The organism is Alteromonas sp. W364 (assembly GCF_031846205.1).
Lineage (GTDB): Bacteria > Pseudomonadota > Gammaproteobacteria > Enterobacterales > Alteromonadaceae > Glaciecola > Glaciecola blandensis.
On the sequence record NZ_JAVRID010000014.1, the window covers coordinates 1 to 57671 of the forward strand.

General features: G+C 42.4%; 56 protein-coding genes (1 of these 56 running past the window's edge). 18 read left to right on the top strand and 38 right to left on the bottom strand.

What is annotated here, in order from left to right:
* Window positions 1–889: 889 nt before the first annotated feature.
* Both RM556_RS16750 and RM556_RS16755 read right to left on the bottom strand, forming a co-directional pair.
* Entirely contained in the window at window positions 890–1327 is a 438-nt protein-coding gene (locus RM556_RS16750; protein ID WP_311363121.1) for a hypothetical protein, read from the bottom strand.
* 994 nt (window positions 1328–2321) lie between these two features.
* Complete coding sequence (locus RM556_RS16755; RefSeq protein ID WP_311363122.1) at window positions 2322–2732, bottom strand: hypothetical protein; 411 nt, start codon at window positions 2730–2732, stop codon at window positions 2322–2324.
* Between the two features lie 267 nt (window positions 2733–2999).
* Here RM556_RS16755 and RM556_RS16760 point away from each other — a divergent pair, with 267 nt between their 5' ends.
* Window positions 3000–3965, top strand: coding sequence for an integron integrase (locus tag RM556_RS16760; protein WP_311375163.1), 966 nt, complete (start codon window positions 3000–3002; stop codon window positions 3963–3965).
* A gap of 92 nt (window positions 3966–4057) precedes the next feature.
* On the opposite strand, the gene RM556_RS16765 is transcribed toward RM556_RS16760, so the two are convergent.
* From RM556_RS16765 to rpmH, 22 genes are all read right to left on the bottom strand, one after another.
* Complete coding sequence (locus RM556_RS16765; protein ID WP_311363058.1) at window positions 4058–4471, bottom strand: F0F1 ATP synthase subunit epsilon; 414 nt, start codon at window positions 4469–4471, stop codon at window positions 4058–4060.
* A gap of 51 nt (window positions 4472–4522) precedes the next feature.
* Entirely contained in the window at window positions 4523–5905 is a 1383-nt protein-coding gene (gene atpD, locus RM556_RS16770) for a F0F1 ATP synthase subunit beta (protein ID WP_311363057.1), read from the bottom strand.
* A gap of 58 nt (window positions 5906–5963) precedes the next feature.
* Window positions 5964–6824, bottom strand: a complete 861-nt coding sequence (gene atpG / locus RM556_RS16775) for a F0F1 ATP synthase subunit gamma (RefSeq protein WP_311363056.1) — start codon at window positions 6822–6824, stop codon at window positions 5964–5966.
* Between the two features lie 60 nt (window positions 6825–6884).
* Window positions 6885–8426: a F0F1 ATP synthase subunit alpha gene (gene atpA, locus RM556_RS16780; RefSeq protein WP_311363055.1), complete on the bottom strand. Its 1542-nt coding sequence runs from the start codon at window positions 8424–8426 to the stop codon at window positions 6885–6887.
* Between the two features lie 14 nt (window positions 8427–8440).
* Window positions 8441–8974, bottom strand: a complete 534-nt coding sequence (gene atpH, locus RM556_RS16785) for a F0F1 ATP synthase subunit delta (RefSeq protein WP_311375164.1) — start codon at window positions 8972–8974, stop codon at window positions 8441–8443.
* Window positions 8975–8986: 12 nt separating this feature from the next.
* Complete coding sequence (gene atpF, locus RM556_RS16790) at window positions 8987–9457, bottom strand: F0F1 ATP synthase subunit B (RefSeq protein ID WP_311363053.1); 471 nt, start codon at window positions 9455–9457, stop codon at window positions 8987–8989.
* A 46-nt stretch (window positions 9458–9503) separates the two neighbouring features.
* Window positions 9504–9728: a F0F1 ATP synthase subunit C gene (gene atpE, locus RM556_RS16795; protein ID WP_297348786.1), complete on the bottom strand. Its 225-nt coding sequence runs from the start codon at window positions 9726–9728 to the stop codon at window positions 9504–9506.
* A gap of 64 nt (window positions 9729–9792) precedes the next feature.
* A complete protein-coding gene (gene atpB / locus RM556_RS16800; protein ID WP_311363052.1) occupies window positions 9793–10626 on the bottom strand; it encodes a F0F1 ATP synthase subunit A in 834 nt (277 codons plus the stop codon).
* Window positions 10627–10682: 56 nt separating this feature from the next.
* The gene (locus tag RM556_RS16805; protein WP_311375165.1) at window positions 10683–11066 is read right to left on the bottom strand and encodes an ATP synthase subunit I; all 384 of its coding nucleotides are present in this window, start codon (window positions 11064–11066) and stop codon (window positions 10683–10685) included.
* Between the two features lie 164 nt (window positions 11067–11230).
* Entirely contained in the window at window positions 11231–12142 is a 912-nt protein-coding gene (locus tag RM556_RS16810; RefSeq protein WP_311363050.1) for a ParB/RepB/Spo0J family partition protein, read from the bottom strand.
* A gap of 47 nt (window positions 12143–12189) precedes the next feature.
* Window positions 12190–12957, bottom strand: coding sequence for a ParA family protein (locus RM556_RS16815; protein ID WP_311363049.1), 768 nt, complete (start codon window positions 12955–12957; stop codon window positions 12190–12192).
* Between the two features lie 92 nt (window positions 12958–13049).
* The gene (gene rsmG / locus RM556_RS16820) at window positions 13050–13694 is read right to left on the bottom strand and encodes a 16S rRNA (guanine(527)-N(7))-methyltransferase RsmG (protein WP_311375166.1); all 645 of its coding nucleotides are present in this window, start codon (window positions 13692–13694) and stop codon (window positions 13050–13052) included.
* Window positions 13694–15595, bottom strand: coding sequence for a tRNA uridine-5-carboxymethylaminomethyl(34) synthesis enzyme MnmG (mnmG, locus tag RM556_RS16825; protein ID WP_311375167.1), 1902 nt, complete (start codon window positions 15593–15595; stop codon window positions 13694–13696). Before mnmG ends, rsmG begins: the two co-directional genes overlap by 1 nt.
* Before the next feature lie 664 nt (window positions 15596–16259).
* Window positions 16260–17078, bottom strand: coding sequence for a DnaA ATPase domain-containing protein (locus RM556_RS16830; RefSeq protein ID WP_311363046.1), 819 nt, complete (start codon window positions 17076–17078; stop codon window positions 16260–16262).
* Entirely contained in the window at window positions 17075–17725 is a 651-nt protein-coding gene (locus RM556_RS16835) for a DnaT-like ssDNA-binding domain-containing protein (protein WP_311375168.1), read from the bottom strand. The genes RM556_RS16830 and RM556_RS16835 overlap by 4 nt, the downstream gene beginning before the upstream one ends.
* 13 nt (window positions 17726–17738) lie before the next feature.
* Entirely contained in the window at window positions 17739–18197 is a 459-nt protein-coding gene (locus tag RM556_RS16840) for a flavodoxin domain-containing protein (RefSeq protein ID WP_311375169.1), read from the bottom strand.
* Window positions 18198–18206: 9 nt separating this feature from the next.
* Window positions 18207–19592, bottom strand: a complete 1386-nt coding sequence (gene mnmE / locus RM556_RS16845) for a tRNA uridine-5-carboxymethylaminomethyl(34) synthesis GTPase MnmE (RefSeq protein ID WP_311363043.1) — start codon at window positions 19590–19592, stop codon at window positions 18207–18209.
* 29 nt (window positions 19593–19621) lie between these two features.
* Window positions 19622–20104 carry a YajQ family cyclic di-GMP-binding protein gene (locus RM556_RS16850; protein WP_311363042.1) on the bottom strand — a complete coding sequence of 161 codons (483 nt, stop codon included), beginning with the start codon at window positions 20102–20104 and terminating at the stop codon, window positions 19622–19624.
* 204 nt (window positions 20105–20308) lie between these two features.
* Complete coding sequence (yidC, locus tag RM556_RS16855) at window positions 20309–22015, bottom strand: membrane protein insertase YidC (RefSeq protein WP_311363041.1); 1707 nt, start codon at window positions 22013–22015, stop codon at window positions 20309–20311.
* 7 nt (window positions 22016–22022) lie between these two features.
* The gene (yidD, locus tag RM556_RS16860) at window positions 22023–22259 is read right to left on the bottom strand and encodes a membrane protein insertion efficiency factor YidD (protein WP_311363062.1); all 237 of its coding nucleotides are present in this window, start codon (window positions 22257–22259) and stop codon (window positions 22023–22025) included.
* A 59-nt stretch (window positions 22260–22318) separates the two neighbouring features.
* Entirely contained in the window at window positions 22319–22648 is a 330-nt protein-coding gene (gene rnpA, locus RM556_RS16865) for a ribonuclease P protein component (protein ID WP_311375170.1), read from the bottom strand.
* A 58-nt stretch (window positions 22649–22706) separates the two neighbouring features.
* Window positions 22707–22841, bottom strand: a complete 135-nt coding sequence (gene rpmH / locus RM556_RS16870) for a 50S ribosomal protein L34 (RefSeq protein WP_014110684.1) — start codon at window positions 22839–22841, stop codon at window positions 22707–22709.
* Between the two features lie 466 nt (window positions 22842–23307).
* On the opposite strand from rpmH, the gene dnaA reads away from it, so the two are divergent.
* From dnaA to gyrB, 4 genes are read left to right on the top strand one after another with little or no spacing between them, the layout of a single operon-like run.
* Window positions 23308–25017, top strand: a complete 1710-nt coding sequence (gene dnaA, locus RM556_RS16875) for a chromosomal replication initiator protein DnaA (RefSeq protein WP_311375171.1) — start codon at window positions 23308–23310, stop codon at window positions 25015–25017.
* A gap of 21 nt (window positions 25018–25038) precedes the next feature.
* A complete protein-coding gene (dnaN, locus tag RM556_RS16880; protein ID WP_311363038.1) occupies window positions 25039–26142 on the top strand; it encodes a DNA polymerase III subunit beta in 1104 nt (367 codons plus the stop codon).
* A 33-nt stretch (window positions 26143–26175) separates the two neighbouring features.
* Entirely contained in the window at window positions 26176–27276 is a 1101-nt protein-coding gene (gene recF, locus RM556_RS16885; protein WP_311375172.1) for a DNA replication/repair protein RecF, read from the top strand.
* A 3-nt stretch (window positions 27277–27279) separates the two neighbouring features.
* The gene (gene gyrB / locus RM556_RS16890) at window positions 27280–29694 is read left to right on the top strand and encodes a DNA topoisomerase (ATP-hydrolyzing) subunit B (RefSeq protein WP_311375173.1); all 2415 of its coding nucleotides are present in this window, start codon (window positions 27280–27282) and stop codon (window positions 29692–29694) included.
* A 165-nt stretch (window positions 29695–29859) separates the two neighbouring features.
* Here the strand turns inward: gyrB and RM556_RS16895 are convergent, their stop codons facing one another.
* From RM556_RS16895 to glyQ, 3 genes are read right to left on the bottom strand one after another with little or no spacing between them, the layout of a single operon-like run.
* Entirely contained in the window at window positions 29860–30312 is a 453-nt protein-coding gene (locus RM556_RS16895) for a hypothetical protein (protein WP_311363035.1), read from the bottom strand.
* A 17-nt stretch (window positions 30313–30329) separates the two neighbouring features.
* The gene (gene glyS, locus RM556_RS16900) at window positions 30330–32408 is read right to left on the bottom strand and encodes a glycine--tRNA ligase subunit beta (protein ID WP_311375174.1); all 2079 of its coding nucleotides are present in this window, start codon (window positions 32406–32408) and stop codon (window positions 30330–30332) included.
* A gap of 2 nt (window positions 32409–32410) precedes the next feature.
* The gene (gene glyQ, locus RM556_RS16905; RefSeq protein WP_311363033.1) at window positions 32411–33349 is read right to left on the bottom strand and encodes a glycine--tRNA ligase subunit alpha; all 939 of its coding nucleotides are present in this window, start codon (window positions 33347–33349) and stop codon (window positions 32411–32413) included.
* A gap of 212 nt (window positions 33350–33561) precedes the next feature.
* Here glyQ and RM556_RS16910 point away from each other — a divergent pair, with 212 nt between their 5' ends.
* Complete coding sequence (locus RM556_RS16910; RefSeq protein ID WP_311375175.1) at window positions 33562–34224, top strand: DNA-3-methyladenine glycosylase I; 663 nt, start codon at window positions 33562–33564, stop codon at window positions 34222–34224.
* 15 nt (window positions 34225–34239) lie between these two features.
* Here the strand turns inward: RM556_RS16910 and RM556_RS16915 are convergent, their stop codons facing one another.
* From RM556_RS16915 to RM556_RS16925, 3 genes are all read right to left on the bottom strand, one after another.
* On the bottom strand, window positions 34240–34695 hold the full coding sequence (locus tag RM556_RS16915) for a DUF2489 domain-containing protein (protein WP_311363031.1): 456 nt from the start codon (window positions 34693–34695) through the stop codon (window positions 34240–34242).
* A gap of 8 nt (window positions 34696–34703) precedes the next feature.
* Entirely contained in the window at window positions 34704–35198 is a 495-nt protein-coding gene (yihI, locus tag RM556_RS16920) for a Der GTPase-activating protein YihI (RefSeq protein WP_311363030.1), read from the bottom strand.
* A 590-nt stretch (window positions 35199–35788) separates the two neighbouring features.
* On the bottom strand, window positions 35789–36412 hold the full coding sequence (locus RM556_RS16925) for a c-type cytochrome (RefSeq protein WP_311363029.1): 624 nt from the start codon (window positions 36410–36412) through the stop codon (window positions 35789–35791).
* A gap of 286 nt (window positions 36413–36698) precedes the next feature.
* Between RM556_RS16925 and RM556_RS17365 the strand changes: the two genes are divergently transcribed.
* Together RM556_RS17365 and yihA are read left to right on the top strand one after the other, a co-directional pair.
* Window positions 36699–36908, top strand: a complete 210-nt coding sequence (locus tag RM556_RS17365) for a diguanylate cyclase domain-containing protein (RefSeq protein WP_409220105.1) — start codon at window positions 36699–36701, stop codon at window positions 36906–36908.
* Between the two features lie 135 nt (window positions 36909–37043).
* Window positions 37044–37673, top strand: a complete 630-nt coding sequence (gene yihA, locus RM556_RS16930) for a ribosome biogenesis GTP-binding protein YihA/YsxC (protein WP_311363028.1) — start codon at window positions 37044–37046, stop codon at window positions 37671–37673.
* A gap of 205 nt (window positions 37674–37878) precedes the next feature.
* On the opposite strand, the gene RM556_RS16935 is transcribed toward yihA, so the two are convergent.
* Entirely contained in the window at window positions 37879–38031 is a 153-nt protein-coding gene (locus RM556_RS16935) for a hypothetical protein (protein WP_311375176.1), read from the bottom strand.
* 118 nt (window positions 38032–38149) lie between these two features.
* On the opposite strand from RM556_RS16935, the gene RM556_RS16940 reads away from it, so the two are divergent.
* Window positions 38150–40651, top strand: coding sequence for a DUF305 domain-containing protein (locus RM556_RS16940; protein ID WP_311375177.1), 2502 nt, complete (start codon window positions 38150–38152; stop codon window positions 40649–40651).
* On the opposite strand, the gene RM556_RS16945 is transcribed toward RM556_RS16940, so the two are convergent.
* Together RM556_RS16945 and polA are read right to left on the bottom strand one after the other, a co-directional pair.
* Window positions 40643–41347 (bottom strand): GDSL-type esterase/lipase family protein, encoded by a 705-nt coding sequence (locus tag RM556_RS16945; protein ID WP_311375178.1) that lies wholly within the window; start codon window positions 41345–41347, stop codon window positions 40643–40645. The two genes, RM556_RS16940 and RM556_RS16945, sit on opposite strands and share 9 nt — an antisense overlap.
* The gene (gene polA, locus RM556_RS16950) at window positions 41334–44114 is read right to left on the bottom strand and encodes a DNA polymerase I (protein WP_311375184.1); all 2781 of its coding nucleotides are present in this window, start codon (window positions 44112–44114) and stop codon (window positions 41334–41336) included. Before polA ends, RM556_RS16945 begins: the two co-directional genes overlap by 14 nt.
* 502 nt (window positions 44115–44616) lie before the next feature.
* Between polA and RM556_RS16955 the strand changes: the two genes are divergently transcribed.
* Together RM556_RS16955 and RM556_RS16960 are read left to right on the top strand one after the other, a co-directional pair.
* On the top strand, window positions 44617–46068 hold the full coding sequence (locus tag RM556_RS16955) for a TrkH family potassium uptake protein (protein ID WP_311363024.1): 1452 nt from the start codon (window positions 44617–44619) through the stop codon (window positions 46066–46068).
* Between the two features lie 28 nt (window positions 46069–46096).
* The gene (locus RM556_RS16960) at window positions 46097–46480 is read left to right on the top strand and encodes a diacylglycerol kinase (protein ID WP_311363023.1); all 384 of its coding nucleotides are present in this window, start codon (window positions 46097–46099) and stop codon (window positions 46478–46480) included.
* Between the two features lie 210 nt (window positions 46481–46690).
* Here the strand turns inward: RM556_RS16960 and trkA are convergent, their stop codons facing one another.
* The 4 genes from trkA to def are packed head-to-tail and all read right to left on the bottom strand — an operon-like array spanning window position 46691 to window position 51064.
* Window positions 46691–48070 (bottom strand): Trk system potassium transporter TrkA, encoded by a 1380-nt coding sequence (gene trkA, locus RM556_RS16965; RefSeq protein WP_311363022.1) that lies wholly within the window; start codon window positions 48068–48070, stop codon window positions 46691–46693.
* Between the two features lie 57 nt (window positions 48071–48127).
* On the bottom strand, window positions 48128–49537 hold the full coding sequence (rsmB, locus tag RM556_RS16970) for a 16S rRNA (cytosine(967)-C(5))-methyltransferase RsmB (protein ID WP_311375179.1): 1410 nt from the start codon (window positions 49535–49537) through the stop codon (window positions 48128–48130).
* A 36-nt stretch (window positions 49538–49573) separates the two neighbouring features.
* Window positions 49574–50515 carry a methionyl-tRNA formyltransferase gene (gene fmt / locus RM556_RS16975; RefSeq protein WP_311363020.1) on the bottom strand — a complete coding sequence of 314 codons (942 nt, stop codon included), beginning with the start codon at window positions 50513–50515 and terminating at the stop codon, window positions 49574–49576.
* A 39-nt stretch (window positions 50516–50554) separates the two neighbouring features.
* Entirely contained in the window at window positions 50555–51064 is a 510-nt protein-coding gene (def, locus tag RM556_RS16980) for a peptide deformylase (protein WP_311363019.1), read from the bottom strand.
* A 243-nt stretch (window positions 51065–51307) separates the two neighbouring features.
* Here def and RM556_RS16985 point away from each other — a divergent pair, with 243 nt between their 5' ends.
* From RM556_RS16985 to RM556_RS17015, 7 genes are all read left to right on the top strand, one after another.
* A complete protein-coding gene (locus RM556_RS16985; RefSeq protein WP_311363018.1) occupies window positions 51308–52381 on the top strand; it encodes a LysM domain-containing protein in 1074 nt (357 codons plus the stop codon).
* A 130-nt stretch (window positions 52382–52511) separates the two neighbouring features.
* The gene (dprA, locus tag RM556_RS16990) at window positions 52512–53711 is read left to right on the top strand and encodes a DNA-processing protein DprA (RefSeq protein ID WP_311375180.1); all 1200 of its coding nucleotides are present in this window, start codon (window positions 52512–52514) and stop codon (window positions 53709–53711) included.
* A gap of 2 nt (window positions 53712–53713) precedes the next feature.
* Window positions 53714–54190 carry a DUF494 family protein gene (locus RM556_RS16995; RefSeq protein ID WP_311363016.1) on the top strand — a complete coding sequence of 159 codons (477 nt, stop codon included), beginning with the start codon at window positions 53714–53716 and terminating at the stop codon, window positions 54188–54190.
* 40 nt (window positions 54191–54230) lie between these two features.
* Window positions 54231–54809 (top strand): topoisomerase DNA-binding C4 zinc finger domain-containing protein, encoded by a 579-nt coding sequence (locus RM556_RS17000; protein WP_311363015.1) that lies wholly within the window; start codon window positions 54231–54233, stop codon window positions 54807–54809.
* A 33-nt stretch (window positions 54810–54842) separates the two neighbouring features.
* Entirely contained in the window at window positions 54843–55385 is a 543-nt protein-coding gene (locus RM556_RS17005; RefSeq protein ID WP_311363014.1) for a Sua5/YciO/YrdC/YwlC family protein, read from the top strand.
* A gap of 51 nt (window positions 55386–55436) precedes the next feature.
* Complete coding sequence (gene hemF, locus RM556_RS17010; RefSeq protein WP_311375181.1) at window positions 55437–56351, top strand: oxygen-dependent coproporphyrinogen oxidase; 915 nt, start codon at window positions 55437–55439, stop codon at window positions 56349–56351.
* 178 nt (window positions 56352–56529) lie between these two features.
* Window positions 56530–57204, top strand: a complete 675-nt coding sequence (locus RM556_RS17015; protein WP_311363060.1) for an OmpW family outer membrane protein — start codon at window positions 56530–56532, stop codon at window positions 57202–57204.
* Between the two features lie 94 nt (window positions 57205–57298).
* Here the strand turns inward: RM556_RS17015 and RM556_RS17020 are convergent, their stop codons facing one another.
* Window positions 57299–57671 carry the final stretch of a hypothetical protein gene (locus tag RM556_RS17020; protein ID WP_311375182.1) on the bottom strand. Its footprint extends 638 nt past the window's final position, so 373 of the gene's 1011 nt are visible here — the last part of the coding sequence; its start codon lies off the right edge, out of view — the gene reads right to left on this strand; it ends in the stop codon at window positions 57299–57301.

Sequence of the window (57671 nt, forward strand, 5' to 3'; positions counted from 1 at the left end):
TATAACGGGCAGCATTGCGTGCAGCCGCACGTAATGATGTCCCAGCGACCGAAGGGAGTGCGTTTATGCGATTGTTAGATTTGTGATGTTTTACGCGCCTTATAAACAACATCCATTGTCACCTTGCGTTAATCATTTTGGTAAAACATTACTCGTTTTGAGCAAAGACAACAACTTATTTATCTAAGGCGAAGACCAAACATGATGCGCTCGCGAACACGAGGTGAAGTTTCTGACAAATAAATGAGGGTGACTCTTGAAAGAACGAGCTTGCGCAATTGTGTCGCGACGAACTCAGATGCTGTTTAGCGAAGACCAGTGAGCAAATGCCCGCGAACATGAAACACAGTTTCCAATGGAAGATGAGGTAACAAGGAAAAAGGGAGAGCTTTAGTCAATGCTAATGAGGCAATGACCAAACAAAAGTGCGCTCGCGACCCTAGAATCAAAATACTAACGAAGAAAGACGAAGAGCAACAGGCTCTGTTGAAGCCGAAACTTGGCTAGTTACGTTGTGTGCTCTTAGCTTTTTGTTGCGTGCTTTTCTAGCACACTAACACCCCGCATAACGGGCAAGTTTAAGTGTGGACGCTTTGAGCGAAGCGAAGGCCGCACTTAAAGTTGTCCCAGCGACCGAAGGGAGTGCGTTTATGCGATTGTTATGTAGTTTCGGTTTGCTACGATTTTGATAAAACATTCCATGTCTCCTTGCGTTAACAATTTAAGTAAAACAATACTCGTTTGACGCTAATACTGCAATCGGTGGTCGGTAGCGGGGAACAAACATTATACGCCCGCGAACCCGAAAAATTGTTTCCGACAGAAAGATGAGAGTGACTCTTGAAAGAACGAGCTTTAGCCAAAGTCGTTTTATTATGCAACATCAATGTCATTTTACATTCCATCCTAAATCCGTCAATTTCCTGATTAATACAGATATTTCTTGAGACTTATTCGGCGATAGTTCATCTTCTCTAGCAAGAAATATACTGCTGAATTCAGCTCTTACTTTATTGCTTTCTAATTGCACTGCATTAGCAGTCCAACCGCGTTGAAACGAAAGTATGTCATTCTCTACTCCTGTAGGTTTAATACTAATTGACGCTGAAATATTGCGCTCATTACCTGGCTCGAAAATAAATATAACTTCTAACTTTGACTGGGTTAAAGATGGCTCATTAGCAATCTTACGCCCTTGTAAAGATGTTGAAAAATTAATTATTTCGACTAACCCTTCATTGTAAAAACTAGCTTTCTGTTTTGTATTTAATGCACTACAGCCTGATATCAAGGATAGTAATATTAATACATATAGGTATTTTTTCATTTCATAGTTCCTTTAAAATTAGATGTTCCATAACACCCCGCATAACGGGCAGCATTGCGTGCAGCCGCACGTAATGGTGTCCCAGCGACCGAAGGAAGTGAGTTTATGCGATTGTTAGCACCGGTTGATTTAACTTGTCCTTGATAAAACATTTAATGCCTCCTTGCGTTAACTATTTTGCTAAAACAATACTCGTTTGATGCTGATACAGCAACTGAAGGTTAGTAGCGTGGACCAAACAACCAATGCTCGCGAACCCGAAATTAACTTATTAAAAACAGTTGAGCGTAACTCTTGAAAGAACGAGCAGCATAGTGTGTGAATAATTACACACTAATTTTTGAACGCGAACTTCCTGTATTTCAAAACAAACTCTTTTGCTTGCTCTAATGTGTCAGGGTAAGCAACAGTGTCATGGTGACCCGAACCAGAGCGAATTTTCTGAAACCTAAACCCATGCTCAAATAGAAAATGGATTTTCTTCCATTGTTTATTGTCCGATTTTTTAGGCGCCTTAAAGTGACGACCAAAATTATATGCGGAACCACCGCAATCGGGGCACTTTAAAACTTTCGGGCATTCTTGAGAGAGATTAAACTCCCTTTTAAAAGACTTATTGCATGTAAAACACGCAAAAGACATATTATAAGGACTAGTCATTAAAACACACGCTAACACCCCGCATAACGGGCAATTTTATGGGCGGACGCTTTGAGCGAAGCGAAAGCCGCACTTAAAGTTGTCCCAGCGACCGAAGGGAGTGTGTTTATGCGATTGTTATGTTGCTTCGGTTTGCTGTGGTTTTGATTAAACATTTAATGCCTCCTTGCGTTAACCATTTAGGTAAAACAATACTCGTTTGACGTCGATACTGCAATCGGTGGTCGGTAGCGTGAATCAGACATTATGCGCTCGCGAACCCGAAAACAACTCATTAAAAACAGATGAGAGTGACTCTTGAAAGAAAGAGCTTAAGTATTAACGTAATATAACTTTAGTCATCCTCTTCATCGGGAGTGTATTGACTCAGCTCAATACCGAAACCAATTTGACCAACTAATTTAATTAAGTTTGGCGGGAAGGAGTCGCACTGAACGGTAACATCCCTCCATTCAATACCGAAGTCTAGGTACCCACTGTCAACACCTGAATACATAGCAATAGATGATAAGGTGGATTTATGCTCTTCCAAATACTTCAACGCATCTAGTTTTTGTTTCTCAAATTCATCCCATTCAGCGCCACTGATTAAGACATTAAAACCAGAGTTACTATTTAGCTTACTAGGGGCACTTTTGAATCTGGGCAGTCCTTTCTTCCATATTTTTGACGGCTTAATGTTGTGAGCTTCTAAAAGCTCAATAACATTCAAGTCATCACCATAAACCCTCAAATAACAAGCCATAGTTAAACCCTAACGAAAACCATAACAACCTATTACCCGAAAAAGTTCTCGGTATGGTGTATCGAAAAAAATCCTTATTTTCATATTTTTACTTCCTGTTTATTGATATTAGATTTGGTTGAAACCACTGACAACAAGATTTGGGTTTTTATTCCTTATTTCTACACTGTACCAAAGTCGGGAATTTTTACAAACTATTGCTCTTTCCCTGCGCTTGCGTTTTACTGAGTATTCAAACAGTAATTTTTTGCAGTAAAGGACTATTGCATGAATAATCAATTCTTATCATTTGTTGAAGAACAAATGTATCTTCGCCGCTATGCGAAGCGTTCAATCCAAACTTACTTAAAGTGGATACATGGTTTTATTCGTTTCCACGGTGGGCAGCATCCTTCGGTGCTTTTTGATGATCATGTAGAGCAGTATTTGACTTACTTGGTAACCCAAAAACATGTGGCGGCAAATACACAATCGATTGCGCTTAACGCAATAAGCTTTTTGTACAAAGAAATAGTAAAGCGACCACTTTCGCCAGATCTAAAGTTTGCTAGAAGTAATCGACAGCAAAAACTACCAACCGTGTTAACAGTTCAAGAAATTGAACAGCTATTTTTGCATATCAATGCACATTATAAATTGCCAGCAGCCCTACTGTATGGGAGTGGGTTGAGGTTAATGGAATGCTTACGTTTGCGTACTCAAGATATCGACTTTGATTTTAAAAACATTCGAGTCTGGGATGGGAAAGGTGGTAAGCATCGTGTTGTGACTCTTGCCGACGAGTTACTTTCACCACTGCGATCTCAAATCCAATTAGTAAACCATTTTTTGGTGCTCGATCGTGGGAATAACAGTTTTGCAGGCGTGTACATGCCAAAAGGCTTACGAAACAAATCTCCAAATAGTCCTTTTACGATTGGTTGGCAGTATTTATTTCCGTCAAAAACGCTCTCAATCGACCCAGAATCAAAATTAAAGCGTAGGCACCATATTGATGAGTCAAGCTTGCGTAAGGCGATTGCAGCGGCTCAAATGGCAGCAAGAATCGAAAAGAAAGTAGGTCCGCATACCCTTAGGCATTCTTTTGCGACTCATTTATTACAAAACGGTGCTGATATTAGAACAGTGCAAGATCAACTAGGACATGCTGATATACGAACAACACAAATCTATACACACATTCTACAACGAGGAGGGAACGCAGTTGTTAGCCCGTTGAAGAATGTATTTTAACGTTGAATCTATAGTGCAAACTTGTTCCACATGAAACAAAAAACCCAGCGACCTCTCGGTTGCTGGGTTTTTTAATCTTTGTAGCTACTAACTTACTTACGCAGTTTTTGAATCAATCTCAACTGAGCAATAGCTTCAGCTAGCTCAATCGCTGCTTCAGCATAATCGAAGTCTGCACCGCCTTTAGCGATGGTTTCTTCAGCATGTTTTTTCGCTTCTTGAGCAGCTGCTTCGTCCAAATCTTCTGCACGAACAGCGGTGTCAGCAAGAACGGTGATGCTTCCTGGTTGTATCTCTAAGATACCGCCAGCAACATAGATCAATTCTTCTTCACCAAACTGTTTAACTACTCGAACCATGCCAGGTTGTAAGCCAGTAATCAAAGGAGCATGACCAGGGTGTATACCCAGCTCACCTTCGCTACCTGTGACTTGGACCGTTTCAACGAGACCAGAGAATATCTCTGTTTCTGCGCTTACTACGTCCAAATGTACTGTCATTGCCATGGGGCCTCCTATTAGGCAGCTTTCGCTGCACTATAAGTATTTATCCGCGAATTACTTCTTAGATTTTTCAAGTGCTTCGTCGATAGAACCAACCATGTAGAAAGCTTGCTCTGGAAGGCTGTCGTACTCGCCGTCCAAGATACCCTTAAAGCCGCTAATGGTGTCTTTCAATGAAACATACTTACCAGGAGAACCAGTAAAGACTTCTGCTACGAAGAAAGGTTGTGACAAGAAACGCTGAATCTTACGAGCGCGTGATACTACTTGTCTATCTTCTTCAGAAAGCTCATCCATACCTAGGATAGCAATGATGTCTTTTAGTTCTTTATAACGCTGCAATACAGACTGAACGCCACGAGCAACATCATAGTGTTCTTGACCAATGACTAATGGGTCAAGTTGACGAGATGTAGAATCTAGTGGATCAACCGCTGGGTAAATACCCAAAGACGCAATATCACGTGACAATACAACGGTTGCATCCAAGTGAGCAAAAGTTGTTGCTGGTGATGGATCCGTCAAGTCATCCGCAGGTACATATACCGCTTGGATAGACGTGATTGAACCAGTCTTAGTTGATGTAATACGTTCTTGAAGTACACCCATTTCTTCAGCAAGCGTAGGCTGATAACCTACCGCTGATGGCATACGACCAAGTAGTGCAGATACTTCAGTACCAGCTAGTGTATAACGGTAGATGTTATCTACGAAGAAAAGTACGTCACGACCTTCGTCACGGAACTTCTCAGCCATAGTCAAGCCTGTCAAAGCAACACGCAAGCGGTTACCAGGAGGCTCATTCATCTGACCGTAAACTAGAGATACTTTATCTAGTACGTTTGATTCGTTCATTTCATGATAGAAATCGTTACCCTCACGAGTACGCTCACCAACACCAGCAAATACTGAATAACCACTGTGTTCGATTGCGATGTTACGGATAAGCTCCATCATGTTTACTGTTTTACCTACACCAGCACCACCGAATAGACCAACTTTACCACCTTTCGCAAATGGGCAAACTAAGTCGATTACTTTGATACCAGTTTCAAGTAGTTCAACAGAACTTGATTGGTCTTCGTAGCTTGGCGCTTCACGGTGAATAGACATTCTCTCTTCTTCACCGATAGGGCCCGCTTCGTCGATTGGATTACCCAATACATCCATGATACGACCCAATGTAGCTGTACCTACAGGTACTTGGATTGCTTCACCGGTATTTTCTACCGCAAGATTACGACGTAAGCCATCTGTAGTACCCAATGCAATTGAACGTACTACGCCGCCACCCAATTGTTGTTGTACTTCTAGAGTTAAGCCTGCTAAGTCACCTTCGGTCACTTTTAGTGCGTCATACACTCTTGGTACTGAGTCTTGTGGAAATTCAATATCCACAACAGCACCAATGATTTGGACGACCTTACCTTGACTCATAATTTGTCCTCTTAATTCCTAAAAATTTGTTCTTTACCTAAATAAGCACGTCGCGCTACTAAACAGCAGCGGCACCACCAACAATCTCACTAATCTCTTGTGTGATTGCGGCTTGACGAGCCTTGTTGTATACCAATTGCAAATCATCAATCAGGTTACCAGCATTGTCGGTTGCCGCTTTCATGGCTACCATTCTGGCTGCTTGCTCTGAAGCAACGTTTTCAACAACACCTTGATAAACCTGAGACTCAATGTAACGAACCATTAATTGTTCCAAAATCTCTTTTGGATCTGGCTCGTAGATGTAGTCCCAACGATGTTTTAATGCTTTATCTTCTGATTTAGGCAAAGGCAACAATTGATTGACCACGGGTTCTTGGGTCATCGTGTTAACAAAGTCGTTATACACGAGGAATACTCGGTCTAACTTCCCTTCGTCATATGCATTAAGCATGACACGAACAATACCAACAACATCTTGAACGCTTGGTTTATCACCTAGTCCTGATTCTGCAGCCATGACGTTACCGCCAAAACGACCGAAGAAGGCACAGGCTTTTGACCCTAGCGCGGCAAAGTGAATATCAACATCTTGTTCTTTCCACTTTTTCGCGTCTTTAGCGACCATCTTAAATTCGTTAGTATTTAAACCACCACATAAACCACGGTCTGTAGAAATAACAATGTACCCTACATTCTTGACTTCACGTTCTTCCAAATAAGGATGGCGATATTCCAAGCTACCGTTAGCAATGTGACCAATCACTTTTAGCATATTTTGCGCATATGGGCGGCCAGAAGCCATTCGGTCTTGCGCCTTCTTCATTTTCGAAGCGGCAACCATTTCCATAGCACTGGTAATCTTTTGAGTATTCTTGATACTCCCAATTTTACCTTTTATCTCTTTTCCGCTAGCCATGACACTTTCTCCAATTACTAAACGACAAGCCCCAAGTGTTTACCCTTGAGGCCTATTGAATTACCACGTTTGTGTTGATTTAAACGTTTCGAACGCTTCTTTCAACTGTGATTCAATATCATCGTTATAGTTACCAGTTTCATTGATTGTGTTCATGAGCTCGGTTTTTTCAGTGTTCATATACGAATGAAGTGCTGATTCGAAATCAAGAACTTTGTTAAGTTCGATATCTTTCAAATAGCCTTTTTCAGCCGAGAACAAAGAAACAGCTGTTTCTGCAACCGATAACGGTGCGTACTGATTCTGTTTCATAAGCTCCATTACACGCTCACCGTGTTCTAGCTGTTCACGCGTTGCATCATCAAGGTCAGATGCAAACTGAGAGAACGCCGCTAATTCACGATATTGTGCAAGTGCTAGACGAATACCACCGCCTAACTTTTTAACAATCTTGGTTTGTGCAGCACCACCAACACGAGATACTGAAATACCGGCGTTAACCGCTGGGCGAATACCCGCGTTAAACAAATCACTCTCTAGGAAGATTTGGCCATCGGTAATTGAGATTACGTTTGTTGGTACGAATGCAGAAACGTCACCCGCTTGGGTTTCAATGATTGGTAAGGCAGTTAATGAACCTGTTTTACCTTTCACTTCGCCATTCGTATATTTTTCAACATAAATGTTGTTTACACGTGCAGCACGTTCTAGCAATCTTGAGTGCAAATAGAATACGTCACCAGGGTATGCTTCACGACCTGGAGGACGTTTCAATAGTAGTGATACCTGACGGTATGCTACAGCTTGCTTAGACAAGTCATCATATACGATAAGTGCATCTTCACCGCGGTCGCGGAAATATTCACCCATTGTACAACCAGAGTAAGGTGCCAAGTATTGAAGTGCAGCTGATTCAGAAGCAGATGCAGCAACGATGATGGTGTGACCCATAGCGCCGTGCTCTTCTAGCTTGCGAACCACGTTAGCGATAGTCGATGCTTTCTGACCGATTGCTACGTATACACATTTAATGCCTGTACCTTTTTGGTTGATGATGGCATCAATCGCAAGGGCTGTTTTACCTGTTTGACGGTCACCGATTACCAACTCACGCTGGCCTCGACCGATTGGGATCATAGAGTCAACTGACTTATAACCCGTTTGTACTGGTTGGTCTACCGACTGACGCTCGATTACGCCTGGTGCAATTTTTTCTACTGGTTCAAAACCAGCAGCTTCTACTGCGCCTTTACCATCGATAGGTTCACCTAGTGTGTTTACAACACGACCTAATAGACCTGGGCCTACTGGTACTTCTAGGATACGACCAGTTGATTGTACTTTCATGCCTTCTTGTAAGTCGGCATATGGACCCATTACAACCGCACCAACTGAATCTCGTTCGAGGTTCAATGCGATAGCGTAACGGCTTCCTGGAAGCTCGATCATTTCGCCTTGCATGACATCGGCTAGGCCGTGTATGCGAATAATACCGTCGGTAACACCAACGATAGTTCCTTCATTTCGAGCTTCACTTACTACATCAAACTTTTCAATTCGTTTCTTGATAAGTTCTGCAATTTCAGTGGAATTAAGTTGCATGCTCTTTATCCCCGTTATGCTTGCAACGCGTCTGAAAGACGGTTCAATTTAGAATTTACGGAACCATCTATCACTGTGTCACCGGCTTTAATAATTACGCCAGCGACCAATGCAGGATCCACGTTACAAATAAGCTTCACTTTACGTGCTAATCTTTTCTCTAGCGCCGCACTCATACTATCTAACTGTTTAGCTGACAATTCTATTGCTGACGTAACATCTACGTCTATTTCTTTGTCATAATCCGCCTTGAAGGCGTTAAACTGTGTCGATATATCAGGCAATGCAGATAAACGATTATTTTCAGCCAAAACTTTTACGAAGTTCTGACCCTGAGTGTTGAGTTGTTCACCACAAACGCCAACGAATATTTCAGCAAGTTTGTCAGACGCATAAGCACCTGTTAGCAAGTTTCGGATGTCGTCGTTCTTTGCGACTTCACCAGCAAAAACTAGCATTTCTTGCCAATTCGCGATGTCTGAGGTCTCAACCGCGAAATCAAAAGCGGCTTTGGCATAAGGGCGAGCTACGGTTGTCAATTCAGACATGGCTCATCTCCCTTATAGCTCAGCGACAAGTTTTTCAACAATGTCGTTCTGTGCCTGTGCATCGATTTCACGTGCTAGAATTTTTTCAGCACCAGATATTGCTAGTACAGCAACCTGTTTGCGTAAATCTTCTTTAACGCGATTACGTTCAGCTTCGATTTCAGCATAACCTTGAGCGATAATTTTCTCACGCTCAGCATGTCCACGTTGTGTCTCTTCATCAACAAGTTGATTAGCACGTTTCTTTGCTTGTTCTACGATTTCGGCAGCTTGACTTTTCGCTTCTTTTAACTGCTCTGTCGCTTTCGCTTGAGCAAGTTCTAGGTCTTTAGTAGCACGCTCTGAAGCAGCCAAACCATCAGCGATAGTTTTTTGGCGATCTTCAATTGCTTTCATTAGTGGCGGCCATACATATTTCATGCAGAACCACACAAACACAGCAAATGCGATTAATTGACCTATTAGAGTGGCGTTCATATTCATGGGCTACTCCTCCTATATAAAGTTCACTAACTGACTGTAGTATTTATTAGCCTAGGCCAACAGCGAACAATAGATATAGAGCGATACCAACACCGATCATTGCGATAGCATCGATAAGACCAGCTACGATGAACATTTTCACCTGTAGTTGTGGTGCTAGTTCTGGCTGACGAGCAGCAGATTCTAGAAATTTACCACCAAGAATACCGAAACCAATAGCAGTACCTAGGGCACCCATACCGATTAGTAGAGCAACTGCGATAGCGATCATTACATATCTCCGATTTTTAGTTAAAGTTTAAAGTTAAAAAATAAAATGTTGTGAAACTCTGTTCCTAGTGGTCTTCACTAGCCAAACTTAAATACACGATAGTTAACATCATGAAGATAAAGGCTTGTAATGGAAGTACTAGAATATGGAAAACCGCCCATGCAAAGTGCAATGGCAACTGGAAGAATCCAATTGTAGCGATCAAAATAAATATCAATTCACTGGCGTACAAGTTACCGAATAAACGAAGTGCAAGTGAAAGTGGACGAGCAAACAAGGTAACTAATTCAAGTATCAGGTTTACTGGGATAAATGCCCAATGGTTGAAAGGGTTAAGGCTTAGCTCTTTTGCGAAACCGCCAATACCTTTCATCTTGATAGAGTAGAAAATAATCAGTGCGAACACACCAAGTGCCAACGCTAGCGTTAAGTTCAAGTCGGTGGTAGGAACAGCCTTCATGTAAACATCATGCGGGTCCATGCCAAAACCATACTGACCAATCCAACCAGCAATGGTTGGTAAAACATCAACAGGGACTAAATCCATCAAGTTCATCAACAATACCCAAACGAATATCGTTAACGCCAATGGAGCGATTAATGCGCTTTTGCCGTGGAATGTGCTAGTAACGTTGTCATTAACAAAATCAACAATCAACTCAACAAAGGCTTGTCCTTTCGAAGGAACACCTGTTGTTGCTTTTTTTGCAGTGCGGCGGAAGATGAAAAGAAATAACAAACCCAAACCAATCGACCAAGCCATGGTGTCGACGTGAATGGCCCAGAAGCCAGCGTCGGCGCATGCTTTGTTGAAGGCAATACCAGATTCGGTATTACACATCGTCGCATTCGTTAAATGGTGTTGGATATATTCCGTAGTAGTATATTCAGAAGCCATTGTTTAACCCAAATTGTGTAATTTAAAAATTGTTACATTGCATCGTTTACAAGTCACTACGACATTTGGCGTAGTCGATACATAGCTAGCCATTGGCTAACCATTGCTACTACATATGCGCCTAATAGTGGGACGGGCGCTGCATTTAGCTGAGAAAATGCAGTAGCAAAAAATATGGCGGTTAAAGCAAGTTTTAATTTCAATCCCTTGCTAAAACTCTGAACAACCAACTTACTTTTGGTTGCCCCAGCGTATCGGAATGACCAATACGCAAAAATACTATGCGGTATGATGAAGGAGAGGGCGCCTAAAACTACTGCAACTGTATATTCTGGTTTTATGATTAAAACGATCACTATTAACACTAGTGATGATATACATTGCGCAACAATCCCTTTTTTGGCTAATTTTTTTCCGTTATTTGCCAAATTCACGGGCATTATTTCATCCTACAATTCATACCTAATCAAAGGCGCACGAAGTATACTGCTATGACAGAATAATTCAACTCTTTCGCGCTTTTTTCCCTGTGTTGGTGCACCAAGCGCACCAATTTATGTCTTTAACTAAACGAATGAAAATAAAGCCGACGCTAACATCAGTTTTAACTTTCGTTTAAACGCATTTTTTCGAGAATACCATCTAGCTGCTCTAAATCACCAAAATTGATAACTACCTTTCCTTTACCTTTTTGGTTATGCGCAATTTGAACATGCGTACCAAAGTTTTCCGACAAGGTCGTTTCCAATCGTTTTACATCAGGATCGATTTTCGCTTCAGGTTTCTGATTAGCATCAGCTGGATTATTCAGTTCGTGTTGCGTTTTCTTCACCAAATTCTCAGTTTCACGAACCGTGAGTGCTTTGTCCGCGACTAACTTGGCGGTATCAGATTGAACATCACCATCGAGTGCCAAAAGTGCCCGAGCATGACCCATATCTATATCGCCATACTCTAATAGTCGCTTCACATCTTCCTGCAAAGAATTTAGTCGTAGTAAATTTGTCACGGTAGTACGAGATTTACCAACAGCATCGGCCACTTGTTGATGAGTTAGGTTGAACTCAATCATCAATCGGTCAAGCGCTTGTGCCTCTTCCATCGCATTCAAGTCTTCACGTTGAATATTTTCAATTAAGGCAATGGCAACGGCGGCTTCATCTGGAACAGATTTTACCAAACAAGGGATTTCATCTAATTTCGCCAGCTGGGCTGCTCGCCAACGTCGCTCACCTGCAATGATTTCGTATTTTTCATTCGCTATTTGGCGCACAACAATCGGCTGAATGATCCCTTGTGAACGAATTGACGCTGCCAATTCTTCCAAGGCTTCCGGTGACATATCTTTTCGAGGTTGATACTTACCCGGTTGCATAAACTCTATTGGTAAGGTTTTTAATTCATTTTGTTCTGGCGCGTCGTCAGCAGATCCTTGCTTCTCTTTGTCAGCGTGGCTGCGACTTGTGGCTAGTAAGGCATCGAGTCCACGACCTAGCCCTTTATTTTTTGGAGACATCCTCAATTCAACCTTTTTTCTCAATGACCTGAGTCATTTAATAATTTCTATTTGTTTCGTCTACGCAAGATTTCGCCGGCTAGCGCTAAATAAGCTTTAGCGCCAGTCGAAGATTTATCATAATACATGGATGGTACGCCATGGCTTGGTGCTTCAGCTAAACGTACATTTCTTGGAATAACTGTTCTATAAACTTGGTCGCCAAAGTGGCGTTTAAGTTGTTCAGATACATCATTTGCCAGACGGTTACGTGGGTCATACATGGTACGAAGTACGCCCTCTATTTTAAGATTTGGATTGACCACAGACGCAAGTTTTTCAATGGTATCCATCAACGCTGTTACACCTTCAAGCGCGTAATATTCACATTGCATTGGCACTAATACTGAATCAGAAGCAGCCAAAGCATTCACGGTAAGTTGGTTTAGGGAAGGTGGACAATCTATAAAAATATAATCATATTTGTCTTGGATAGATTCAAGTGCTTTGCGCAAGCGAAGTTCACGGGCAAACACTTCCATCAATTTAATTTCAGCCGCAGTAACATCTGCGTTACCTGCAATAAGGTGATATTTACCCGTAGTTTCGGTAATGATCACGTCTTCAACGGGAACATCATCGATTAATAACTCGTAGCAGGTATTTTCCACATCGTATTTATCAACACCACTACCCATCGTAGCATTGCCTTGAGGATCAAGATCAATCAGTAAAACACGTCTTTTCGTTGCCGCCATTGATGCAGCTACGTTTACCGCAGTGGTTGTTTTACCAACACCGCCTTTCTGATTTGCAATTGAGATGACTTTCGCCACGATAAATTCCGTTTGTTATTGATTCAATACTACTGTGAATTATTCTATTTCACATTACTGTGCTTTGTTTCTGGTACCTTACTTTTCGTGCCCTAAGAAGGCACTTTCTTCACTTTCACAAGGTGACGCTCACCTTCTAAAGTTGGAACGTTAAGGTTGATACAATCTACCACTGTAAAGCCTGTAGGAATTTCGTCAAGTTCAAGTTTATCGACTTGCCCTTTTAATGCTAAGAACTGGCCCTTATCATCAGTCAAATTTTGACACCAATTCAGCATATCCGAGAGGGATGCGAAGGCTCTGCTCAATACACCATCAAGTGGTTTATCCAGTTCGACATCTTCAACTCGCGTTTGCAATGCAGTCACATTGTCTATTTTTAGTTCATACACGCTTTGTTTAATAAAACGCACACGTTTACCCAAACTGTCGATCAGCAAAAATATTTTCTCAGGATTCATGATGGCCAATGGGATCCCCGGTAAACCCGGACCTGTTCCAACATCAGCAAAATCACTACCTTCAAGATAAGGCGACACCACAATAGAATCGAAAATATGTTTGACCAACATTTCTTGAGGATCGCGGACAGAAGTTAAGTTATAAGCCTTGTTCCACTTGTTGATAAGCAGCACGTATTGGATTAATTGCTCGCGTTGCCGCTCAGAAACATCAAAATTCAATGAGGATGCGATGCGCTTAAACGACACTTCTAATTCAGAAAACAAAGGATCCATTAGGCTGTCTTTTGCTCTGATTTAAACAACATATTATGCTTTTTCAAATAGACCAATAGCAAAGAAATGGCGGCTGGTGTAATACCTGAAATCCTTGATGCTTTACCGATTGTTTCGGGACGTGCATCTTTAAGCTTCGCCACAACTTCATTTGATAAACCTGAAATTTGTGAAAAGTCGAAATCAACAGGTAATACCGTATTCTCATGCCGTAGTGTTTTTGCAATTTCTTCTTTCTGACGCTCAATGTAACCGGCGTACTTAATTTGGATCTCAACTTGTTCAGCTGCTTTCGGGTCGCTCAAGGCGGGTCCAAAGTTTTCAATACCTACCAGTTTGTCGTAAGTCATTTCCGGACGACGAATCAATTCTTCCAAGGAGTGCTCGCGACTAATAGGGGTTTTCAACATTGCATTGAGTTCATCCAAAGAATCATGTTTCAAATGTACCCATTGAGATCTCAAACGTTGTTTTTCTAGCTCAATACTATTCATTTTTTGCTCAAAATACGCCCAACGTTCATCGTCAACTAAACCAATCTTTCTACCTTTCTCGGTTAAACGAACATCTGCGTTGTCTTCACGTAACAAGAGACGGTATTCCGCACGACTCGTAAACATGCGATACGGTTCTTTGGTACCCATGGTCGCTAAATCATCAATCAATACACCAATGTAGGCTTCGTCACGGCGTAGTTCAAAACCGTCTTTTTCCTGACATTGCAAAGCTGCGTTTGCGCCGGCAATCAAGCCTTGAGCACCCGCTTCTTCGTAGCCGGTTGTGCCGTTGATTTGACCAGCAAAGAACAAACCATCGATGAATTTAGTTTCAAGTGTTTGTTTCAAATCGCGTGGATCAAAGAAATCATATTCAATAGCGTAACCTGGACGAATAATATGCGCGTTTTCAAAACCATTGATTGAACGAACTAGCGCCATTTGAATATCAAATGGCAAACTTGTCGAAATACCATTTGGATATACTTCAACGCTGTTCAAACCCTCTGGTTCAACAAATATCTGGTGCGAATTTTTATCCGCAAAACGCATAATTTTATCTTCAATTGAAGGGCAATAACGTGGACCAACACCTTCAATCACACCGGTATACATGGGTGAACGATCTAAACCTGAACGAATAATATCGTGCGTTTTATCGTTGGTATGTGTGATGTAGCACGGTATTTGTCGAGGATGGTCTTCCACTTTCCCCATGAATGAAAATACTGGTAATGGGGTATCGCCTGGTTGCGCCTGCATTTTTGAATAATCCAGTGTACGCGTGTCTAAACGAGCAGGCGTACCGGTTTTTAATCTATCCACTCTAAAGGGGAGTGCACGCAAACGGTCTGCTAATGCGATAGAAGGTGGATCACCAGCACGACCACCCTTGTAATTTTCCATCCCTATATGAATCGTCCCACCCAGGAAAGTCCCTACAGTGATAACGACTGTTTTCGCCCTAAACTTCAATCCCATTTGAGTAATAACACCAACAACGCGATCATTTTCAACAATGAGATCATCACAAGACTGTTGGAAAAGGGTTAGGTTTTCTTGGTTTTCTAGCAGTTCACGCACTGCCATTCGGTACAAACTTCTATCTGCTTGTGCTCTAGTTGCACGAACAGCAGGACCTTTGCTTGAGTTCAAGGTTCTAAATTGTATACCAGCTTTATCAGTGGCTTTGGCCATTACGCCACCAAGCGCGTCTATCTCTTTTACAAGATGGCCTTTGCCTATCCCTCCAATAGCGGGATTACATGACATTTGTCCTAGCGTTTCGATGCTATGAGTTAGCAAAAGTGTTTTTGCACCCATTCGGGCAGCTGCAGTTGCCGCTTCGGTTCCTGCATGACCACCACCAACAACAATGACATCAAAATCTTGCTGATAAAACATGTGTGACTGCCTCAATTGAGTTTAGCTTGTAACAAAATTAGGTTCTAACATCTGAGTAAGGCTTTTTGTTTGATAAAACCGAATGATTTTATGTTCAAGCATTACTGTTAAATCTGTATTTACGCCCTTTAAAAAAGGGGGCGCATATATTATACGAGTTTGTGCCAATTTGAAATGTTTATTAATTAATCAGAGAAAGAGAGCTTGGTTATTAATTTGCTCTTTTTATCTTTTAAAATGCTTTTTAAAAAAAGGTTTAAAAAATCTAAATTTGTCTAAATGTGAATTGCTATTAATTAAAGAGATCTTAGATATATAGATTATTATTACTATTATTAAGCAAGCCATTTTCTGTTGATAAGCCATTTTTATATATAATTTTTAGATACTTACGTGACTTAAAAGTATGTGAATAAGCAGGTGTAAGATCGGTATATGATCGGTATAACCAGTGCTTTTATCCACAGGCGAAAAATGTCAAAAAACTGTTCAGTGTGAAAACAGATCTTTTGGACAGGTTTTGATCGATCTTATTCACAATACTTAGGAACAGGTGTGCAATATGTGTATAACTTGTTTATATAAGCAAAAAATAACAAAAAAAAGGGGTCAGAGTTAATTAAAAAGTAACTCTGACCCCTTTTTGGTTTTCTTTTAAAAAGCGCTAGCGGATTTGATTGGGTTGGTACTGACTTGTGCTGCTGCTTGGCTCTGCTTGGTCTGGCACGACTTGTTTACGACGACTGGGGCCTTGGAATCTTACCTTATAGGTATCGTATTCTTTGATTGATTCAAAACAGTAAGGGCCTAGCGCACTCTCTAGTTCTTTTAAATTGTGATTAGTGATCATAATACAGTTCTTATTGTTCACTAAGCGTTGACGCAAAAGATTACCTAACCAGCTCTGTGTATTCTTTTTAAGCATGCTTTGGTTCACACACACTTCATCAAGAATCAGTAAATCAACCTCTTGAAGTTGGCGATTTATTTCTCTGAATTTTTCTGGAGCATTATCACTTGATTGATAATCATAGGACGAGAAACGCATTTCAAGCAGTGTTTGTAGCTGACGGTACAAAACCGTGGTTTCATACTGTTCTATCAACTGGTGCGCAATGGCGCCCGCAATATGCGATTTTCCGCGCCCATAGTCACCATAGAAAATCATCATATGTGCGCTGCTGTTCCGCCAACTCGGATCGGCGTGAGCGGCAATAAATGATTTCGCTATGTTAATTGCTTCAACCACATCCGGTGCATCCTCAACCAGGTTGTGAAATGTCCATTTAGGGTTAAGCTCAGATTTACCATGGATGTGTTGCACGCGCTGTTGGCGTGTCTCAATCTGTAACTTTTGAATATCTTGATTGGCGAGACGATCGAACTCTTCACGCCGTTGTTGATAATCGAACATTGCTTCTTTCTCAGGGTCTTTGCCCAAGGATCTGGCAAGTTCATTTATCCTATCATTCAAGCTTTTCATTGTTTTCCACTATATTTTTCGACAAGTTTTTTAACGTTATCATCAGTCTCTAAGGCTGCTTGTGGTGTTATCCACTGATGACCAACTTTGGTTTGTTCTTTGCTCACTGGCTGTCGCTGACGGCGCAATTTCAAATTGAGCACAAATTTTTGTGTCCATTGATATTGTGTAAATTGTTTTTCAGGATAGCCTAACCAGTAAGCAATGTATTCCCCTATTTCATCTGCAGAATACCCTTTATCAATAACACCAACAAGCTGGCATATCTGATTGAATAAGTCCGGGTCTGGTCGCCATTCTATACTCATTTTACCAAAGCCTTGATGATGCTCATTACTAGGCGGTCTCAATTCTTTGCTTATCTTTAAAGGAAGGGTAATTTCTTGTTGGTTTAGACTAAGTTTAAACGATTGCTCATCTGTTATTGAAACTAGGCCTACATGGGATAATTCTTTTAATAGAGAATTAAACTGGCGTCCAAGCTGCACAACCTCTTCTTTGTTGTTGAGTAAATGCATCATGTCTTTATAAGAAATAGTCACGCTGCCCGTTGAGGCGTCACTTTTCGGCGCAAGACAAACACAATACAGCGCGCGAGCATTGTTACTCAATGGCAGTTGTAGGGCATCTAGTTCCAAGCTATTCATCGCTTAAGTCCATTCATGCATTTGCACTATCAGCATTGTCACTCAATGAAGGTACAAGTTCAGTAAACCACTCTACAGCGGTGTCTTCCGGTATAGGATGATGTAATACGTCAATATGAAGTGCAGGCGCGAGTAAGGTGGCTTGTTGTTGAGTGAGGATTTCTTCCATGGTCATCGCAGCACCACAATAGGTATCATAAGAACTGTCACCCAAACCGACAATCAATGATTTAACACGGCTCAGATCACTCGTTTTTAGTGCAGCCGCAAACTTCTCTATATTCTCGGGCAGATCACCTGCGCCATGAGTAGAAGTGCAAATGAACAAAATATTATCCGTGTTTAGATCGTCTATTGTAGGTTCAAAGAAACACGTGGCAGTATGACCCGCTTCTTCTATGCTGGCTTGCAAAGCTTCCGCTACGTATTCTGCCGCACCTAACACCGAGCCAACCATAATATCAAAATGCATAGCTAATCCTTATTTACCAATACAAAAGGAAGAAAATATCTTACCGAGTAAATCATCCGAGCTGAACTCTCCGGTTATTTCACTTAAGTGTTGTTGAGCAATACGCAACTCTTCCGCCAGTAGTTCGCCTGCCATATTATCTTCAAGTTGTGATTTACCCAGTTGAATGTGTTCGTCAGCCAACTGCAATGCCAGTATATGGCGTTGACGGGCGATAACCTGGTCTTCACCTGCTTGCTCAAAGCCCATACATTCTTTGAGATGGTCACGAAGAATGTCGATGCCTTGCTGCTGCTTAGCAGATAAGCGCAGCACGGGGTAGGTCGATGAAGATTCAATGCCGATCTGTTCACCGCTTTCATCGCACTTATTTCTGATCACGCTGATGTTCGCGTCAGCAGGCAATCGTGCATAGAACTCGGGCCAGATATCACTGGGTTGGTCGGCTTTTTCATCTTTGCTATCAACCATAAATAATATACGGTCTGCTTTCTCAATTTCTTGCCAGGCGCGTTCGATACCGATTTTTTCGACTTCATCAACGCTATCGCGTAATCCAGCGGTATCAATAATGTGCAAGGGCATGCCGTCTATATGAATATGTTCTTTAAGCACATCGCGAGTGGTTCCGGCAATATCCGTCACAATAGCAGAGTCTTTACCTGATAAAGCATTGAGCAGGCTAGATTTACCGGCATTGGGTCTACCGACAATCACCACTGACATGCCATCACGAAGTAAACTACCTTGTTTAGCTTGGTGCTTAATTTTATCGAGTTGGTCACAAATTAACTGCAAGTCGCCCTGTACCTTACCATCACTTAGAAAGTCGATTTCTTCTTCTGGAAAATCAATGGCAGCTTCAACGTACATACGCAGGTGAATGAGTTGGTCAACGAGCAAATTGATTTGATCTGAAAATTCACCTTGCAAAGATTTCAGTGCACTTTTCGCTGCTTGCTTCGATGTTGCGTTAATGAGATCGGCAATAGCTTCAGCTTGAGTCAGATCCAATTTATCGTTCAAGAATGCCTGTTCTGAAAATTCACCAGGACGAGCTAAGCGCACATCGCCAGTAGCAACACAAGCGTCGAGTAGGAGTTCCATGACAACTTGTCCGCCATGGCCTTGTAGTTCTAGTACGTCTTCCCCGGTGAAGGAGTTAGGTGCTTTGAAAAACAAGGCTATCCCTTGGTCGATGACATTGCTGTTGCCATCTTTAAAAGGTAAATAGGCAGCTTGGCGAACCTGAGGACAATGACCTAGTAATTTTTCAGCAATCATAGCCGCTTTCGGACCGGATACTCGCACAATCCCAACACCACCGCGTCCAGGCGCAGTTGCTTGGGCTGCAATGGTTTCTTTGCCAAGAGAGTGTGAGTTGTCTACGTGCATATCAATTTGGCCCTTAGCAGCTGTGCTAGTTAGTCGCGGAAGTTATTAAATTGTAGTGGCTGGCCAAGATCTTCTTGTTTCAGCATCGCCATAACCGCTTGAAGATCATCTCTCTTCTTACCAGTAACGCGAAGCTGCTCACCTTGGATAGCCGCTTGTACCTTCAATTTCTTATCTTTGATCAGCTTGACTATTTTCTTAGCTGTGGCTTGATCGATTCCTTGTTTGAAACCAACGGTCTGGCGATGTGTTCTGCCAGTAATGTCACTGTCATTACGATCCATAGCCGAGGTATCAACGCCTCTTTTTACTAAGCAGTTGCGTAGAATATCCATCATTTGTTTGAGTTGAAAATCACCCTCCGCAGTCATAACAACGGTACTGTCTTTAAATTCAAACGACGCTTCTACATTTCGAAAATCAAAACGAGTACTCAGTTCGCGAGTCGCGTTTTCGGTAGCATTGCGTACTTCTTCTTCGTTTAGTTCTGAAACGATATCAAATGAAGGCATGTATCTTTCCTTTTTATAGTCTGTTAACAAAGCAATGTTTTGCTTTCTTGCAGTGAATGATCAAATCAACACTCACTGCTAAATAGAGGCAATAACGTGCTTAGCGTATATTGCATCTGCTTATTGTACGATATTGTAATGTATTAAGAAAAACAAAACCCGCAATTGCGGGCTTTGAAGTTCATTGAGAATAACAAAAGGACATTAGCCTTTGGCGCTAATCCCGCGTTTCTCCATTGAAGCGTATATCAACTTCGCTTGAACCAAGGTGATTAAGTTACTGATCAACCAGTACAATACCAAACCAGCTGGGAAGAAGAAGAAGAATATACTCATAGCAACTGGCATATAAGTCATGATCTTCTGTTGCAAAGGATCAGTGATAGTCATTGGCTGCAAACGTTGTAATAAGAACATGCTGGCGCCAGTGAGAATTGGCAATACATAGTAAGGGTCAGCAACAGACAAATCGGTGATCCAGAAAATGAAATCTGCATGACGCAATTCAACACTTTCAAGGAGTACCCAATACAAAGCGAGGAAGATTGGCATTTGTAGAAGAAGAGGGAAACAACCACCCATTGGGTTTACTTTCTCTTTCTTATACATTTCCATCATTGCTTGTGACATTTTCTGACGGTCATCACCAAAACGTTCTTTTAACTGAGCCATTTTTGGTTGCAGATTACGCATTTTAGCCATTGATTCATATTGCTTCTTGGTCAACCAATACATGGCGCCTTTTACAACAATAGTCACACAGATAATCGCTAAGCCCCAGTTGATTACAATGCCTTGTATCCAAGTAAGTAATGCGAAAAGAGGTTGCGATAACCACCAAAGAATACCGTAGTCGACGGTGTAGTCTAAACCACGTGCAATCTCAGCGAGTTTACTTTGTGTCTTTGGACCAACATATAATCGGGCAGATAATTGACCTTCGCTGTTCGCTTGAACCGTGATAGGTTCGCCTGTAAAGCCAATGATACCGAAATTATTATCAACGATACGCGTACTTAAGGTATTATTTTCTTCTTGAGGTGGAACCCAAGCACTCACAAAGTAATGCTCGATCATGCCAACCCAACCACCTTGTGTGGTGATGGCAATTTTTTCGTCTTGGAAATCGCCGAAGTTAATCTTTTCGTAAATATCATCAGCAGTAGAATATGTACCGCCACGATAGATCGGCATGAACATACTACCGCCTTCTTGGTCGAGGGTAGTTTGTTTCAATTGAGCGAATTGCGACATAGTTGCTGGCGCACCCGTATTGTTGATAATGTCATAATTAACATCAATAACATGGGCATCACGTGTAAAAACGAAGGTTTTTGTGATGGTCAGGCCATCAGCAGACGTCCAAGTCAGCGGCACGTTTAGTGTATCGCCGGTCATTTCAAAGCTGCTGCTACTTGTTGTATAAGAAGGACGGCCTAAGGGACTTGCATCTGGACCTTGTGCACCAACCAAACCACTTTGCGCAATGTGCAAACGAGCCAGATCAGGTTTAAGTAATTCGTATGAATCGTCTGAGTCTTGTGTGACTGGATATTTAACAAGGTCGGCACGCACAACGTCACCGCCAGTGAGGTCAATGGTAAGACTGAGAGTATCAGTATTTACAGTGACGAAACGCTCAGTGTTGGTGGTTTGCATTTCAGTAACTTGTGGTACAACGCTTGGCGAACTCGGAATATCAGTTGCACTTGCTGTGTTACTTCCAGTAGGCACGGAACTATTGACACTTCCAGTATTGGCAGAAGGTACGCTTGGGATACCTTGGTCAGCAACAGTTTGCGCTGCTGGCATAGTTGCTGGTTTTGGACCATAAGTATCTTGGTACTCAACCCACAATAAATAGCTAACTAAAAGAAAGCCAATAACTAAGAGACTTCGTTGGGATTCCATATTCTTCTCATTTTAAAGTTTGGTGTTTAGGTGTTGCATGTTTGTTTTTATTCGGCTCGGGAACGTAGTCAAAACCGCCAGGGTGTAAAGGATGACATTTAGAGATGCGCTTCATAGAAAGCCAAGTCCCTTTTACTAATCCATGTTGCTCAAGTGCCTGTTGGGCATAACAAGAACAAGTAGGGTGAAAACGACAGTTTTGCCCTAACATTGGAGATATGAGGACTTGATAACCTTTTATCAAGTAACGAAACGGCGCCGTCGCATATGCATTAGCAGTCGACGAGTTGTCATGCTTAGTGCTTATGTTGTTGGTTGTTCGCATCGTTTGCTTATCTTTCGCCATAATTTTTCTAGTTGTTCCGCTAAGGCTTTATTATCCATTTTGCCAATGCCGTGTTTAGCAATGACGATAATATCAACATTTGGTAGCTGATGTCTTTGTAAACGGAAGCTTTCTCGCACAATTCTTTTAATTTGATTGCGATCACTAGCATTCTTGACTTTCTTTTTAGGCACAGTAATACCAAGTCGAGCAGTGTCGAGTTCATTGTGTCTAGCTAGAATAGTGATGTGTGGAGAAACTGCGGGAATAGCGTCTTCGAAAACGAAGGAAAAATTTTTGGGAGTCAACAGACGTGACTCCCGGGGGAAAGCATAGTTTAGCTGTTTAATGTTGATTGCTCACACATTAAGCAGAAAGCTTAGCTCTTCCTTTTGCTCTGCGGTTAGCTAGTACTTTACGACCGTTTTTAGTGGCCATGCGAGCACGAAATCCGTGAGAGCGTTTACGCTTTAAATTACTTGGTTGAAAAGTTCTTTTCATGACCTAATCTCTACTTGTTTCAAATTAACGTTGAAGCATGAGTTTCAACTTTACTGAAACCTTGCTCTGAAATGGACGCGGAATAATAGAGATCATTATCTGTATTGTCAACGTTTATCGCGTTAAAAACGTTATTTTATTTAGTGTTCATACCAGATGTGTATAAAATTACATCATTCACCATATTTATCCACATTTCTTCATTAAAATATTGCATTTTGCTTCAGGTTTTGGCATGAAATATGCGTTTTATCTAAGTTAATAGGCGATAAAATGAGTAAATACAGGAGTTTATCCCCAGTTAAAAACTATATATAACAATGATTTAATAATATTAGTGTGGTTATATTGAAATAGACTAGAAGAAATCGCAATTATCTGTGGATAAATACCTCGAAATCCCATATTCTTACGGCCCTTTTTTGAAAGGGTTGAATTCAGACATTGCACATCGAGGAAATGAAAGTTGAGTATTAACTGGGAACATTGTTTGGAGCTGCTAAAGGAAGAACTTCCATCAGAGCAGTTCAATATGTGGTTGAAACCACTAGCTTCAGAGTTTACCGGTGAATCCCTTCATTTATATGCAACAAACCATTTCGTTCTAGATTGGGTCCGTGACAAGTATCACGGCATGATTACTGAAAGCCTCCGAACGCTTTATGGTCAAGATGCCCCAAACCTTGTAATTACAGTAAAAGCACCTGGGCAAGTAAGCGGTGGGTTTGGCGCTCATTCAGGGCAGAACGGCTCGATGAATAACAGAACTGGAAATAGCGCACCGAATCAAACAAATAATAGCGTGCAAAATTCACAAGCTAATGTGAATAACCAGTCAGAGCCAAACCAGCAGAATGGTAGTTCATCAGCTTCAACGCCAAATCCATTTTTAGCGAAACACAATAGCGAGCAGAATCAGAATGTTGGTCAAGGTGCTAGTAATAGTGGACAATCTGCGGCTGAGCAATCCGGCGCACATCAGGCTAATGGCCAACAGCGAAGCGTGCAACAGAATGAGCCACAACAGAATTATCCCCAGGGTCAAATACACACTGGTGTGAATCACAATTTGCAACAAGAGCAATATCAGGGTGGGTCAAATTATTCCAATGGAATAGAATCAGGGAAGGCGCCCATTCCATTGCAGAGTGATCATAAAAGTAATGTAAATCCAGACTATACATTCGACAACTTTGTTGAGGGTAAATCGAATCAGTACGCTCGGGCTGCAGCAATTCAAGTAGCAAATAATCCTGGAAAGTCTTATAACCCGCTCTTTCTTTACGGTGGAACGGGCCTTGGTAAAACGCATTTAACTCAAGCTGTGGGTAATGGCATTTTAGCCAATAAACCAGATGCAAAGATTGTATACATGCATTCAGAACGATTTGTTCAAGATATGGTAAAAGCGCTACAAAACAATGCGATAGAAGAATTTAAGCGCTTTTATCGTTCAGTCGATGCGTTGCTAATAGATGATATTCAGTTTTTTGCTAACAAAGACCGTTCGCAAGAAGAATTTTTCCACACATTTAATGCGTTGTTAGAAGGTAATCAACAGATTATCCTAACATCAGATCGCTATCCAAAAGAGATAGATGGTGTTGAAGACAGGCTTAAGTCTAGATTCGGTTGGGGACTGACAGTGGTTATCGAACCGCCCGAGCTAGAAACACGTGTGGCAATATTAATGCGAAAAGCGCTAGAGTTTAATATTCACCTGCCAAACGAAGTTGCATTCTTCATGGCTAAAAGACTGCGGTCTAATGTTCGTGAATTGGAAGGAGCGTTAAATAGGGTGATTGCCAACGCGAATTTTTCTGGCAGACCAATTACTATCGATTTTGTTCGAGATGCTTTGCGTGATTTACTTGCCTTACAGGACAAGTTAGTTACTATTGAGAACATACAAAAAACAGTCGCTGATTATTACAAAATAAAAGTAGCTGATATATTATCTAAAAGACGTAGCAGAAGTGTGGCAAGACCGAGGCAGGTTGCAATGGCGTTAGCAAAAGAGTTAACTAACCACAGCTTACCTGAAATCGGAAACGCGTTTGGCGGGCGAGACCACACAACCGTGATCCATGCTGTAAGAAAAGTTGATCAGTTGCGTAATGAAAGTCATGATATAAAAGAAGACTATAAAAACTTAATTCGTACACTTTCTTCATAATAATATTAACGAGAAGACAAAATGAAATTTACCATTAGCCGGGAAGGCTTTTTACAGCCACTTCAATTAGTTTCTGGCGCAGTAGAACGTCGTCATACTTTGCCAATTCTATCTAACGTCCTCATAAAAGTAAGTGAGGGGACACTTTGGCTGACGGGTACGGATTTAGAGGTCGAGCTAATTTCTAGTGTGAAATTATCGGGTTCTTTTACTGACGGTGAAATTACAGTTCCGGCTAAAAAATTGGTTGATATTATTCGCGGCTTGAACGACGAAAGTAATATCATTTTCGAAGTGGAAGAAAATAAAGCGATAATAAAATCAGGTCGTGGTAAATACACATTATCAACCTTGTCTGCTAGCGATTATCCAAACCTAGAAGATTGGGAAGGTGAAGTTGAATTTGAAGTTCAGCAGTCTGATCTGAAAAACTTGATTGAACGTGTGCATTTCTCGATGGCGCAGCAAGATGTACGTTATTATCTGAACGGTATGAGTTTAGAAACTGAAGAGCACTTAGTGAGAACGGTGGCAACAGACGGACATCGTCTAGCTCTGTCGACATTAACTTATGAAGCAGCATCGTTGCCAGCTCGCCAAGTCATCATTCCTCGCAAGGGCGTACTAGAAATCATTCGCTTGATTGAAGACAACGATACCTTAGTAAAAGTGCAAATTGGTAGTAACCATATTCGTATTTTCTCAAGCGCGTTTATCTTTACGAGTAAATTGGTTGATGGTCGTTTCCCAGACTACAGAAGAGTCTTACCAAAAGATTCTGATAAAGCCGTTTGGTCTTCTAGAGATTTATTAAAAGCAGCTTTCTCTCGCGCAATGATCTTGTCAAACGAGAAGTTCAAAGGTGTTCGTTTAAATCTAGCGTCAAGTGAGCTAAAAATTACGGCGAACAACCCTGAGCAAGAACAGGCTGAAGAAGTGGTCGATGTCAATTACGAAGGTGAGGAGTTGGAAATCGGCTTCAACGTTGCTTATCTAATTGACGTAATGAATGTGTTGAATTCAGAAAATGTAATCTTTAATTTGTCTGATTCAAATGCCAGTGCATTAATTCATGCCGAGGGCGATGAGTCAGCTTTGTACGTTATCATGCCAATGCGTCTGTAGTTAAAAAGATACTAAGGCCGCAATCGACCTTTTATGCATCTATCCTTTTTGCAACTTGATCAATTTAGAAATTTCGGTCAAGTTGCATTCACTCCCTGTCAATCTCTCAATATCATTCATGGTGCTAATGGTGCCGGCAAATCTTCTCTATTAGAAGCAATTCACCTCCTAGGGTTTGGACGTTCATTTAGAACTAGTCGACAAAATTCAGTTGTTAAACAAGGTATGAGTGGTGCCACTGTATTTAGTCGGTTGGTTGACGACGAAGGTATAGAAAACAAAATCGGTTGTACTAGACACAAAAGCGGCGGCTTTGAGTTTAGTCTCAATGGACAAAGAACAAAGAAACTTTCTGATATCGTTCGAAAGATTCCAATGCAAATATTTACGCCTCAAAGTAGCGATCTGATAATTGGCTCACCTTTGTTAAGACGCAGATTTGTTGATTGGGCACTGTTTCACGTGGAACATGGTTTCTCCGACTTAAGTTCAGCATATACAAAAACGCTCTCTCATCGAAACGCAATGCTAAGAAAGCATGCTAACAATGGGATCGCCATAGATGCCCAGCAGATGGATTATTGGACAGAAGCACTGTGTAACTACGGAAATAGACTTACAATCGCAAGAGAAAGCTATTTGGAGGCTATAAATGCAGAAGTAGTTGCACTTTATAGTCAATTTATGCCTGAGTTCAAGATAGAAGTAAGGTATAATAGCGGTTGGGAAAAAGGGAGTTCTCTTGCTGATTCTCTCAGGCAAAAATACTCTCGTGATTTGCAATATGGATACACAACAGTTGGACCTCACAAAGGCGATATCAAATTTTCAGTAAATGGATATAGTGCAGCTGAAAACTTAAGTAGAGGCCAGCTAAGAATATTAGTGTCGATATTGCAAATTGCACAAATGAAGTTGTTCTCGTCGTTGGTAAATAAATCCACTATCTATTTAGTGGATGATATTGCAGCTGAGTTAGATGAAAAAACGAGAGCCTATTTTTTAGATTTGATTCTTGAAACAAACACGCAAGTTTTTGTAACAGCTATTGAGTCTTCGCAATTCAAATTCACAAATAAATATAATGATAAAAAAGTGTTTCACGTGGAACATGACCAAGTGAACGAGGAGTAACAAATGTCAGAACAGAATTACGATTCTTCCAGTATTAAAGTCCTAAAAGGACTCGATGCCGTTCGAAAACGTCCAGGTATGTACATCGGTGATACCGATGACGGTACTGGTTTGCATCACATGGTGTTTGAGGTTGTTGATAATTCAATTGATGAGGCATTGGCTGGACACTGTAAAGACATCGTAATCAAAATTCATTCTGATGGCTCTGTATCCGTAAGTGATGATGGCCGTGGTATTCCTACTGAAATTCACGAAGAAGAGGGTGTATCAGCTGCTGAAGTTATTATGACAGTGCTTCATGCTGGCGGTAAGTTCGATGACAATTCTTATAAAGTGTCAGGTGGCTTACACGGCGTTGGTGTTTCGGTTGTAAACGCATTATCTAAAAAGTTAACTATCAATATCAGAAGACAAGGTCGTGTTCACGAACAGGAATACGACATGGGTGTTCCCGTTGCACCGCTGTCTGAAACTGGCGATACGACTCAAACAGGAACAACTATTCGCTTCTGGCCAAGCGAGGAAACGTTCAGTGACGTTGAATTCCACTATGACATATTGGCAAAGCGTGTTCGTGAACTATCTTTCTTGAACTCAGGTGTTTCTATCATACTGGAAGATGAGCGTGACGGCAGAAGAGACCACTTCCATTATGAAGGTGGCATTAGAGCATTCGTAGAATACCTCAACACGAATAAAAGCGTTGTACACCAGAAGGCATTCTATTTTGACCTGGAGCGTGAAGATGGAATCTCAGTCGAAGTGGCAATGCAATGGAACGATGGATTCCAAGAAAATATTTTTTGTTTTACCAACAACATTCCTCAAAGAGATGGCGGAACGCACTTAGCTGGTTTCCGCGGTGCATTAACAAGAACCTTGAATAACTACATGGAAAAAGAGGGCCTTGCTAAAAAGCACAAAACCAACGCAAGTGGTGATGATGCACGTGAAGGTTTAACTGCGGTTATTTCAGTTAAAGTACCTGACCCTAAGTTTTCATCACAAACAAAAGATAAGTTAGTTTCAAGTGAAGTGAAGTCTGCAGTAGAAAGTGCTATGGGTGAACACCTGACAGACTACTTAGCTGAAAACCCAAATGAAGCTAAAATAATCGTAAATAAAATCATTGATGCTGCCCGAGCACGTGAAGCTGCGCGAAAAGCACGTGAAATGACACGTCGTAAAGGGGCTTTAGATTTAGCTGGGCTTCCAGGTAAGCTTGCTGATTGCCAAGAGAAAGATCCCGCGTTATCTGAACTCTATATAGTGGAGGGTGATTCTGCGGGCGGTTCTGCTAAGCAAGGCAGAAACCGTAAGAACCAAGCTATTCTTCCTTTGAAAGGTAAGATTCTAAACGTAGAGAAAGCGCGATTTGATAAAATGCTTTCATCTCAAGAAGTGGCAACACTGATCACCGCCTTAGGCTGCGGTATCGGTCGAGATGAATACGACCCAGAAAAACTTCGTTACCACAGCATCATTATAATGACCGATGCGGACGTCGATGGTTCACACATCAGAACCTTGCTATTAACGTTCTTCTTCCGTCAAATGCCTGAGATGATCGAACGTGGTCACATTTATATTGCACAGCCACCTCTCTATAAAATCAAGAAGGGTAAACAAGAGCAATACTTAAAAGATGATGAGGCATATAACAATCTCATTACTTCAATTGCAATTGATGGCGCGAGTTTGCATATCAACGCAGAAGCGCCACCAATCAAAGAACTTGCTTTAGAAAATATGGTGAAGCTGTATCAATCTACCCAAGTCATGATCAGTAGAATGCACCGCAGAATGCCGGTTTCTATTCTAAAAACCTTCATCTATCTTGATGTATTGACGAAGGAAACCTTGGCTGACAAAACCAAATTGTCGGCGGTTGGTGATGCATTAATTGCTCGATTGGCTACATCAGAAGATGATGGTCAAAGCTTTACTTTCAACATCAACGCGACTGAAAATGGCTTGAATGAGCTTGAAATTGTAATGAAGATGCATGGTATCGATTACACTTATACAATAGGTGAAAGCTTTGTTGAAAGTGCTGAGTATCAAAAAATTCGTACATTGAATGAAACAATCAATGGCTTGATGGAGGAGGGTTCATATATCAAACGTGGTGAGAAAGAACTTGCGGTTGAAACCTTTGAAGAAGCACTTGCTTGGTTAGTTAAAGAAGCTGAACGTGGCCAATACAAACAGCGTTATAAAGGTCTGGGCGAAATGAACCCAGAGCAACTTTGGGAGACCACAATGGATCCTGACTCAAGACGTATGCTACAAGTGAAAATTGAAGATGCGATTAGTGCAGATCAATTGTTTACGACATTAATGGGTGACCATGTTGAACCCCGTCGTGACTTTATCGAATCTAATGCATTGAATGTTGAAAACTTAGATGTATAGAACATAAAATGGCAAATGAGCAAAAACCAGGTAACGTACTGCTATTTGGTTTTTGCACAAAAATCTAAGCTATTGATAAGTAATAAAAAAGGCGCTAATTAGCGCCTTTTTTATATCCAAATTTTTGTACTAGTGCTAAACACTTTTCAGACTTACGAAATCGGACTAAACCTCAACGCGCCTAACACTCAACTCTGGCCCATCGTTATCGGAAATATCGAACGTAAATTCAAAAAAGCCGGTTTCGGATGGCACAAACTGAATGTTTTGACTGGTTTCTTCGCATACTAGCTCTACGTCATCATTTAATTCAATTTGCTCTGGTTCATATTCAAAGCCACAATTGAATTCTGGTGTCCAACTACCATCAGCGACTTTAAAGTCGTAGGGCTGACCATCAGCGATCAGTTCAATGGTCAGTGAGTAGGTGTAATCGTCAATGCGCTGCAACTTAAACTGTTCGGTAGCCTCCCACCAGCTAAAGATACCGCGCAGATACATATCTTGATAATTCTTGTCTGGCGTGAAGCTGATCAAGTCTCTTGCCGAGCGCGATGAGCATGCACTAAGTGCCGCTATGCATGTCAATACTAACAGCGCTTTTGCTTGAAATTTCATTTAACTCCTACCTCTTCTTATACTGACAGCAAAGACACATCAGCAACTGATAAAAACAACTGACGAGCCTTACCGACTAATGCGACTCTGTTCGCTTTTACTTTTTCGTCTTCTGCCATAATCATGACATCATCGAAAAAAGCGTTTAATGGTGTTTTTAATACACTTAACGCGCTAAGCAGTTCAGTATAATCAAGATTTGCAATTAAGCGCTCAGAATCGCTCTGTGCGGCTTTTAATGCTTCGAACAATGCTGTTTCAGCTGTCTCTTCAAATAAATTCGTGTTGATATCAGGAAGGGCGCTAATATCTACATTATTTTTATTAAGTATGTTACCCACACGTTTATTCGCGGCAACCAAATCTGATGCACTTTCTAATGCTTTAAATTGATTCACTGCGTGCACTCTAGAGTTGAAATCAACGGCGGTAGCAGGTTTCTGCGTCATTACCGCAGACACAACATCACCCGATATGCCTTGGTCTTGATAAAAAGGTTTAAAACGATCAAGCAAGAAGGTATTTACTTGTTCTGCTGTGTCTCTATTAGACAACTTGTTGCCATAAATCACGACCACCGCATTCACTAGGTCTACTAGGTTCAGATTCAACTTGTATTCTACTAATATACGCAAAATCCCAATAGCTGAGCGTCTTAGTGCAAAGGGGTCCTTGTCACCTTTCGGTAATTTTACAATACCAAAAATACCCACTAGGGTATCAAGCTTCTCTGCTAGCGATAATATGTAACCTGCTTCTGAGCTTGGCAACTTGTCACCAGCAAAGCGAGGTAAGTATTGCTCTTCAATTGCTAGGGCTGTTTCAGCACTCTCACCATCATGTATAGCGTAGTGGTGACCCATAATGCCTTGAACACTTGGAAACTCCATGACCATCTCACACAACAAGTCCGCTTTTGATAACTCTGCTGCGCGAGAAACATGAGTATCGCTCACACCTAAACTAGCGGCGATAGATTGGCTAATTGCGATTAGACGATTTGTTTTATCTGCAACTGTTCCTAAGTCTTTTTGGAATAATACGGTAGAGAGTCGTTCTGCCTTTTTAGCGAGTGTGGTTTTCTTGTCTGTTTCAAAGAAGAACTTGGCATCGGCTAAACGGGGACGAATAACCTTTTGGTTTCCTTCGATAACTTGAATAGGGTCTTTGCTTTCGATATTCGACACAAATAAGAAGGTTGATGAGAGCTGGCCGTCGTGATCAAGCAAAGGCACATACTTTTGATCATCCTTCATCGTATATATAAGTGCTTCTTTTGGTACGTCTAAGAATTCTTCTCCAAACTTCGCATCTAAGATCACCGGCCATTCTACTAGCGATGATATCTCTTCTAATAAACTTTGATCGTAGTCTGGACTTAGGCCTAACTCTTTCGCTCTCGCTAATAAGCCTTTTTCGATAGTGCTGACACGCTCGTCATAATTAGCAACGACATACTGTTTCTTTAAAGCCGATGCATAGTTATCAGCATGATCTAAAGTAAAACGACGTTCACCGTGGAAGCGGTGACCAGAAAGTACATTAGCTGCATCTAAACCGAATAAACGAACCGGCAATACGGTGTCGCCAAACATGACACATAAGGTGTGAACAGGGCGGATAAACTCCGCGCTTGAATCGCCCCAACGCATAGGCTTTGGTATAGGTAGTTTCTTCAATACACTTTGCAGCAAATCTTGTAATACAGCTTCGAGCGCTTTGCCCTTAACTTGAGCAACATGCAGTAGCCATTCGCCTTTGTCTGTTTTTAGGCGCGATGCATCAGCAACGTCAATACCATTACCTTTTGCCCAACCTTGTGCTGCTCTCGTCGGATTACCATCAGCATCAAATGCAGCAGAAACAGCAGGTCCACGCTTTTCAACTTCTGAATCAGCTTGCTGACCTTCACATTGCTTAACAATGACTGCCAGCCTGCGCGGTGCGGCAAAAGCTTCAATGCTGTCGAATTCAAAACCCGCTTTGCTCAATTCTTCTTGGATATTTTGTGTAAAACTAGCGGATAAGTTCTTCAACGCTTTCGGTGGCAATTCTTCAGTGCCTAATTCAATCAATAGGTTTTGTTTTGTTGTCATGATTAAGCCTCCTTGCTCTGTGCGCTGGTATTATTGTCTTTGGTATTTTGACATAAGGGGAAACCTAGTGCTTCACGTGAAGCGTAATACATTTCCGCACAGGCTTTTGCGAGTGTTCTGACTCGAAGAATGTATCTTTGACGCTCGGTAACCGAAATAGCATGTCGTGCGTCTAGCAAATTAAAGGCATGTGAGGCCTTCATTACTTGCTCATAAGCTGGCAATGGTAGTTCTGCTTCAATCAGTTTGTTACTGGCTTTTTCGCACTCATCGAACGTTTGAAATAAAAAGTCTACGTCGGCATGTTCAAAGTTATAAGCTGATTGTTCTTTTTCATTTTGTAGGAAAACATCACCATAGGTGACTTTACCCATCGGTCCGTCGGTCCACACTAGGTCATAAATGCTATCGACGCCTTGGATATACATCGCGAGCCTTTCTAGGCCGTAAGTGATTTCGCCGGTAACCGGTTTGCACTCTAAACCACCTACTTGCTGGAAATACGTAAACTGGGTGACTTCCATTCCGTTTAGCCACACTTCCCAACCTAAGCCCCATGCACCTAATGTGGGTGATTCCCAGTTATCTTCAACAAAGCGGATATCATGCACTAGCGGATCAAAGCCAAGCATTTCTAAAGAGCCTAAGTACAACTCTTGAATGTTGTCAGGGGAGGGCTTTAGCATTACCTGAAACTGATAATAATGTTGCAGTCTATTTGGGTTCTCACCATAGCGACCATCAGTTGGACGTCGGCAAGGCTGAACGTAAGCACTGCTAATTGGCTCTGGGCCTAATGAACGAAGAAATGTCATTGGGTGGAATGTGCCTGCGCCTACTTCCATGTCCAATGGTTGAATAATAACGCATCCTTGTGATGCCCAGTAATCTTGCAATGCAAGGATAAGACCTTGAAAAGTCTTGCTGTCATATTTCTGCATAATTGCTACGTTCTTCTTTACCCAGTATGTTAGTTCGTAAGTGAGCTTCGCCAAAAGTGAATGCGCGCTGCCTGCTCTCGAGTGCCTAATTTTGAAATAATTAAAACTTTCCAAAAAGGTGCGATAGTATACCGTCTAGCATAGGTAATTGGTAACCCTGTACCTTGATAAATGGGCGATAAGCATTAAAAAAAGCGTAAAAAGGAAGTCAAATGTCTAAATTATTGGATGCGTTAAACAATACTGTCTCCACTAGCAGCGTGAATTGTGCTTGGACAACAGAAGATCCGCTTTACGTTGAATACCATAATAATGCTTGGGGCAGGCCTGTACTAGATAGCCAAGAGTTGTTTGCTAAATTATGTTTAGACGGTCAGCAGGCTGGCTTAAGTTGGTTAACTATTCTGAAAAAGCAGCGCACATATGAACAGGCCTATGCAAATTTTAATCCGCAGACTATAAGCCGTTTTACGCAGGATGATGTTGATAGCTTAATGCTTAACACTGGAATTGTACGTAACAAACTTAAAATCCAGTCAGTGATTAAAAACGCCAAAGGCTTCTTAGAGATTGAGAAAGAGATGCCGTTTAGTCAATTCATTTGGCAATTTACTCAGTTTCAAATTGTTCAGAACAAGTGGCAAGACAGGAAGCAAGTGCCCACAACAAGTCAACAATCAGATGCGATGTCGAAGGCGCTGAAAAGCGCTGGATTTAGCTTTGTAGGAAGCACTATCTGTTACGCATTTATGCAAGCAGTTGGCATGGTCAATGACCATTTAGTGTCATGCCCTTGCCATGCCGCAATTACTCACCCCTCTCAACATGTGAAGATGCAACTTAGCTGTTTAGCTGCTAAGGCAAAAGCGAATTAAGCGACCTGTCTATCTTTAGGCTGCTTTATTCGGGTCAAATACTCTGAGGCGAACGAGCTCTTCTTGAATTCCGCTTTCGGCTTCACTTTCAAACTGCTCTCGCTCTTTATCTTGGGCACGACGTTCTTGTTTTGATAAAGCGTTCCTTGCTTCGTGCGTAGGATAAACATTCACCTGATGAAACAACTTATGAATGGCTGGGTATTCCTTAGAGTAATCTGGAATATTTTCGATTGGTAGGCTTTCTAGCAAGCGGCAAACCCGAATTGCACCCTCAGAATAATCACACTGCTGTTGCTGCATCGCAAACGCAATGGTTTGAATACTTTGCACCATTGATTTTGTGCGCTTGTCACGCGCCGCTTTTTGTCTTTCATTCTGCCGTTTCAATAAGAACAGCAATTTACCAGCATACAGGCCAAGCACAACAATGACTGCTGCGCCGACCACGCCTAAAATAATATCAATCATGAATCTACTTAGTCTTTGAAGTCGTCCATACTAATTGCGTCTAAACCCTGAAGTGGATCAGTTTCTTCTTCACTTTCGTCTTCAAGATCAATGCCGAGCATCGCGCAAAGTGTTTTATGTCGAGCTAATTTTGTGTCGACGTAGCTTTGTTCCATCTTCGTTAAGGCCTTATTTTCTGCCTTGTCTAAGAGACTTTGTAGTTTGTCATCGGCTTCAATCGCATCTAATTCGTGCTGCGGCGTTTTATATTTTATTTTTGGCGCTGTCGTTTTAACAATGCCCGGGTTTTTATGACGTAACAGGTCAATAGGCTCTTTACTACCAATACGACTATCTTTCTTTTCTTTGCTTGCAGCTTCTTGCTTGGTTTCAATCACAGAGTTGCGTGTCCCTGGCTTGTTGCCTTTTTTCTTACGCACTCGATCCGAAGGCGTCCTTACGATTGGGATACTGGACTTTGGAATACCAATTTGTCCGACTTTTCTGGATTTTTTCTTCGCCATTTGATTCTCTTTGTTGGTCTATCTTAGTGCAGCTGAGCATGAAAACTGCTCGCGATTTGGGTGCAGTATAACTCAGCCCTAGTGTGGGTTGATAAAAGTATTTGGAAAAATTTTTTATAAGTGGGGAATTTATTTCTAATTGCTCGGTCTATTAAAGTGTAGATTGTTGATTAGTTGCGATAATTTACTTTATATCCTAGTTGAGTGTGTGTCCTTTCAAAGCTCAGTATTTCTATTATCCTTGGGAATACTGAGTCTAGAAAGAAAAAAGGTGATAGCCAAAGCTATCACCTTAATTTAATGAGTGTCTAATGACACCTCTCCCGTATCAGCACATCATGTGCTTTGTTGTTCTAAATGTTACTTTTCACTTTTTATTGTTGTTCACGAAATAGTAACGAACTTTGTTCTAGGTCTTCCTGACGCTTTATTATTATTGTGCTTTTATTATTATTGTTTTTAGCATTTATTCTTTTTATCAACGAACAGCCTGTGCCTAGGGCGCTGTGCTGTTAATTGAAGATGTGGAGATAATACGCTAAAAAATATTATTTACAACTTTTTTACAAATATTATTTCCACTTTTTTAATTAGTGTAAGCCGCCCAGATACTTAGCTAAAGTATCAATCTCTTCATCGGTCAATTTTGCAGCAATATCACGCATCATTCCATTCAAATCGTTAGCACGACTACCGTCTCTGAACATTTTTAGTTGTGACGCGGTGTAATCGGCATGCTGACCACTAATGACTGGGAAACCAGCTAAGCCCATTCCTTTACCATCTGGACCATGACAAGCAATACATGCTGTTAAACCTTTTTCAGCATCACCACCACGATACAGTTTTTCACCTGCTTCGATAACGTCTTCTGGTGTTGTACCTGCTTTTAAGTCCTGGCTTGAAAAATAGGCTGCTAAGTCAGCAATATCTTGATCCGATAAACCTGCCGCCATGCCATTCATAACAGCATTGTTACGACCTTCTTTACCGCCGGTGCGCGACGCTAAACGAAATTCTGTGAGTTGTTTTGCTAAATAACCTTCATGCTGTCCTGCAATTTTAGGATTCATAGCAATTGCGCTATTACCGTCAGTACCATGACAGGCAGAACAAGTTAAGGATTTTGCTTTCCCCGCTTCTGCATCGCCTTGAGCGAATGCTGCGGTGGATAATCCTAAAGTTAAACAAACAAGCAAACCTAGTTTTTTCATACATAATCTCTTTGTGCGTGTGATTAGCAATGTTAACTCAAATATAATTGAGATCGTCGTATTGTACACAAATACTAGCTGAAAAAAACTGTTCCAAGCGTTTTAAGGCATTTAAATCAATGATTGCTCAGGTTTTTACGCAAATATTTTGTGACACTAACGCTGTCGACGGCAATTCGTTACGCTTTTTATCGGCCGTCACTTCATTTCAATAAGGTATCTATTGCTATTTTGCAAGGTTTGGCGATGATGAGTTCGTGATGTTGCTACCAAATTGCAATAAGAAATCCGCTCAGCAGAAAATAATCGATATAAAGAGGCAATTAGTCAGCTTCAACTAAGCTTTGAAAAAGATGGTAAAGAAAGGATACTGACTGCTAGCTTTGGTATTGGCACATTATCATCCAATCAAGACATGACCTCAGAAACTCTATTCGACTTGGCAGACAAAGCGCTTTTTAGAGCAAAGAAAGCCGGTCGTAACTCCTGGGCATAAGCGTATTATTACTCGCTACGCTATAAAAACATTTAAAGATAGGTGCATCATTTCTCTTTGTTTTTAGTTACAATGCGCGTGTGTTTATTAGCACACCTTAACTCTATCTTTTACCCATTATCAAAAAGCGAAATCATGTCTTACTTTACCAAAGCCTCATTTTTAACTAGTGCCCCTAGTATTCAGCACCTCAGCACAACTGACGGTATGGAAGTGGCCTTTGCTGGACGTTCAAATGCAGGTAAATCAAGTGCGTTGAATCGACTCACTCGTCAAAAAAGCTTGGCCAGAACAAGTAAAACGCCAGGTCGTACACAACTGATCAACATGTTTGAACTGGATGAGCAACGTCGTTTAGTTGATTTACCGGGTTATGGGTATGCGAAAGTCCCCTTAGAAATGAAGTTAAAGTGGCAAAAATCATTGGCGGAATACCTTCAGAAGCGAGAATGCTTAAAAGGCTTAGTCGTATTGATGGATATTCGTCACCCATTGAAAGACCTCGACCAAGAGTTAATTCACTGGGCGGTAGAGGTGAACTTGCCTGTTCTTATTTTATTGACCAAGGCTGACAAGTTAAAATCAGGTCGTCGAAAAGCGCAAACGCTGATGGTCAGAGAAGCGTCTTTAGCCTTCATGGGCGACGTGACGGTTCACGCCTTTTCATCACTTAAGGGGTTTGGCGTTCCCGAACTTGAAAAGGTCTTGTTCAAATGGTTAGAACTAGAAAAGCCTACAGCCACGGAAGAGGAACCTGGCGTTTAGTGTTCGCTTGCACGGTATAGACGCCTAGAAAGCGCATAGTAAAAGACCGACAAAGAGAAGCGCAATCTAATAAAAGCCCAGATAAAGAAAAGCCCCGTCAAAACGACAGGGCCAATATTTGGGGAGAACAACACAATCATAAAATCAGACTGGTCCCTGTGTGATTAGTTCAGATTAATTTCTATTTCTTTTATCTTTATCGTTCCTAACCTTCATCTTCAATCTGCACAGAATAATATTCAAGTAACATATCACCTAGTGGATCGTGATGAACTGCACTTTTTACTCCATGCATCAGGCCTTTATCTGCCAGCGTCATCAGGCGATAGTGTAATCTTTCTGAGTGCGGTATTTCCATGAGTATCCTACTAAACACTTTACTGACTCGATCTTACAGCATATTGTTAAGGTAAAACTGCAATATATCACCAACTACCTAATCGATAATATTGTTGAATCTGAAAAAGGAAGCTCTTATGTCAAAGTCGTCTTCACCCATCTCATGCCGAGCAACTTGCTCAACAAGAATGACTGTTCTCGGTTTGTTCCAATTAAGTGCGTTGGCAGTCTCTGTCTCGGCTTGTGCTTCACCACTCAATATTCAGCAAGAAGCGCCTGCGGGGATTGCTCAAGAAAATGAAGTGGTGATTGTGCAACCAGGCGCGCCGGGCAAAGCGAACAAAACATTAAGTGCTCAAGACGCCACCAAGATCGCTTCTACCAGCTACACTATCGACGACGTACTGTTTATGCAGAACATGATCCCGCATCACGGCCAAGCCGTCGACATGGCGGTACTAGTGGCCGATAGAACCAACAACAAAGAGATTATTGATATATCCGGTCGCATTGAAAAGTCTCAAGCCGATGAAATCGCTTTTATGCGCGATTGGCTAGAGCAACGAAGCGAAGCGACAGATATCGACCACTCGATGCATATGGACCATAGTTTAATGGGCATGGCGACGGGTGCGCAAATGAAGCTCTTAGCCGAATCCTCAGGTGTTGACTTCGACCGCCTATTTTTGCAACTGATGATCCCACATCACGAAGGGGCTGTGCGTATGGTTGATGACTTGTTATCACAACCTGGATCCGCATATGACCCTGTTCTTTATGATTTCGTAAATGACATTGTGAACGATCAAAATGCCGAAATCACTCGCATGAATGGATTACTCGCAAACCTTTCTTCCGACCCGCGTGTAGGCTTGAAAGCAGGCTTTCATGATCCCGACGTCGCTATGTCGAACATAGAGTTGGTACGTTCTCTACCTCGACCTTCAGGTTTCTTCGACCCTGAAAATCCATCTAATCTGCCGCCTGTCATCATGCCTGACGAAGCTGAAGAGGCCGATAGTAATCGTGAAAATGAAACTGGCGGAGATGCAAAAACGGAGTGGGGCGAACGTTGGCCTTTATTAAGCTTTTGGAATACCGACATGGCCTTTTCCAAGGATTTGATGATAGCGGGCAATTACCACGGTTTTAATATTTACAAGTTGGATAACGAAGGTCTTCCGTCTCTAGCAAGCTCAGTTGTTTGTCCTGGCGGGCAGGGGGATGTGTCTATTGTCGGAGATTTACTGATCATGTCAGTAGAGCAAACTCGAGGACGAGTTGATTGTGGCCTTCAGGGGATCAGCGAAGATATTAGCAATGAGCGATTCAGAGGCTTACGTATTTTCGATATCTCAGACATCACTAGTCCAATACAAGTAGGGCAAGTACAAACCTGCAGAGGCTCGCATACTCACTCCATTGTATCTTCTGATGACGACACGATAGTCGTTTATAACTCGGGAACGGCTGGTGTGCGTGATGAAAAAGAGCTAGCCGGTTGTATTGGGGACATTCCTGGAGACGATCGCACCGCACTGTTTCGCATTGATGTGATTGAGATCCCTGTGAAGGTGCCACAGAATGCTCGCATTACCTCCAGTCCAGCAGTATTCGCAGACGACGAAGGGCGTTTGTCAGGGCTGTGGCGTGGTGGCGATCATGGCGAAGGAACGCAGCATACAGAGTGGACTGATCAATGCCACGATATTACGGTTTTCCCTGCTTTAAAAATTGCAGCAGGAGCATGTTCTGGTAACGGTATCTTGCTAGATATTTCAGAGCCTCTGAATCCGGTCAGAATTGATGAAGTCTCCGATCCAGGTTTCGCCTATTGGCATTCGGCAACATTTAACAACGATGGCACAAAAGTACTGTTCACTGACGAATGGGGTGGTGGTACTCAACCTCGTTGTAGAGCTTCAGATCCAAAAACCTGGGGTGCAAATGCATTTTACGATGTTATCGAAGGCAAAATGAGTTTTCAAAGCTACTATAAAATAGATGCGCCACAATCAGACACTGAAAATTGTGTGGCTCACAATGGTTCTGTGGTACCCGTCCCAGGTCGCGATATTTTTGTACAAGCATGGTATCAAGGTGGTTTGTCGGTAATTGATTTTACCGAGACTGCGGATCCTAAGGAGATCGCATTCTTCGACAGAGGCCCAATTCATGCTGAACGCAAAGTAATAGCGGGATTCTGGTCTACATATTGGTACAACGGCAAGATTTACGGTACCGCTATTCTGCGTGGACTTGATGTGATGGAATTGCAAGTAAGCGAGCACTTAAGCGCAAATGAATTGGCCGCTGCTAAGCTCGCAGATATGGGCGACACGTTTAACCCACAACAGCAGTTTGAAGTGACTTGGCCTGTTGAGCCCGTTATTGGTTTAGCCTATCTTGATCAATTCGACCGCGATGGTGGTCTGGATAAAGCCAACTCAACTCTTGCTCGTGAATTGTTGTCGCAAGTACAAGTCATGCTTGATGAAAACAAGAGCGATAAACAACTTGCTACTAGCTTACAAAAACTAGCGGCTGCTTTACGTACCAACAATAACAATCTGAATAGTCAAAAGCGGATAACGAAGCTAAAAGAGTTGTTGCAAGGCCTCGCATCACGTTTAGTCTAAGGCTTCCTTAATCGCCGCTACTCTGTCACAAATAGCCTGTGCCCAGATCTTGTATTGTTCAGCATTTGGGTGCAAGTAATCGGGCATCACATTGGCTTCTAAGAAGCCGTCTTTTGTGAGTAGCTGTGCGCTAATGTCTAGCCAATACACGTGTTCACCGTCGCAGAATCTGCGTATAAGGGTATTCGTTTCATTGACTAAAAGGCGCATACGCTGAGTTGGTTTACGACTTCTTGGGAAGATAGCGTTCAGTATTATTTTTGCCGTCGGTAAGGCTCCTTGAACTCGTGCCACAATACTGGCTATACCTTGACTTATTTCTTCAGCTGGGTCGCTTCGATGTCCGGCATTATTGGTACCAATGAGTAGGCAAACAAAGTCGACTTTTTTGAATGCTAATTCTCCATTTTCAATTCGCCATAAAACATGTTCTGTTCTATCGCCAGCGTAACCTAAATTTATGCAATTCATGGCGGCAAAGTGACGTTCCCAAGCTTGCTCTCCTTCAAGCTCCCACGCATGGGTGATTGAATCGCCTAGAAACACAATATCTGCCGTGGCCTTATCAACTTCAGCCTGCTTTTCAGCGTGGCGACTTAGCCACCACGCCTCCGTTCGTGCACTTGGCATACAAGACAAACATAAGGATGCAGATGTTTGTTTAGGCGCTTGCATAAGAGATTTAGTGTGCTTCATCCCAGTTGTTGCCAATACCGACATCAACGACCAATGGCACATCAAGGCTGACGGTATCTTCCATTAACGCTTTGATTTTTGCTACGTACTCTTCAAGGCGTTCCTCTTTAATTTCAAATACCAATTCATCGTGTACTTGCATGATCATTAAAATGTCTTCGTCGTTAATGTCGTTGATCCACGCATCGACATCGATCATCGCCTTCTTGATAATATCGGCAGCGGTGCCTTGCATCGGCGCGTTAATCGCGGCACGTTCAGCGCCTTTTCGACGCATTGCATTGCTGGCTTTAATATCCGGTAAATACAAGCGTCGGCCAAATACCGTGCTGACATAGCCCGTTTGTTTCGCGCCTTCGCGAGTGGACTCCATATAGGTCAACACACCTGGATAGCGTTCAAAATACAAATCCATATATTTCTGGGCATCGTAACGCGGAATGTTCAGTTGTTTCGACAAGCCAAACGCCGACATGCCATAAATCAAACCAAAGTTGATCGCTTTCGCGCTGCGCCTCTCATTAACGGATACTTCATCTAAACTCACGTCGAATACTTCGGCAGCCGTTGCACTGTGAATATCTTTCCCTGAGGAGAAGGCTTCTACCAGTCCTTCGTCTTTGCTTAAATGAGCCATAATACGTAGCTCAATTTGACTGTAATCCGCGGCAACCACTTTATATCCCGGCCGAGCAACAAACGCTTGGCGAACTTGGCGACCTTCTGGTGTGCGAATTGGGATGTTTTGTAGGTTAGGATCGGTAGACGATAATCGACCGGTTGCAGTCACTGCCTGATGATAGGAGGTGTGCACGCGGCCAGTGCGATGATGGATCATCTTAGGTAGTTTGTCTGTGTACGTATTCTTGAGTTTTGTTAAGCCTCGAAACGCCATTATCTTCTTGGGTAATTCGTATTCTAAAGCTAGCTCTTGTAGGACTTCTTCTGATGTAGATGGCGCGCCTTTTGGGGTCTTCTTCACCACCGGCAAGTTCATTTTTTCAAATAAGATATGCTGAAGCTGCTTGGTTGAACCAAGATTGAATGATTCTTCAGCTAACTCATGTACTTCATTTTCTAATTCTAAAATGCGAGCCGCTAGAGTTTGACTTTGCTGAGACAATAACTGGCTGTCAATTAATACGCCGTTTTGTTCCATTTTTGCTAAGACGGAGGACAGTGGCACTTCAATGTTGTTCAGTACTTTTGGAAGTTCACCTTTAAAGCGAATTAATGCATCTAAGGCTTCATGCAAGCGTAATGTAATATCGGCATCTTCAGCGGCATAGGGCGCGGCCTCATCCATCGCAATTTGGTTGAAAGTTAACTGCTTTGCGCCTTTCCCGGCAATGTCTTCGAAATGGATCGTATTGTGCCCGAGGTATTTTAACGACAGACTATCCATATTGTGCTTTGTTGCGACACTGTTGAGTACATACGACGCTAACATAGTGTCCGACAGTATGCCTGCTAGATGGATATCGTAGTTTGCCAACACGTTCTTGTCGTACTTTATATGCTGGCCGATTTTCTTCGCACTAGTGTCTTCTAATAAAGGCTTCAATTGCGCGAGCACGTCATCCCGATCAAGTTGCTCTGGTGCACCCGGATAATCATGCGCAAGCGGCAGGTAGCATGCCTCATTTTCAGCCACGGCGAATGACAAGCCTACGATCTCTGCTTGCATATAATCTATGCTAGTGGTTTCAGTGTCGATTGCGTAATACTTAGCGTTTTTTAGTTTTTCGATCCAAGTATCGAGGGCGGCTTGGCTAAGGATCACATCATACTTGTCGCGGTCGACTTGTATGGCTGAACTGCTAGTGGGTTCGTCTGTAGTGTCCTCTTGCTGGCCGTCTATTGGCTTATTGGCTTTAACAGGGTTGCCGTCACTCACTTCAGCAAGCCAGCGCTTGAATTCATATTCAGCGAAGAGCTCGCGTAGCGCCTCTTTGTCCATGTCACCCATGTTCAGTGTGTTTGGTTCGTATTCTAGTTTTAAGTCGCACACAATAGTGGCGAGTTCATATGACAGTAATGCTTGTTCTTCAAAGGGCGCAATTTTGTTGGCGAAGTTTTTGGCACCTCTAAATTCTAAAGAGGCTATCTTATCTAAGTTGGCATAAATTTCTTTTACACCGCCGATGCCATTTAACAAGGCGACGGCGCTTTTATCTCCTACGCCCGGAATACCTGGAATGTTATCAACCTTGTCGCCTTTCATCGCCAAGTAATCGATAATAAGCTCAGCAGGCACACCAAACTTTTCAACTACGCCAGCAACATCCATCGTAGTGTTTGTCATGGTATTAATGAGGGTGACATGCTCGTCGACCAGTTGCGCCATATCTTTATCGCCAGTACTGATGACGCAAGGGATCCCCTGAGCTGATGCTTGTCGGGCCAAGGTACCAATCACGTCATCGGCTTCGACGCCATCTTCGACAATCATCGGAAACCCCATTGCTTTGATAATTTTATGTAAGGGTTCTATTTGCGAACGCAACTCATCCGGCATCGGTGGACGATTAGCTTTGTACTCTTTATAAATATCATCACGAAAGGTTTTACCTTTCGCATCGAAAACAACCGCAATATGGCTAGGTTCATAAGTTGCCATCAAGCTTCTCAGCATGTTGACCACGCCATAAATGGCCCCAGTATCTTGACCTTTAGAGTTGGTTAATGGGGGTAAGCCATGAAATGCTCGGAATAAATAAGAAGAGCCGTCAACTAGGACTAGGGGGCTTGTTGATTGTTTTTCCATCATTTGCTCATATAAATACAATAATGAGCTAAGAATGCCATATTTATTGGCTTGTAACCACAATTAGCGTGTCGTTAACCTGTGGATAAGTATGTGATTAAATTGTTCCAAACATTAATCAACGTACCTTTCTTTATACAAAGAAAAGCATGCCTGAACGGGATTTGTTTAAAAAAATGTAGAGGAAACGCAGAATCCTATTTTATTTTTTAAGCTTATTTTGGGAGTGAAATATCACTATCAATAAAGCCTTTTTTCTTCCCTTGTCTGTTGGCATTTCGAAGAACCGAAGAGTGCTAAACAGCCCATAAAATTTAGCACAAAATTCAGCTTTTCCAAGCTTTATTTTGAACAATTTTATTTATGTAATGGGAACAATAAGTTATGTTTTTCGAGAAATGAATAGAATATCAGCGTGAATCAATTTACCATTTAGCCAGACTGAGCCGAACTCGCTATTCAGAATAAAAGAAGCTCACAATAACAAAAGGCATCAGTGGAAATGCAATACCGCGCCATTATTAGAATTTTAGGACTCTTAGTTGCACTTTTTAGTGTCACGATGATTCCTCCTGCATTGATTTCACTTATCTATGGCGACGGCAGTGGTTTGGCATTCGTTCTTGCCTTTTTTCTATCTATTCTTACCGGTCTAGCTTTTTGGTATCCCAATCGACGCTCTCGCGCTGACCTACGTGCAAAAGAGGGCTTTCTTATTGTTGTTTTATTTTGGACGGTACTAGGTACGTTTGGTGCACTGCCTTTTGCTCTATTAGAACAACCACAAATGACGATAACAGACGCTATTTTCGAATCGTTTTCAGGTTTAACCACCACCGGCGCAACGGTTATTGAAGGCATTGAGTACTTGCCGAAAGCGGTACAGTTCTATCGTCAACAGCTTCAATGGCTAGGTGGCATGGGGATCATTGTCCTCGCGGTCGCCATTCTGCCGATATTAGGCGTTGGGGGAATGCAGCTGTACCGGGCAGAAACCCCTGGCCCAGTAAAAGACTCCAAAATGACGCCGCGTATTGCCGATACCGCAAAGCACCTTTGGTATATCTATTTGTCTCTGACCACCGCGTGCACGCTTGCATACTGGGTGGCGGGTATGAGTTTATTCGACGCAGTGTGTCACGCCTTCTCGACTATCGCGATTGGTGGCTTCTCGACTTATGATGCAAGCTTGGGCTACTTTAACAGTGTGGCGGTGAATATCGTTTGCGTTATCTTTTTATGGATAGCTGCGCTCAACTTTTCATTACATTACGCTGCAGTGTCGGGACGTAACATTCGCAATTACTTCAAAGATCCAGAATGTAAGGCTTTTTTCACAATCCAATTAAGTTTAGTAACTCTGTGCTTTCTGGTACTTATTTATCACTCTGTTTATTCCACAGCTGAAATGGCACTCGACCAAGCATTGATCCAAGCGGTATCCATCAGCACCACGGCGGGTTTCGCAACAACTGACTTTAGCTCTTGGCCTGCGTTCTTGCCCATTATACTCATATTCTCCAGCTTCATCGGTGGCTGTGCTGGCTCCACGGGTGGTGGTTTAAAAGTAATTCGTATCTTCTTATTGTTCTTGCAAGGCAAGCGTGAAGTAGACCGTCTTATTCACCCTAAAGCAGTATACGCTGTTAAGTTAGGCGATAGAGCCATGCCAGAGCGGGTGGTGGAAGCTGTGTGGGGCTTCTTTTCAGCGTACGCCATTGTGTTTGTTGTGATCATGGTTGCATTGATTGCAACCGGGATGGACGACATTACGGCCTTCTCAGCGACGGCGGCTACACTCAATAACTTGGGGCCTGGTTTGGGCTCAGTTGCGGGTACTTACGCTGATGTAACCGATCCTGGTAAATGGCTGCTGGTCAGTGCCATGCTATTTGGTCGTTTGGAAATATTCTCATTACTCGTATTATTCTCGCCTACCTTCTGGCGCAGTTAAATCAATTCAACTAAAAGCAGTAGACAGTATGCAAGAAGAGCACAATATCGCTAAAAATGACTCGGGTTTAAAGCGCCTGCCGCGCGCTATTGCCTGCTCCATGCGCGGTTATGTTTTTGCTTGGCGTTATGAGTCTGGCTTTCGGCAGTACGCTGTAATATCAGCATTGCTCTTTCCATTCAGTTTTTGGCTTCAGCAATCTCTCTCGCATTGGTTTGCGCTGGTGGGGAGTTTAGTCTTTTTGTTATTTACCGAAATCATCAACTCGGCCGTGGAAGCGATCGCCGACGCCACCATTCCTGAATACAATACCTTGATTGGCAGAGCCAAGGATTTGGGTTCAGCAGGCGTATTTACGGCACTCATGTTTATGCTCGTTATATGGGGCGTTTCAGCCTACCAATATTTCTAAAAAAGGGGTCAGAGTTAATAAAAAAAGGGGTCAGAGTTAATTTTTCCTTTCAGGTTTGAACAGGCCCTCGACAATGTAAACACGCTTTACGGCATCCTGCCCGCTCCCAAACGGCATCCATGCCGTTTGAAGGTTTACATTGTCAAGGACCTGAACAAACCGCGAAAAAATTAACTCTGACCCCTTTTTAGGACTCTTTTTTTGGTTTGGCTACCCGAAAAACAGGGCGCTTGGTTGGAATAGCTTTTCGACATCGCCGATAAATTTCTTATCTACCAAGAACAATACCACATGGTCATTGGCTTTAATTACGGTGTCACTGTGCGCAATAATGACTTCATCCTCGCGCACAATCGCGCCGATTGTGGTTCCGGGCGGTAGCTTAATATCTTGAATTTGCTTACCCACTACCTTCGATGTGTTTTCATCACCGTGTGCGATAGCTTCAATGGCTTCTGCTGCGCCTCTCCTGAGAGAATAAACGTTGACGATATCGCCACGGCGAACATGGGTTAACAGGGCCGATATCGTTGCTTGTTGAGGAGAGAAAGCAATATCGATTTCGCCACCTTGAACGAGGTCAACATACGCACTGCGTTGGATAAGTACCATTGCTTTTGCGGCGCCCATACGTTTGGCTAGCATCGCAGACATGATATTTGCTTCATCGTCATTCGTTACTGCGATAAAAGCATCAACTTGCTCGACATTCTCTTCACTTAGCAGGCTTGAGTCTGAGGCATCACCATGGAACACGATTGTTTTGTTTAGCATTGCTGAGAGTTCTTTGGCTCGCTCGGCACTGTATTCAATTAGTTTTACATTGTGCTTATTCTCGAGCCGTTTCGCTAAACCTGCACCAATCAAGCCGCCACCTGCAATCATAATGCGCTTGTAGCTCGACTCTAATTTTTGTAGCTCACTCATGACCGCTCGAATGTGCTTGGTATCGGCAATGAAGAACACTTCATCATCGGCTTCAATGACGGTAGAGCCGAGTGGACGAATGGGTTTGCCTCGACGATAAATTGCGGCAACTCGTGTATCCACATTTGGCATGTGCTCTTTTAACGCAGATAAGGCATGGCCTACCAATAAACCACCATAATAAGCCTTTACGGCGACTAAGCTGGCTTTGCCATCGGCGAATTCAACAACTTGTAGTGCACCCGGATAGTCAATGAGACGCTTGATGGCCTTGGTGACTAGTTGTTCAGGTGCAATAAGATGGTCAATTGGAATATCTTGGTGTTTAAACAAGTGTTCTTGATAAATGATGTATTGTTCAGAGCGAACCCGCGCAATTTTGGTGGGTGTTTTGTACAAACTAAAGGCCACCTGGCAAGCCATCATGTTGCTTTCATCGCTATTGGTGACGGCAATCAGCATATCGGCGTCTTCAGCACCGGCTTTTTTTAATACATCAGGGTGAGAGCCAACGCCACACACAACTTGCAAATCAAGCCTGTCTTGCAAATTACGCAGGGTGTCCATATCGGAATCGATAATGGTTATTTCGTTTTTCTCGCCAACTAAGTTTTCAGCCAGTGTGCCGCCTACTTGTCCAGCCCCGATGATGATGATTTTCATTTAGCCACGTTCATTTTGTATTTATTATTTACGGTCGTGTTGAATGGCTTTATAAGCCTATGTCTTTGACTTTAGCAGTCTTGCATAATAGAAACCATCCATTTGTGATTCTCCCGGTAATATTTGTAGCCCAGGCGTGGTTTCATTATCTTTATCATGCAGCGGCAGCAATGTCGCATCGCTATTGTCTTGTAAAAATTCAGCGATTTGAATTTCATTTTCTTGCTTCAATATAGAGCAAGTAGCGTAAAGCATCATACCGCCCGGTTTCACACGTTGCCAAATTTGCTTGAGTATTTCCTTCTGCAGACTTACCGTTGCGTCAATATCGGCTGACTTTCTTAACCAGCGAATATCTGGGTGGCGTCGAATAACGCCGGTGGCAGAGCAGGGCGCATCTAATAATATTTTGTCATATTGTTTGTCGCCTAATACGGTTTTAATGACCTCTGAATTAGATGCGTCAACAACATACAAGTTTAAGCGTTCGCCAAAGTGAGCTGTATGACCCAAGCGTTGCATGTTTTCATCAATGCGTTCAAGTCGTTCACCGTCACTATCAATAGCATCTAAGCTAGCAAGACCTTCTTGGCTCTCTAATATATGCGCAGTTTTCCCACCAGGGGCTGCACAACAATCGAGAACATCTTCGCCCGCTTGAACATCAAGGTACTCCGCTGCCAGTTGCGCAGCTAAGTCTTGCACCGCGAAAGCGCCCGTTTCAAACCCAGGCAAACTGGTGATGTCTTGTCGCTTAGCCAATTTAATGGCAGATTCTGCCTTAGCGCCATTATGCATCTCTGGTAAATCGAACTCGATACCAGCGGCATCTAGTTGAGAGGAATAATTGAGTCGAGAACCAACAAGTTGATTGACGCGCAGCCATAGAGGTGGTCGTTCGTTCATGTTGGCGGCGATACGCTCAACATGCTCTGGGTACTGTTTGAGTAATTGTTTATAAAACCACTTAGGCAAACCTAAGTTTATGTGGGGAATATCAATGTCTTGAGTACTCAATTCCTGTCGTTGGAAGTTGCGTAAATTTGCATTCACTAAGCCTTTCAAACGATGTTGATTAAGCGCGGCGCAGGCCTCAACGGTTTCAGATACTGCAGCATGTTCAGACGTGCGACTAAACGCGAGCTGGTAGAAACCCAACATGATCACATGCTCAACGATTTTTTGTTCGCCCTTGAGTGGCTTATCTAATAATTGGCGTAACCAATATTGCAGCTTAGGAAGCTCACGTAAACAACCAAAAACCATTTCTTGTAACCAAGCGTTATCACTTCCCTCATGTCTTGCAAATACTTTGGGCATGACTTCTCTTGAAGACTTTCCATGTTCCAATATTTGGAATAGTACCCAGCTTGCATCTGCTCGTAGCTGTGGGCGATGTCTTAATTGATAAGGACTTGGTTTGTTTGCATTTGGCGCTCGTGACGCCTTGGCATGTTTTGATGGCATAGTGGGTAAGCCTTAGCTTGTTAATGTTGTGAGGCTTTACCCCAATTTTTGACCAACAATGAAAAGATCCGGCTTCCCATTAATAATATCGCCGACGCTTTGTGGCTTTTTGCCCGGTATTTGTAATTGACCTAACAGCAGGTTGTGTTCGCCACACGCCACCTCAATACCATCTTTGTCTACCTTGATAATTGTGCCTGCATCATGCTCATCGAGGGCTTCAAGCACCTCGGCTTGCCACACTTTAATAGCTTGGTCATTGTGTTGAAACCACACAACAGGCCATGGATTAAACGCACGAACATTCCTTGCTAATTGCGCCGCACTTAAGCGCCAATCTATCTGTGCTTCTTCCTTCGACAACTTATGTGCATAACTTACCTCGTCCTCTTCTTGAGGTGTTGGTTCTAAGTTTTCAAGATTATCGAGCGCTTCGATCAAGGCTTCTGGACCAAGCTCTGCTAAGTCTTCGTATAATGTGGCGCTGGTGGCTAGGCCTGGAATAGCCATACTTTTTTCGAGTAACACATCCCCGGTGTCGAGGCCTTCATCCATCTGCATAATGCTAATGCCGGTAAACTTGTCACCTGCCCAAATAGCGCGCTGAATTGGCGCTGCCCCTCGCCACTTTGGTAAAAGAGAGCCATGGACATTTAAACAACCGAGTCTAGGTGTTTCCAATACTGCTTTTGGCAAAATTAAACCATAGGCAACCACAATCATGATATCGGCTTGAATCGCTGCAAGTTCTTCTTGTGCGTCGGTTTGCTTTAAGCTTTCAGGCTGAAAAACGGGCGTACCGTGCTCAAGCGCCAAAGACTTTACCGCACTTGGGCTCAGCTTTTTTCCCCGCCCAGCGGGGCGGTCGGGTTGAGAGTATACGGCAACGACATTGTGCTCTGATGCGTACAAGGCTGCCAAATGTTTGGCTGCAAAATCTGGCGTGCCGGCGAAAATGATATTCAGTGAAGTAGCCAAAGTATTATCCCAATAGTAATTAACGTGCTCAGTATGCTGTTAAGCTCTTGCTGCCAATTTCGCTTCTTTCTCTAATTTCTTCTTAATGCGATTACGCTTTAGTGGAGAAAGATAGTCAACAAATAGCTTCCCTTTCAAATGATCAAGTTCATGCTGAATGCATATCGCTAACAAACCCTCTGCTTCAAGCTCAAAAGGTTGTCCGTCACGGTCAAGCGCTGTGACCTTTACTTTTTCTGCACGGTCAACTTTTGCGTAGTTATTGGGTACAGATAAACATCCTTCTTCACTCACCGTAGAGCCTTCCATGTGAGTAATCTCAGGATTGATAAATACTCTTGGTTCGTTCTGTTCTTCAGATACATCCATCACAACGACGCGCTGATGCACATCAATCTGCGAGGCTGCCAAACCGATACCTTTCTCGTCTTTCATGGTATCAAACATGTCGTCTACTAAGCTGCGAATTTCATCGTTAACTTCAGTAACGGGGCTTGCTACAGTGCGTAATCTCTCGTCTGGAAATGTTAATACAGTTCTTACTGCCATTGCTAAAACCACTCTTCTAGTCAGTATTGAAAAATATACTATTCATGCAGAATAGTTATTTAAAGCTTGCATATTTGCTCTATTCTAACGCATAAGGCAAAGTCTGTGGACTAGATATGGGTTAATTTTCTGAAAATTAAACCGATAACTAACTAAATGGACATCAATATTAACGGTCTGTGGCATTTCTAGCCCGAAGTACAGGCGACTGACGAGATTATCAAGAGTAGTATGAGAATGACTATGATTAAGAAACTATCAATGCTGGCTATCATTTTATGTAGCTCATTATTCCTGAATGTGAAACTAGCATTGGCAGATATTATCAATATAAAAACAGACGCCCCGCAAACTTACGTGGTGAAGAAAGGCGATACGCTTTGGGATATTTCCAACTTATTTTTGGACCAACCATGGCTATGGCCCGAATTGTGGAGAAACAATACGCAAATTGAAAACCCGCATTTAATCTATCCGGGTGATGTGCTTCGTTTGCGTTACGTTGATGGTCAGCCTGTGATGGAGTTGGTCAGAGATAAAAAAGCAATTTCGCTAACGCCAGAATCAAAAACAATGACTAAGCCATCGCCAATTGGTGTTCTACCGTGGAAGGTCTTAGCACCGTATATCAGAAATGATAGCGTGATGTCTGCTGAAGAATACGAAGCATTGCCACGCTTGTTGGGTGACAGTGAAGGTGCAACTGCTTTTGTTGAACGTGACTATGTGATTAGCCATAGACTGCCAGACCCGTCTATCGACTATGAAATTGTGCGCAAAGAGAAAGAACTAAGAAATGCAAACGGAGAAGTGTTGGGCTATCAAGTTCGCAGTGTAGGCCAAGTCGAGTTAATGAACGGAAGTAGTGCACAACAGCAAGTCGTTCGTTTAACCAAGAGCACGCAAGAAGCGCGTCGCGGTGACAAGTTACGTCCATATGTGGAAAAGGCATATGACGATTTAATTCTTAGCGCAGCAACTGATCAAGTTGGAATTTTGATTGCGAATATCGAGAATCGTTCTTTGATTGGTCAGCGTGATGTTGTTGTCATTGACTTAGGCGAGAACGATGTTGTGCCAGGCATGATTATGGGCATTTATAAACAAGGTCCTACCATCATCGATGGCGAGCAACCAAAATATGAAGCATCTCAAAATGCCTTAAAAGAGCTATTGAATTTGGAAGAGAGAGTAGAGCAGCCAGCCTTTAAGATTGGTGAGCTCGTTGTGTTTAAAACTTTCGAAAACACCAGTTATGCTTGGGTGACTAAATCAAGCAAACATATGAATGGTGGAGAGTTTGTTGGTAAGCCATAAACACTAAGCCAATCTCAACATACATCAACAAGTAGCTTCGGCTACTTGTTTTGTTTCTGGGGTAGAAAGTAGCAGGTCAGCAGACCTCACTTTGCTTATTTGATTATGATATTTGTCCAAGGAAGGCCAAATGATTTACAAAACTGAAGAAATTCGTCACTGGTTGGCGCTCAGCTCGATTCCGAATATAGGTATTGTGGGTTTGCTAGAAACCGCATCTTTACTTAACACATCGTTAAACGCTATAACGAGTCTGCACAGAGAGCAATTGCTTGATCTGGGTTGGTCAAGTGAGCAAATAGCCTGTCTTAGCGAACCACATCCTTTCACTGAGTTATGTGAAAGGTGGCTCAATACCGAAGCCAATAGATATATCATCACCTACGAATGCGATGCTTATCCTGAACAGCTTAAAGCGATCTCGCAGGCACCCCTCATCTTATACGTTCACGGCGATTACACATTGTTAAAAGCTCCCCAGCTTGCTGTTGTCGGAAGTCGTCATCCTAGTGTAAGTGGCTTGAATAGTACTCAGAAGATCGTAGAACAAGTGAGCAGGCGTTCGAGTTTGGCGATCACCAGCGGTTTAGCCCTGGGTATTGATGCTCAAAGTCATAAGGTAGCACTAGCGTCAGGTGCACCGTCAATCGCTGTCTTAGGTAACGGGATTGATGTGGTTTATCCCAAGCGACATGCCTCACTTTATAAGGAAATGATTGAAAAAGGGCTGCTGGTTAGCGAGTTTCCACCCAGTGTTCTCCCAAACCCTAAACTTTTCCCTCGTCGTAATCGCATTATCAGTGGCCTGAGCCTGGGCACATTAGTCGCCGAAGCTCGTATTAAAAGTGGCTCTTTGGTCAGCGCTAAATACGCGATGGAGCAAGGCAGAGAGGTATTTGCTATTCCTGGCAATATAGAAAATCCCTTGGCAAAAGGTTGTCATCACTTGTTAAAGCAAGGCGCTAAGCTAGTTGAAGACGCGCAAGACATCTTCGATGAGCTTAATCTTTACCCAGCAAAGCTTGAACAAAAACAAGGGACTAAAAAAAATGCAAATCAATGCTTGGCAAGCCCTTCATTGTTAGATAGTGTAAAGACTGCATCCACTTGCGATGCGAGTAATGCATCAAGCGATGAAATGGCAATATCAAGCGAAGCTTGCACTCATAATCAGGTGTTAGCGGCGATTGATTTTGATGTAACGCCCATTGATGTGATTGCTAAGCGCAGCGGCAAACCGATTTCGATTTTGCTGACCGAATTATTAGAATATGAGTTGCGTGGATTAGTGGCCTCTACCTCAGAAGGCTACCTTAAATTGAGGGCTTAGCTATGTTTGATATCCTCATGTACTTGTTTGAAAACTTAGTACACAGTGAGAGTGAGTTTCGAGTCGATCATGATGAACTTACCGATGAGTTAATTCGAGCCGGTTTTCATCACGACGAAATATATAAAGCCTTAGCGTGGGTCGAAAAATTGGCGGCGCTGCAAGAGACAGAAGCTAAACCTTATTTGTCAAAAGTGACTGTTCCTGACAGTACACGTATCTATACCCACGAAGAGCAAATGCGCCTTGATACACAATGCCGCGGTTTTATTGTTTTTCTTGAGCAAGTCAAAGTGCTCGATATCAGTACTCGTGAAATGGTTATCGACCGCACCATGGAAATTGAATCCAATGAGTTTTGTTTAGAGGACTTGAAGTGGGTCATCCTCATGGTCTTGTTCAATGTGCCAGGAAAAGAGTGGGCTTATGAACAAATGGAAGACTTATTGTTCGAGGAGCATGATGGTCCTTTGCATTAAGTGCATCCAGCAAATGACGCATCTGCTTTCTTGAGTCCCTATGGCGAAAATTGATCATTCATTATTCTCAGCAGACCAACATGCCTTAGAAGAAGTTTATGGACTTTGCCCTGAGTGTGAAGGGCAACTGGTGTTAAAACACGCCAACAAGTCTTCTTTTCTGGCTTGCCAAAATTACCCAAGTTGTAAGCATACACAGCAATTACATAAAAATGACGTCAGTGTTCTCAAGGTCATGGCTGGCTCAGAGTGCCCCCAGTGCAACAAAGAATTAGCCGTGAAAAAAGGCCGTTACGGCATGTTTATTGGGTGTACAGGCTTTCCTGAATGTCATTATATCGCAACTAAAGATCAAGCTGAAAAAACCAAAGACGATGAGCCTTCCATAGCTTGTCCTAAATGTAAGACGGGTAAATTTGTCAAAAGACAAAATAAATTCGGCAAACACTTTTTTGCCTGTGACAACTATCCTAAATGCAAATATATGCTAAATTCTCCGCCCATCGATACAGCTTGTCAGGTTTGTGCGTGGCCAGTGCTCATCTATATAGAGCCAAAAGCACCTGAAAAAGGTCTCGTTTGCCCGCAAGTGAACTGTCAGCACAAACAAACACTATAAGCTTAGATTTTATTTTATCCTGAAGGAATTTTGATGCAGGCTTTTATTGATGCTTTTCGTCAACAACAATGTTTTGCGTACCCGACCGAAGCTGTTTTCGGCTTAGGTTGCGATCCCCTCGCCGAATCTGCCATGTTAGAGATCTTGTCGTTGAAATCACGACCCGTTGAAAAAGGGGTTATTTTAATTGCGGCAGATTTCGAACAGTTACGCCCCTACGTTCTCATAGATAGTTTGCCAGATGACCATCAGCAAAAAGCCTTTGCGTCATGGCCAGGCCCATTTACCTGGCTACTGCCAAAATCAACTAAGACACCGGATTGGATAAGTGGCGACTCCGATCTCGTTGCCGTAAGGGTAAGCAACCACTCTTTGGTGAAACAAATGTGTGAGGCGGTAAATAGCCCGATGGTCTCAACGAGTGCTAATCCTGCAGGACTTGAACCCGCCAGAACAAGCAAAGAAGTGAGACGGTATTTTGGCGACGATTTACTCATTGTCGAGGGTAGTTTGGGTGAACAGCAAACTCCGAGTACAATAATCAATGGGCTCACCCTCGAAACTCTGCGAGCATAGTGATTCCCACAGCACATTCTACTCAATCAAAAATAGAGCGAACTTAAGTATATGGTCAGCCAGCAACAGATAGATGAAGTAAAAACCTTTTTACTTGCGCTACAAGATAATATTTGTCAAACCCTCGAACTTGCAGATGGTAAAGGTACTTTCCATCAAGATGAGTGGGTGCGCGCTGAAGGCGGCGGTGGTCGCTCTAGAGTGCTCACCAATGGTGGCGTTATCGAGCAAGGGGGGGTGAACTTTTCTCATGTTTATGGCGACCAGATGCCGGCTTCTGCCACAGCTTCTCGTCCAGAATTGGCGGGAAGGCGCTTTCAAGCGATGGGAGTGTCTTTGGTGATTCATCCACATAATCCTTTTATCCCAACATCGCACGCAAACGTTAGATTCTTTATTGCTGAAAAAGAAGGTGCCGAGCCTATTTGGTGGTTTGGTGGTGGTTTTGACTTAACGCCATCTTTTGCGTTCAAAGAAGACTGTGTGCATTGGCATCAGGTAGCCAAAGATTTATGTGACCCCTATGGAGATGATGTTTACCCTCGTTACAAAAAGTGGTGTGACGATTATTTCTATTTAAAACATCGTGATGAAACCAGAGGTATTGGTGGATTGTTCTTTGATGATCTAAATGAAGCAGGTTTTGATTCCAGCTTTAGTTTTATGAAAGATGTGGGTAATGGGTTTCTTGACGCCTACGTCCCCATTGTTGAAAGCAGAAAAAACACGCCTTTCACACAACGAGAGAGAGATTTTCAGTTATATAGAAGAGGGCGCTACGTCGAATTCAATTTAGTTTATGACAGAGGCACTTTGTTTGGCTTACAAACAGGTGGACGCACGGAATCAATATTGATGTCTATGCCGCCGCTTGCGCGTTGGGAATATAATTATCAACCTCAAGCAGACTCACCCGAGGGTAAAATTCAAGCTTTTCTCAAACCAAGAGATTGGTTACCCGCCTAAAAACAGCCAATTCCATTGAGGTGGATCAAGCTATTCACCTCAAAAACTCCAATTATTTTAGAAACTTAATCCAGATCAAGTTTTTACCTCATTTCTCGTAATAGCATTAGCGTCATTCGAGGCCAATGCCCAATATTTTCTATTTATTAATTAAGCGAGAACACACATGATCAACAAAATGACTAAAACACTTCTAACTACTGCAGTACTTGCCGGTTTAGCTATTTCTGGCAACGCAATGGCTTATGAAAAAGGCGATATCGTCGTACGTGGTGGTTTCACTAACGTTTCTCCAAACGATGATTCTTCAAATATCATTGCCGGTGGTGCTGAGTTACCAGTAGGTGTTGCAGTTGATGGCAATACGCAATTGGGGTTAAACGTTGCATACTTTGTCACTGATAACATCAATATCGAAGTGTTGGCAGCGACGCCTTTTACACATGACGTAAATTTCAGCGTTGCAGATCCATTAGGTACCGGTAACAAATTGGGTGAAGTGACTCACTTACCGCCTTCAGTTACTGCAAACTACTATTTACTAGACGCATCTTCTAAGTTCCAGCCTTATGTTGGTGCTGGCGTAAACTTCACTATCTTCTTTGATGAAGAATTCACTGCAGCAAACGATGGTGCTGGTTTAACTGATTTAGATTTAGATAACTCTTTTGGTCTGACTGCACAGGTGGGCGCGGATTATCACATAGACGACAAGTGGCATGTAAACGCATCTGTTCGTTGGATTGACATCGACACCGAAGCTAGTTTCAAAGTTGGCGAGGCAGACGGTGCAGTAAACGATATTCAAATTGATCCTACCGTTGTCACACTTTCTATCGGTTATACTTTCTAAATAACCTTCACCTTACGTGTGTTAAGGCAGAAAACTCTGCCTTTAACCTCAATCATTCGCGGACTCAATGCTTTTCTCTTTGAAAAGCTTGAGTTCATCGATAAGACCCTACGTATTGTTCCGTGCACTCATTAGGTTTTAAACTGGCTCTTCCATCAGTATCTAGTGCGCTAAGATATTTCAACTCTTGCTCATGCTCAATATACAGGACGCCAAGCTCCATATTGAACCAATGTTTAGCGATTTTCGGGATATCAATATTGGAAAGAACCTGAAAGCCTTCTTTCGTGCGCTCGTCGTCAAGTTGTTCAGACAGTACGTCAACTCGTCTATTTATATCTACTATATCTTTCGAGGATAAAATAGTGGAAGGTAGATAATCTCTAGGGAGTTCCTCTTTAATCATTGTAAGCAGCATCCGCATTGGGCTGATATCATAACTTTTTAATCCGTATTGAGAATAAACT

Excerpts from the sequence above, each read along its gene's own strand:
- polA (WP_311375184.1), bottom strand. The coding sequence starts at position 44,114 with ATGGAAAAACAATCAACAAGCCCCCTAGTCCTAGTTGACGGCTCTTCT.
- RM556_RS16925 (WP_311363029.1), bottom strand. The coding sequence starts at position 36,412 with ATGAAAAAACTAGGTTTGCTTGTTTGTTTAACTTTAGGATTATCCACC.
- RM556_RS16760 (WP_311375163.1), top strand. The coding sequence starts at position 3,000 with ATGAATAATCAATTCTTATCATTTGTTGAAGAACAAATGTATCTTCGC.
- atpH (WP_311375164.1), bottom strand. The coding sequence starts at position 8,974 with ATGTCTGAATTGACAACCGTAGCTCGCCCTTATGCCAAAGCCGCTTTT.
- RM556_RS16830 (WP_311363046.1), bottom strand. The coding sequence starts at position 17,078 with ATGAAAAGCTTGAATGATAGGATAAATGAACTTGCCAGATCCTTGGGC.
- RM556_RS16850 (WP_311363042.1), bottom strand. The coding sequence starts at position 20,104 with ATGCCTTCATTTGATATCGTTTCAGAACTAAACGAAGAAGAAGTACGC.
- RM556_RS16985 (WP_311363018.1), top strand. The coding sequence starts at position 51,308 with ATGATTAAGAAACTATCAATGCTGGCTATCATTTTATGTAGCTCATTA.
- RM556_RS16960 (WP_311363023.1), top strand. The coding sequence starts at position 46,097 with ATGCAAGAAGAGCACAATATCGCTAAAAATGACTCGGGTTTAAAGCGC.
- rsmB (WP_311375179.1), bottom strand. The coding sequence starts at position 49,537 with ATGCCATCAAAACATGCCAAGGCGTCACGAGCGCCAAATGCAAACAAA.
- glyQ (WP_311363033.1), bottom strand. The coding sequence starts at position 33,349 with ATGCAGAAATATGACAGCAAGACTTTTCAAGGTCTTATCCTTGCATTG.
- yidC (WP_311363041.1), bottom strand. The coding sequence starts at position 22,015 with ATGGAATCCCAACGAAGTCTCTTAGTTATTGGCTTTCTTTTAGTTAGC.
- mnmE (WP_311363043.1), bottom strand. The coding sequence starts at position 19,592 with ATGCACGTAGACAACTCACACTCTCTTGGCAAAGAAACCATTGCAGCC.
- rsmG (WP_311375166.1), bottom strand. The coding sequence starts at position 13,694 with ATGGATCCTTTGTTTTCTGAATTAGAAGTGTCGTTTAAGCGCATCGCA.
- RM556_RS16955 (WP_311363024.1), top strand. The coding sequence starts at position 44,617 with ATGCAATACCGCGCCATTATTAGAATTTTAGGACTCTTAGTTGCACTT.
- RM556_RS16765 (WP_311363058.1), bottom strand. The coding sequence starts at position 4,471 with ATGGCAATGACAGTACATTTGGACGTAGTAAGCGCAGAAACAGAGATA.
- atpE (WP_297348786.1), bottom strand. The coding sequence starts at position 9,728 with ATGATCGCTATCGCAGTTGCTCTACTAATCGGTATGGGTGCCCTAGGT.
- RM556_RS16810 (WP_311363050.1), bottom strand. The coding sequence starts at position 12,142 with ATGTCTCCAAAAAATAAAGGGCTAGGTCGTGGACTCGATGCCTTACTA.
- RM556_RS16910 (WP_311375175.1), top strand. The coding sequence starts at position 33,562 with ATGTCTAAATTATTGGATGCGTTAAACAATACTGTCTCCACTAGCAGC.
- RM556_RS16805 (WP_311375165.1), bottom strand. The coding sequence starts at position 11,066 with ATGCCCGTGAATTTGGCAAATAACGGAAAAAAATTAGCCAAAAAAGGG.
- atpA (WP_311363055.1), bottom strand. The coding sequence starts at position 8,426 with ATGCAACTTAATTCCACTGAAATTGCAGAACTTATCAAGAAACGAATT.
- RM556_RS16940 (WP_311375177.1), top strand. The coding sequence starts at position 38,150 with ATGTCAAAGTCGTCTTCACCCATCTCATGCCGAGCAACTTGCTCAACA.
- gyrB (WP_311375173.1), top strand. The coding sequence starts at position 27,280 with ATGTCAGAACAGAATTACGATTCTTCCAGTATTAAAGTCCTAAAAGGA.
- RM556_RS16895 (WP_311363035.1), bottom strand. The coding sequence starts at position 30,312 with ATGAAATTTCAAGCAAAAGCGCTGTTAGTATTGACATGCATAGCGGCA.
- RM556_RS17000 (WP_311363015.1), top strand. The coding sequence starts at position 54,231 with ATGGCGAAAATTGATCATTCATTATTCTCAGCAGACCAACATGCCTTA.
- atpD (WP_311363057.1), bottom strand. The coding sequence starts at position 5,905 with ATGAGTCAAGGTAAGGTCGTCCAAATCATTGGTGCTGTTGTGGATATT.
- RM556_RS16935 (WP_311375176.1), bottom strand. The coding sequence starts at position 38,031 with ATGGAAATACCGCACTCAGAAAGATTACACTATCGCCTGATGACGCTG.
- glyS (WP_311375174.1), bottom strand. The coding sequence starts at position 32,408 with ATGACAACAAAACAAAACCTATTGATTGAATTAGGCACTGAAGAATTG.
- yihA (WP_311363028.1), top strand. The coding sequence starts at position 37,044 with ATGTCTTACTTTACCAAAGCCTCATTTTTAACTAGTGCCCCTAGTATT.
- dprA (WP_311375180.1), top strand. The coding sequence starts at position 52,512 with ATGATTTACAAAACTGAAGAAATTCGTCACTGGTTGGCGCTCAGCTCG.
- RM556_RS17005 (WP_311363014.1), top strand. The coding sequence starts at position 54,843 with ATGCAGGCTTTTATTGATGCTTTTCGTCAACAACAATGTTTTGCGTAC.
- RM556_RS17015 (WP_311363060.1), top strand. The coding sequence starts at position 56,530 with ATGACTAAAACACTTCTAACTACTGCAGTACTTGCCGGTTTAGCTATT.
- RM556_RS16755 (WP_311363122.1), bottom strand. The coding sequence starts at position 2,732 with ATGGCTTGTTATTTGAGGGTTTATGGTGATGACTTGAATGTTATTGAG.
- trkA (WP_311363022.1), bottom strand. The coding sequence starts at position 48,070 with ATGAAAATCATCATCATCGGGGCTGGACAAGTAGGCGGCACACTGGCT.
- atpF (WP_311363053.1), bottom strand. The coding sequence starts at position 9,457 with ATGAATATGAACGCCACTCTAATAGGTCAATTAATCGCATTTGCTGTG.
- RM556_RS16995 (WP_311363016.1), top strand. The coding sequence starts at position 53,714 with ATGTTTGATATCCTCATGTACTTGTTTGAAAACTTAGTACACAGTGAG.
- RM556_RS16945 (WP_311375178.1), bottom strand. The coding sequence starts at position 41,347 with ATGAAGCACACTAAATCTCTTATGCAAGCGCCTAAACAAACATCTGCA.
- mnmG (WP_311375167.1), bottom strand. The coding sequence starts at position 15,595 with ATGTTTTATCAGCAAGATTTTGATGTCATTGTTGTTGGTGGTGGTCAT.
- dnaN (WP_311363038.1), top strand. The coding sequence starts at position 25,039 with ATGAAATTTACCATTAGCCGGGAAGGCTTTTTACAGCCACTTCAATTA.
- rpmH (WP_014110684.1), bottom strand. The coding sequence starts at position 22,841 with ATGAAAAGAACTTTTCAACCAAGTAATTTAAAGCGTAAACGCTCTCAC.
- def (WP_311363019.1), bottom strand. The coding sequence starts at position 51,064 with ATGGCAGTAAGAACTGTATTAACATTTCCAGACGAGAGATTACGCACT.
- hemF (WP_311375181.1), top strand. The coding sequence starts at position 55,437 with ATGGTCAGCCAGCAACAGATAGATGAAGTAAAAACCTTTTTACTTGCG.
- recF (WP_311375172.1), top strand. The coding sequence starts at position 26,176 with ATGCATCTATCCTTTTTGCAACTTGATCAATTTAGAAATTTCGGTCAA.
- RM556_RS16835 (WP_311375168.1), bottom strand. The coding sequence starts at position 17,725 with ATGAATAGCTTGGAACTAGATGCCCTACAACTGCCATTGAGTAACAAT.
- RM556_RS16915 (WP_311363031.1), bottom strand. The coding sequence starts at position 34,695 with ATGATTGATATTATTTTAGGCGTGGTCGGCGCAGCAGTCATTGTTGTG.
- RM556_RS16840 (WP_311375169.1), bottom strand. The coding sequence starts at position 18,197 with ATGCATTTTGATATTATGGTTGGCTCGGTGTTAGGTGCGGCAGAATAC.
- yihI (WP_311363030.1), bottom strand. The coding sequence starts at position 35,198 with ATGGCGAAGAAAAAATCCAGAAAAGTCGGACAAATTGGTATTCCAAAG.
- atpG (WP_311363056.1), bottom strand. The coding sequence starts at position 6,824 with ATGGCTAGCGGAAAAGAGATAAAAGGTAAAATTGGGAGTATCAAGAAT.
- RM556_RS16750 (WP_311363121.1), bottom strand. The coding sequence starts at position 1,327 with ATGAAAAAATACCTATATGTATTAATATTACTATCCTTGATATCAGGC.
- atpB (WP_311363052.1), bottom strand. The coding sequence starts at position 10,626 with ATGGCTTCTGAATATACTACTACGGAATATATCCAACACCATTTAACG.